The following is a 57,671-nucleotide window of genomic DNA, read 5'->3' as shown; positions in this document are numbered from 1 at the left end:
ATGAAGTTACTTTCTGATCTCCATTTTAAAAACAATGCGGTTATGGGTATCTATAATCACCAATGCGTACCTTCTTCATATCATGATATTTATGAAGAGTATAAAGCTGTGCGTGAAAATGTCTTGCTGGTAGATTATTCTCATATGTCCATTACCAGTGTGATGGGGGAGGATGCATGGGCGCTTGTAAACTATTTGGTCTCTGCAGATGTATCGATCATCCGTGATGAACAGGGTATTTACTCTTTGCTGCTTAACGCTGATGGAACAATCCGCGGTGATGCTTATGTTCTGTGCGCCGCTGAAGGCTATTATATTCTATCAGAGAATCTGACTGCACAAGAAGTTATAAATATCCTGAATGAAATCCTTGTTAAGGCGGATGATTTAGATATTCAGGAGATTCCAGAAATAAAATCGATGGGAGAGAATGACTGGGGCGTCATTATGCTGGAAGGACCTTATGCCTGGGAAGTAATGGCAGAGGTTTATGGTTTTGATATCATTGGCCTACCTTATTATGAATATATGAATACCAATGATGGACTTATGGTTTTTCGTTGTGGGAAACATGGCGAATTCGCATATCAATTGATTGGTGCACAAGCAACGCTTGTCACTATGTGGATGAAGTTACAAGAAATAGGCGCCAGATATTCGCTGAAAACCGGTGGCTTAGAATATCAACGTCTGGTGAGAATTGAAAATACAGGATGGGATGAAAGTATTTACCCTCGCTATTCCACAAATCCGGTGGAACTGCAAATGCAGTGGGCTATCCAGTATGATAAAGAGGACTTTATTGGTAAGAGTGCAGTCGTGGAGTTATCGCGAAATGGCGCACAACGTAAGCTTATTGGGATCTCTCCATGCGATGAATGTTGTCAGATCGATTCAGATGATCTTGTGATGGTTAATGGACAACAGGTAGGGGTTATTATTAATGCAACATATTCGCCGGCCAGGCAAGCATGGATTGCGTTGGCCCTTATTGATGAATGTTATGCGTTAGCCGATATTTCAGGTTTTAGCCTTAAAACCGCAAATGGTGAAATCGCTGCGAAAACACAGAACTTACCCTTTATTTATAACTTGAGTTTGTTGGTTAATCCCACAACGCATAGCTTTGTTGATGCTTCGAAAGCAAAGAGCGCGTTTGCCACGGTATAACGTTTAGCGATGACAATATTATATCCAGCATCGGTCGGTAGAAAATAACAATCGGGATAAAGCATAATATTATGAAAACTAGTAGAAAAAGAGTGGTTATTACCGGTATGGGGATTTTGTCGTCTCTGGCTGACAACATCGCAGACTTCAGGCAAGCGCTGCTGGAGAAAAAAAATGGCATCGCTGATAGTGCGCGTTTCTCTAAATGGTTTGCAAACGCCCGTGCGGCTGAAATGCTGCATCAAATTCATTGTCCCGAATTATCGAAAGAGGTTGTCTCATCGCTAGATAATGCTGCACTTTGGGCCTACAAAGTTGGTAAGGAAGCACTAGAGCAGGCAGAACTGGCGACCCATCGGGAGTGCCTGGAACAGATGGGGCTGATTGTAGGCGTTTCTTCTGCAGGCACTGAAGCATTCCTTCCGTTATTTGAGCAGCATATTCAGGACTTTTCGTTACGGAAGGCTCTTTTTTCAGGCAGCTTTTCATCGTGTTGTTCCAGCGCATCTACGTTATTAGGCCTGAAAGGAGGCGTGGAACTCGTTGCAACGGCTTGTACGGCAAGCCCGAACGCCGTCGGCATGGCTTTTGATTACATCCAAAACGGCAAAAGCAAGGCTATGCTGGCTATTGGAACAGAACCTATTTATTTACCCACCTTTGCCGGTTTTTATGCCCTGAACGTTATGCACCCGCAATCGTGTTCGCCATTTTCGGGGCATTCAGGTATGTCTATTGGCGAAGGCGCAGGGGCAATAGTCCTGGAAGAGTATGAGCATGCGGTCGCGCGTGGTGCGACGATTCTCGGCGAAATTCTCTCGTACGCCACCTCGTGTGATGCATACCATGAAACGGGGCCCGACCCGCGAGCTAGCGGCGCAGTGCAGGTCATGCAGAAAGCCATGGCGAATGCAGGTATCAAACCTGAGCAAATTGATTACGTTAATGCGCATGGTACGGGAACGCAGGCTAATGACCAAATAGAAACTCTGGCGATGAAGAAAGTTTTCTCTGGCGCCGAAAATATATTGATCAGTTCTACTAAATCGTATTTTGGCCACAATATTGGCGCCGCCGGTATTGTCGAGCTCATCGCTTGTTTAGTTACCCTTCCGCAGAAGCATGTTCTGCCAACGTTGAATTTTTCGCAGCCGCGCCCTAACTGCGATCTGGACTACGTGGCGAATGAGTTTCGACACAAAGATATCAATATCTTTATGAAGAATAACTACGCATTCGGCGGTAATAATTGCTGCATGATTGTCAGTACCAAACCATGTTCAGTTCCTCTTACCGCCTATGATGCCAAACGTGTTGTTATAACTGGGATAGGTGCCGTATCGGCTATTGGACATACGCTTAATGAAATTCTTCGCTATATCCATGAAGATGCCAGGTCGCTGGAGTTGAGCGGCGTAGTATTTCCTGATGATACGCTTGAAGAGGCTAAAGCGCTGTTGGATGTTGTAGAAAAAACTAATCAGTTTGCGGAAATATTTGGCGAAGAATATCGAGAAGCGGCCTACCGACAGCCGGAGTCAGAAAAGCACTTTAAAACTTACCAGGTGAAAGGCCTCGAACCACGTAAACATTTACGCCGCTATGACCCACGCAAAGCAACGCGCGGCGGTACGTTTGCGCTGATTGCACTTTCAGAAGCGCTGAATAGGGCGAAACGCAAGATTAAACGTGATGGAGAGGAGCTGGGCATGGTTCTGGGGATGGCCCGTGGACCGCAAGAAACTACCTACAAGTATTTACAAAGTTTAAAGCCCGATCCGCGCAAAGTACGTACTTCAGAGTTTCCTGGTTCGCTGATGAACTCGATGACGACATTTTGTGGGATTTCGGAAGGTATAAAGGGATATACGACTACGTTAGCGACCGGTGAAAACGCCGCGCTTGGCGCATTGACTTATGGCTATGAAATTGTTCGCCAGCAACTACAGCCACAGGTCATTGTTGGCGGGGCTGATGAATATTTTCCATCGATGTCCCTGTATATGGATGCGGTGACCAACAAGATTCATATGACGTCAAATGTCGCTGATTATCAGATATATGCCAAAGAGGAACGTGGATATGTTCCTGGTGAAGGGGCCTGTATGCTGTTATTGGAAGACGCGCGTGCAGCAGCTACCCGTGGCGCTGAAATATTGGGAGAAATTGCAGGTTATGGTAAGTCATGCAGTAATTCCTACTTTGATGCGACGCAGATTGAGGAAAAATCTACCGCAATGTCGCTGGCGATCGCTCGCGCGCTTGCCGATGCGGGTATTACCGCAAAAGAGATTGATTTAGTGTGTGGAACTAGTAGTGGCAGCGAAGTTAGCTCAATCATAGAAATTAATGCAATCTATGATTCATTCCATAGCCATAATCCACATGTTCCAGTGGTGAATTATAACGCATTTTTTGGCTTTGTTGCTTCGTCTGCAGGGCTTTTAAACCTGGCGGTGATTCTTGATTGTATTCAAAGACAATCGGTTCCTGCTATTCCATATACACAAAACTTTGCCGACGCAAGAATTAACTTTGTAAAGAAAACACGAGAAATAGCTATCAAATACGCTCTTTTAATTGGCGCTACAGAAGGCGGGAATTATTACGCTATCGTGATTAAAGGATAACAAGGTGAGCGGGAGAGCTATTATTTCTGGCTTCAGTGTATCCTTGCCATATGCTGAGAATAGTTCGCTGTTAATTCGAAATCTGCAGCAAGGAAAACGGGTACATTTGTCGCCATGGTTTATATCAGATAACCAGGCTAGAGAATGTGGATTTGCAGAGAATATATTCATTGCGAAACTACAACGAGAAAACGATAGCGCTTTTGAACTGGTGTACAAACTCATTGATGACGCCTTACTACAGGCTGGTCTTAGTAATGACAGCCTGAAAGGCAACAGAGTTAGAGTATATATTACCGGAATAGGCCCTCGTGTTGATGTTATGGATTACAGGAATTTTTATAATTACAATGATATGGAAGATGTTTCGGTAACATCTTCAATTAAAAATCTTTCTGTAAAAAATATGTCGCAGGATAATGTTTCTTATACGCTGGGGCTAAAGTATGAGTTGCAATATTTGCCGCCAAATATGAACTGTACAAGTAACTCATCATTGACGGCTATTCATTTGGTTACCAGGGCAATAGAGAGTGGAGGTATTGACCTCGGGCTTGTTATTAATATTTCAAAAATTAAATATCAGGATCTTGTATTCCTTGCAAGCCAGGGAATGTTGGACAGTAAAATTGTCCAGCCCTTCGGGGTAAACAGCAATGGTGTGCATTTTGCCGAAGGCTATAGCGTTATGTTACTGGAAAGTCAACAACACCGAATGATGCGCGGAAAAAGTCCGGGAGTATGTATTACTTCGGCATATAAGCAAATTAATGCTAGTCGAAGTAATGATGCATCCTGGCAAAGCACCAGCATTTTGAAGTTGATTCATTCATTATTAAATGACGCTGGGGTGAGAAAAGAGGACCTTTGTGGATTCATCCCTCACGGTAATGGAACCTCATCCAGTGATAAAGTTGAAGCAAAAGCGATCGCTATGTTTGCTGGTGAAACCCCGCTTCCCGTATTGGCCTATAAAGGACAAGTTGGTTATACCGCAACGGGATCTGGGGTGATAGACCTAATTATTGGCTATCATTTACTGCTCACGAATGAATTGATTTTTCCTGTTATCAATGACGAAATCATAGATGATGTCGCTTGCCATATCTCCGTAGAAGGAGGTGTGAGGAAGCATGAAAAAAACCATCTTCTGAAGACCGGGTTAGGCGTCGATGGTTCAGTTGTTGCGTTATTAATGACAAATTTGAATAAGAGTTGTGGTTGATATGAATAGTAAGATGTATTTGTCTTCATATTCATTTCTTGAACCTGAAGAACCGTTTAATTTATATTATCCAAACTGGTTAAATGTATGGGAGTCGCATTCATTCAATACCGCGCTCAAGGCAACGGGAGCGAATGGTTGGCGATTTAAACGCTTTGGCACACGTGCCGAAATATATAATCGTGAAATCACAAGGCGACCAGATCATATACCCTATATTAATGCCATGGAAAGAGTGTCGGACGATGCTCTACATAGCTTATCAGCAAAAGAACGGATGCTACTCCTGAAATCACGAACCGCCTTTATCTATATTGATTCATGGGGGGAGTCAGGCGTTTTTGAATACAATATAAGTAGCCTTAACTTATCAACTATTGATACTTTACCTAAGAATTTGATTAAGAAATTTTCTATCAACAACGTGACCTGTAAAATACGAGGTGAAAACTATGCTCTATTTCAGGCAATGGCATTGACACAGGATTATCTTGCTTGGGATGTATTTGATTTTGTCGTTATCTGCGGAGGTTACCGTGCGGTGCCGTTGTTGGCTTTTACCGCAGAAAGTCTTAGCCAAGGCGAAAGGAAAAAGCATCATAAGCATGTTCCTGGCGTGAATGTGTCAATTGAAAGAGTGGGCTGCTTTATATTCAGTAGAAGAGAAAGTCATATGAGAGTGAACTGTGGTCCATATATATCTAATGGTGTAGACCGCTTGTTTGTATCACAATCAGAAAAAAATAATGATATTGACTTGGTTGCCTATGCCGGTGGTATCAATAAATTAATACCACCTTCTAACAAAGGAGTCGATCTCATTACTCGTTATGGTTGTAGCGGCTGCATGACCCCTGCTTTGAGCTGGCAATACATTGCACACCACGCTTTGCATAATGGCTGTCTTCGAACCGTTATCCCTGGGGCAGTCGGTGGCTATGCTTATTTTGATACCTGGTACGAATAGAAGGCCCTATGCGCAGCAATATAACAGAATTACCTGATATATCTCTGTACGGTATACATAAATCTTATGGTCCTCAGGATAACATTACTATTGCACTGAATGATATTAATCTGGATATTGTAAGAGGTGAGTTCGTAGCATTATGTGGCCCTTCGGGAAGCGGTAAGAGTACCTTGCTTAATATACTTTCAGGTATTGATAAACCAACGGCAGGTAATGTTTTTTTTCTTGGCAAAAATCTAAATGCGCTGTCTGAAAAGAATTTGGCGCGACTCCGTAGTCATCATTTAGGGTTTATTTTTCAGTTTTTCAATTTAGTCCCGGTACTAAGTGTTTTTGATAATGTTTTTTATCCCCTGATGCTAAATGGGCATTTCAATGCAAAAGAGGCGAAAGCACGGAGTCTACATTTCCTCGATAGTGTGGGCTTAGCCCACTTAGTTGGGCGAAAGCCAGGCCAATTATCAGGCGGACAACAACAGCGGGTCGCGATAGCAAGGGCGTTAGCGCATAGTCCTGAAGTCGTTGTTGCCGACGAACCGACCGGAAATTTGGATCTGGCCACTGGAGAAGCGATTCTTGACCTGCTGCTTGACATTAATCGGCGCACAGAGACGACGTTTATTATCTCCACTCATTCGACTCAACTACAAGAGCGAGCTCGTCGGAGAGTGGAAATTAAAGATGGAGCAATAATATATGATTCAGCGAAGCAATCTTTGTAGAGTTTTGCTTCTGTGTTTAACCACAGTTATATTTTCAGCATTCGCTGAATCGATACCCACACCTGTTTCGGATCGTGTTTTACAGGATGGGTTACCAGGTGAGCCAAAAGCATTAGCATCGGTCACAGCAAATTTGCTTAAAGAATATGAACGCACTAATAACGTTGGCGTGCTGATCTTTTATTCATGGGGGATGCTGCGGCAAGCAGCTTATTACCTGAGTGTTAATGATCTGATTCACGCCTCTGAATATGCAAAGACAGGATTCTTCTATATGGATGAGTCGGTAGATGTCAATGAAGATAATTTGCTAATCAGATATTTGCGTGCGCGTGTTGATGCCTGGCTTCCGGGTAATTTGGGGCGCTGCGTGATTACGATTGAAGATACCGACTTGCTGATGAGGAATAGAGATAAATTCAGCGTCGAGATTGTTCGGAAGATCAACGAGATGCGTTTACGAGCTCTCCATCAGTGCCATAGCAAACCACAAGAAGAACAATTCCTTCAGTATCTGAGAAGCGTAGGGCAAAACCTTAAAATCGATTATGCAAATAACAATCCGCCTGCGTGGGAAATGGCTGAAGTCGTGCAGGTTATTGTTCCGGTTATTAAAGGTGATTAAATGTCAAGGGATGTGATATTCATTAATGGTATTGTGGCGTTGTTATTGCTATTTGTAGTTTATAATATCATCTTCAACTATGGTGATGCTAAATTTTCATTCCTTAATTTGCTACGGCATCAGCGTAGAACCCTTTCTACTATTTTTGCAATTGTTTTAGGTGGTGGCGCTATATTTCTATATGGTGGTTTTATCAAATACTCTTTTTGGATACTCAAGGAGCAGACGATACGAACTAATGTTGGCCATGTGCAAATTTATAATAAATCCTACTTTGAAACGGCTAATAAGAATAAAAGCCTTATTTCTGACTACATTTCACTAAAGCATAATATATTACAAAATGCCTATTTTTCTAATGCAATTTCGACAATTTCAGGTCAGCTAGAGTTTAGTGGGATTATATCTCACTACGAAAGCGAAACGTCAAATTATTTTTCGGCGCAAGGCATTGAACCATTACCATCTCTGAAGCTAGGAGCATTTGATAAGATAGTCTTTGGAAGCGATTTATCTCGTGTAAAACATAATGAAATTACCATCGGAAGCGGTTTGGCCAAAACACTTGATAGCCACTATGGTGACTGGCTCGATATCCTGGCGGTAAATGTGGCAGGAGGACAGGGCGCTATATCAGTCAAACTCCGTGGCATCTTTGAGTCGGGAATTAAGGATTATGATGATGTTGCACTAAAGATACCTCTTGATACCGCTCAGCGAATCATGGGTACGAATGGCGTCAGTAAAATAGTTATCTTATTAAAACATGATGATGTAGCGCCATTTGTTATTAAAATGAGAGAGTTTATCGCTCAACAGAATTTACCCCTTATCGTTAAGGACTGGAAGGAAAGCTCTATTTTTTACCAGCAAGTTGAAGGCATGCTTTCGGGTATCTATTTTTTTATTAAAGTCATAGTAGCACTTATTGTGATATTTATGATCGGTAATTCAATGACCATGAATATCGTTGAGCGGACTAAAGAGATCACGACACTACGAGCCATCGGTTTACAGTCCAGTCGTGTTACGCTTTTATTCTGGTTGGAAGGTATATATATAGGCATTTTGGGGGCAATCGGTAGCCTTGCTTTTGGTTATACCATTGCTGCGATTATTAATATTTCCGGCATTGCAATGCCTCCTTCTCCAGGGCAGTCAGTTGGATATACTGCATTTATTAAAAGCAATGACGCAGAGTTAATTTGGTTTACCTTGATGTTGCCAATTTTAACGTCAGCCCTGGCTTCTATCATTCCTGCATATCGTGCATCGCGGCTTAATATTACAGATGCATTTAAATCTTCATAGAGGGCAGTATGAGAATTGGCATGTGGTATTTATTATATTTGGCAGTATTACTGCATTCAGCTGCAGTGCAAGCGACAAAAATTGATCAGCAGGCTCTGGAGATTATTCGCAGGGCGGATGAAGTTCGTTCACCAAATGAACCTTTCCGCTATGAAGTGACCGTGTTGGAGTTTAAAGAGGGAGTGGATGAACCTGAAAATAAACAATCTCTTGATATTTCAATGCGATTTATTAAGCCGAAAAACGGTATTAAAGCTGACGCTCGTTCATTGATACGCTTTACTTATCCTCCGCGAGATAAAGGTAAAGTCATGTTATCTGATTGGTATGATTTATGGTTTTATACACCTGAGCTTCGAAGGCCAGTTCCCATTTCGCGTTCACAACGCTTAATAGGCCAGATCTCTAATGGTGATGTTATCGTAACGAACTTCGAATATGCCTATGATTCGACGCTGGAGGGTGAGGAGCCTTGTGGTGATAAAATCTGCTATCGGTTGTCTCTTATTCGTAAATCTGAGGCCGTTACTTATCCAAAAGTGATTTACCTGGTAGAAAAAAACGCCGAGTATCGACCATTTAAGGCATCATATTACTCACTTGATAATCAATTACTCAAGAGTGTTTTGTATAAAAACTATCAAATGGTATTGGGAATGTACCGGCCAACAGAAATTATTGTGCAGAATACTCGGTATGAAAAGGGCTATTCTGTCATGAAGTATAGTAATGTTCGCCTTGAGTCCTTACCAGAATTTCACTTCACGAAGGAGTTCATTCAGAGGGAAGCAAAGTGAAATTGCTTCGGGCTGTATTACTATCAATTCTAACATTAATACCGTTGTTGGGGATGGCAGATTGTCTTACCGCGGATGAAATACAACAAAATGGTCAATTGATTTTGATGGGGCAAACATCCTTTACACATAAAAATGAGTCTCTATGGCGCATCAGTGGATCTAACCCGTATACCACTGATAACGCCTATAATAATATTTCACTTAACGTCTCTAGCTCTTGTGACATTATTGATGATGTGTTGGCTGTGGATTTTTCATTATATGGCTTTGGATATCATCCGATGAACGAGGTGGGGCTATTCGAAGAAGATAATAGTCGCTCTAAAATATTAATCGATAGGCTAAAGCTGAACGCAACATTATCTGAAAACGTCAGTCTCGAAGGCGGAAAACTTAGACCGCATTCCGGTGCTTTTCATTTAAGATCGCCTGCAGCATTGTTGACGACTTTTTATGCCGGATTTAAACCTACCAGAATATTCGACCCCGGATTTAATTCCACCTATAATGAGCCGTTTTGGGGGGGGCGGATCTCAGAAGAGTTCCGCGATTATGCATTCTCATTTACTATCATACCCAAATTGGCGAGTATTGATCAATATTATGAGTCATCCAGCAACTGGACAGCCAATCAACGGAGCAACAGCAGTGAGTATTATTTATTAAGTTACTCCGATTATCGACTTGCTAATCATCGACTGGCAGCAGATGTGATGCTTGGCGATTCTCCTTCGTTGGCCCTGGCGGATAGCTACAATATAACTCCTCAGTTTGTTGTCAACGTAGAGGCGGCTTTACACAAAAATCAACAGTGGCGGCATTTTTCCCGTGAAAAACGAGATGCAGTATTATCTGGGAAATATCCTTCATCGCTTTATGCTCAGGATGATAAAAAAAACTATGAATTAGCCGTTGGCGGCCAGTATACCACTGACCTTTTTAGTGTATTAGGTATCGAATACTATTACCAGAGTGAAGGATACTCAAAAGCGGCATGGCGAGAGCAGACCGACTTTATTAAACTATTAAGTAATGAAACTGGCTTGTCCAGTTTAGATAAAGTATTTGATGATTATAAGTATCTGATGGGGTCAGAAATAAGTAATACAGGAAATAAATGGATGTTACAAGGACGACATTATATTAATTCGTGGCTAAGTTTACAGAATACTGATCATTCAACTTTTCAGCCCTATCTGGTGATGAACTTAGTTGATGGTAGTGCATTAATTGGCACCCATTATATCAAGCCGGTAAAATGGTTGGGCGAACGGGTAGAGATTTATTCGGGGTTTTATAGCGCATTAGGTCATCGTGATTCTGAGTTCGCACTTTTTGGCGAGACCCTCGGAGTCTATATTGGATTTAAATACTATTTATAAGGATATATTGTCTATGACAAAGTTATCAGAGCAACCATTGGTGCTTATTTTCGCCGGTCAGGGAAATCCTGTAATTGGAATGGGATCAGATTTATGGGATCTAAACGCAACCACCAGACAAATCTGGGATTGCGCTAGTGATGTAACAGGGTTGGATCTTCGTCGGTTATGTCTGAAAGGGCCAATGAATCGTCTGGTGAGAACGACGACACAGCAGGCAGCGGTGACGGCTATCAACGTTACGCTCTATAGTCTTTATGCTGAGCAATTCTCTGACGCTCACATCGTGGGTTCATGTGGGCAAAGTGTTGGTGAATATAGCGCACTCTACGCGGCCGGCGCTTTAACGCTGGAGAATGTGTTCAAACTAATATCAGCGCGCTCAACTATCATGGATGATTTAAGTCATATTCGTAAAGGCGCAATGCTAGCGGTGAGAGGTGCCGATTATCAAACGATAAGCCAGTTGATTAACGATTCCGGAAGTCCGGTTGTGGTGAGTTGTGATAATAGTCCCTATCAGCAGGTGGTTGGCGGAACGCTGCCAGATTTAAGCGAATTCGCCGGGGTACTTATGGGAGCTGGCCTGGAAACGGTAAAGTTGGGCGTTAGCGGTGCCTGGCACACGCCACTAATGGCTGATGGAGTTCAGCTTATGCGAGATGCCCTGGAGGTGGTGGAAATGGTACGGCCAAATTATCCTGTACTAATGAATGTTACCGGGCGCGAAGAAGGTGACCCTGAGATAATTAAAAACAACTTATCGTTGCATTTGACCCATACCGTACAATGGACAGCATCTATGACTGCTTTTTTACAACACACTCCCGTCGTCAGGTTCGTTGAAATCAGCAATAAAGCGTATCTTGGACAATTACTAAATGATTTCGATGATTTCTCGGCAGAGTATTTCATTCATTGTCGAAAAATATTGGGGGTGTAACGAGGCTAGCATGATTCCGGATTATTTAACTTTTATTCGTCGACAGGATCGTTCGCTTTTACCCTATTTGTACTTTATTTGTACGATGCTGATTGCATTCTACGTGAAAAACAGAGGGTATATTTTGACCATGGAAGATGCATTCCCTGTCAGCGCCATTTTTTCGTTAACTATGTTTAGCTTTGTTTATGAACTTAAAGCGTATTGGGCTTACAAATATGCGATAAAAAATATCAACTTTTCTTGGTTTCAGGGAAAAAAGTATTCGCAATGTGAGGCCATACTATGGCATCCGCTTGTTGCTACAGCTTGCTGTTTACTGGGGTGCTATCTGGTTGTGAAGGGATTTCTACTCTTCTTTTCAAGCATTCTCGCGATGGTCTGTATTGTCATCTTTGTGCCGATAATGGTCTATATGATGTGCTGGTTCGCCAGGAATTGTTACGTCAAACAGTTACAGCGGGCAACTGCGTATACGCTTAGATACCGTAATCTCCATCATTATGCTTGCTTAAATGTTACCGTAACTTTTATGACCAGTTTTCTGGTTATCAGCCCCTTAGTCGCGGATGAAGATTTTTCCTTATCCAATGGTTTTTTTTCTGCAAAGTTGATAGTTGCTATGCTGATTCTTTGTTCAGCGATACTGGCAGTTAATTTGATTTTTGCTCACCCATCCAGGCGTTATACTTTTTTAGGACGGCTTTTTCAGAAAGAGTTTGATGTGAACCTGGCTAAAACTATCCCATTTACCGTAATGTATAGGAAATCGCTGTGGTTGCGGTTAGTTATTTTATTTATTCTTCAACTGTTATGGATCGTAATTTTTAGCCTGTTGCTGAAATTATTAGGGTGGGAAATATATTTTTATGTCTATTTTATTTTATGCATGATACCGGCGATGGGATACTTTTATTTACATGTTTACTGGCGCTGGCATGATGATTACATGACGGCATGTGATATGTATCTCAGATGTGGCGAAAATAATAAATAACATCAGAAAATATGGCCAGTCAGAAAACTGACTGGCCATATGCTATTTAGCTCTGCAGGGCCTCAACAACACCACCCCAGTCAGTAGCAGCATTATAAACAAAGTTTGACCAAACCCCTGATTCAGCATACAGCAGGGAGTTGATATGGTCAGTTATAATGCTTCCCAGGCTAGATGGCGAACCGCCAAGAATATTAGAAACCAGATCAATAGTGGTTTCCAGAGCGGAGGAGGCCAGAATCATACCTGCGTTAATACCTGCTGCTACCAGGCCCAGCGCTGATTGAACGGTGAAATCAACCAAAGCGCAAGGTAGGTCGATAATGCCTGCACCAGAGACATATTCCATTTCGTTTGCGGTTAATTCTTTCATTTTTAATTCCATCCTAGATTAATGAATTGTTAATGATGTGCCTATGCACACCGGGCAATATACTAATCAGAGGGTTTTTTATATAATAGTGAATATTTAAATGATCTATTAGTTTTAATGTGAATTAAACTTCACAAAACAGAATTAGAAAAGTACGGGGGCTTATTACGTCAATTCATGTTTGATAAGAGAAGATACCCGAAGGTATCTTCTGTGTTGCCGCGCGTTCAACTTATTGTTTAGAGCATAGAAATGGGGGGCGATTACGAAGTTGCGATAATAGCCTGTTCAACCTCGAAGCGGTTGGTCACTTTGCTGTCAATTTTTATGTAGGCTGAACGTTCTTCAGCGACAATCATGACCTGTTCAACGCCAGGTTTCGACAACAGACGGCGCTGTAGTTCATCATTAATGATGACTTCGTCCGGGATCTCAACTCGGAGACTGCTCACGTAAGGTGGTTCGCTCATCGTACTGGCAACCAGCAGCCATAACATTGCTAGCAGGGCCCCAAGCAGGAACACCGTTTGTGAATCAAAGAAACCATCGACCCAGCCGCCGAGGGCGCCACCGATGGCCACGCCGATAAACTGGCTGGTAGAGTAAATACCCATTGCCGTGCCTTTATAACCTGCTGGTGATTCCTTGCTAATTAATGAAGGCAACAATGCCTCCAGCAGGTTAAAGGCGAGGAAGAACAGCTGCACGCCCGCGACCAGTTCCCAGAAATAGCCACCTGCTCCCCAGAGCACGATTTCAGCTATCAGTAGAAGAGCGACGCAGAACAGAAACACACGTTTCATCTTGCGCTTCACTTCCGCATAGATGATGAATGGCACCACGGCGACAAAGGAAATGACCATGGTCACCAGGTAAATTTTCCAGTGCTCGGCGGCCGGGAAACCCGCGGCCTCCAGTTGTCCTGGCAGCGCAACAAAAGTCGACATTAGCATGATGTGCAGACACATAATGCCGAAGTTCAGCTTGAGGAGTTTAGGTTCAGCAAGCACTTTGCTGAAGCAGCCCTTTACCATGCCAGATTCACGGTTCAGTACATGATTGTGGCTATTTGGTACTACCCATAGAGTCAGCAAAATACCGAGGCTGGCCAGAATAGCGATCATCCAGAATAGCGCATGCAACCCTAACTGGTGAGTGACAATAGGGCCGAGCACCATAGCGATAGCAAAGGTCACGCCAAAACTGACGCCAATGAAGGCCATGGCTTTGGTACGGTTCTGTTCGCGGGTTAAATCAGAAAGTAGTGCCATGACGGCGGCGGCGATAGCGCCAGAGCCCTGCAGCGCGCGGCCAAGAATAATGCCCCAGATAGAATCGGTCAGCGCGGCGATGATGCTGCCGATAACAAATATCAGCAAACCACCAATAATTAACGGCTTACGGCCAATGCGGTCAGACAGGAGGCCAAACGGGATCTGGAAGACGGCCTGGGCGAGCCCGTAAATGCCAATAGCTAAACCAATCAGCGCTTCACTAGCCCCCTGCAGCGCCATGCCATATGTGGTCAAAACAGGCAGGACCATAAACATGCCGAGCATGCGCAGTGAGAATACGGTCCCTAAACCCCAGGTTGCGCGCAGTTCTCCTGGCGTCATTTTGTTATCGTTCATTACCACCTCAATATAAAAACTGTGACTAGTGTAGTGGGGGGATAAGGACGCGTAAATAAATGTTTGTTTAGCAGATATTACGACTGTGTTGCGTAATAGAAGAAGGGATGAGAACCAGAGGCTAAAAGGGGGCAGAGCGAAATAAAAGATTAAAAACAAAGGAAAGGGCAGAAATGAAATCTGCCCTGATCATTATACCGATTAGGATGCAGCCTGATCCAGGAAGCTATTCCAGTCGGTTGCGGCGTTATTCACGAAAGTGTTCCAGCTGCTTCCAGCAGTGGAAACGAAGTTTGCCCAGTTTTCCTGACCGGTGCTGACTACGCTTTCCCAGTTTGTCTGCCCAAGAAGGAACTTGCCAAATTCAATCGCGCTATCGCCGACGAAAGAGGCAAACGCCAGACCGGAGGTCAGCGCAAATGAGGTAAACCCTGCCGCGGAATTAGCGACAAAGCTGGCGAAACCAGTTGCGGCGCTTACCAGGTTGAAACCACCTGAGACAGATTCCATTTCGTTGAATGTTAATTCTTTCATTGTTATTCCTTGCAGTTAAATCCATGTTTTATGTAGGCGTTTGCCTACGAGATAAGGCTAGCACTAACTTCAGTGATGGAGCGAGATAGGCGGCGGTTAGCGATGCTCATTTTTTTCTCAATTTTTAACAGCGTAATAGGTGAAGAAAATGAAGCAAAAGGGGAGGGGAGAGGGCAATTTCTCTAGATAAAAAAGCCCCCGCTTGCGGAGGCTTTTATCATTTCATATAAAGCGTAATCTTATCTGACGTAAGCCAGCAGATTATGTGAATCCGGGACCATGAAATCGACAGACATCATCACCGACAGGGCAGTGATGGCGACGATGGAAAAGACGAACAGCTTACGTGCCCAGACTTTATCATCCGCCACTTTATACCCACGTAATGCCATGCCAAGCCACCAGACGCTGACTGCGGCAGCTACGACCAGATATTTGTATCCGGCATAGCCCCCCAGAGAAAGCATCAGCGTTGCCACGGCAAAGGCCACGATGTACAGCGTGATATGATTTTTTGCGACGGAGATACCTTTCACCACCGGCAGAACCGGAATATTCGCCGCCTGATAATCCTTAAAACGGAAGATCGCGATGGCGTAGGAGTGAGGCATCTGCCACAGGCTAAAGATCGCCAGTAGAATCGCCGCGCCGCTGTCAAAATCACCGGTAACCGCGCAGTAGCCAATCACCGGCGGCGCAGCGCCGGAGAGAGAGCCAATCAGCGTGCCGTAGACGGAGTGGCGTTTCATGTACAGGCTGTAGACGCCGACATAAACCACGAACCCCATCACGCCCAGCCAGCAAGCCAACGGGTTGGCGCCGAACCACAGCAGCATGAAGCCAGCAATACCCAGCAAGGTGGCGTATACCAGCGATGATTCTGGCGAGATCAGCCCTTTGACCAGCACCCGGTTTTTCGTCCGTTCCATCTTACGATCGATATCACGGTCGATGTAGTTGTTGAAAACACAACCCGAGGCGACCACCAGGGATACTCCGAGGAGCGTCCAGACGAACAGCGGATAGTCGATGTGGCCTTTGGAGGCCAGCAGGAAACCGCCGATCACGGAGATCAGGTTGCCAAAAATGATGCCTGGTTTCGTTACTTGCAGGTATTGCTTAAACATACTCGCCGCTCTTAGTGCATCATCATGTTGTAGTTGAGGTTCCACATAATCCAGATGGAGCCGACAACTACGATAGCAATGATGATTACGGTGAAGATAAACGCGGTCAGGTTCCAACCTTCGTCAGATTTACTGTTCATGTGCAGGAAGTACACCAGGTGTACCAGAATCTGCACCACAGCCGTGACCAGGATGGTTCCCAGAATCGCTGCATGCGAGGCGGAGCCACTCATAACCATTGCAAACGGGATTGCCGTCAGAATGATCGACAGGATGAATCCTGTCATGTAGCTCTTCACGCTGCCGTGAGAAGCGCCGCTATGATCGGTAGAATGACTCATTACATCGCCCCCATCAGATAAACAACAGAGAACACGCAGATCCACACCACGTCCAGGAAGTGCCAGAACAGGCTCAGGCACATAATACGGGTACGGTTAGTGCTGGTCAGGCCGCGACGGGATACCTGAACCATCAGCACCGCCATCCACAGCAGACCGGAGGTGACGTGCAGACCGTGGGTACCAACCAGCGCGAAGAACGCTGACAGGAAGCCGCTACGGTCCGGACCCATCCCTTCAACAATCAGGTGATGGAATTCATAGATTTCCATCCCAACGAACCCTGCACCGAAGAGGAAGGTGAGGGCAAGCCAGGAAACGACCTGGCTCTTGTTGTTTTTGTACATGGCGATAGCCGCCATGCCATAGGTGATGGAGCTGAATAACAGCAGTGCGGTTTCAACCAGAACGAACGGCAGTTCAAAAATATCTTTACCCGCCGGGCCGCCAGCCGTGCCGTTCACCAGAACGGCATAGGTTGCGAACAGCGTAGCGAAGATAATGCAGTCGCTCATCAGGTAGATCCAGAAACCGAAGACTTTCATCGGTCCTGTATCATGGTGCCCGTGTTCATGCGCGTGGGCATTATGCGCAAGAGTATCAGTTGCCATTTTTCAGCCCTGCTTTGTTAATCTCATCGAAATGCTGATTTTCCAGTTTTTCGACTTCCGCAACCGGTACGTAGTAATCCACGTCCTCGTCAAAGCTCTTGATAATCCAGGTCACAACGATGCCGGCGAAACCAACAATCGCCATCCACCAGATATGCCAGATCATCGCGAAGCCAAACACCGTTGCGAATGCAGCAATGATGATGCCCGCGCCGCTGTTTTTCGGCATATGAATTTCTTCATAATGCGCAGGTTGCTTGTACGCTTCGCCTTTTTCTTTCATTTCCCAGAACGCGTCACGTTCGTGAACGTTAGGAACGACTGCGAAGTTATAGAACGGCGGTGGAGAAGAGGTTGCCCACTCCAGAGTACGGCCGCCCCATGGGTCGCCGGTCAGGTCACGGTTCTGATCGCGATCGCGGATAGAAACGTAGAACTGAATCAGCTGGCACAGGATACCGCAAGCGATCAGCGCCGCGCCGCATGCTGCAACAACCAGCATGGAGTGGAACTGCGGGTCGATGTCCTGGCTCAGACGACGGGTCATACCCATGAAGCCCAGCACGTACAGCGGCATAAATGCCACGAAGAAGCCGATGATCCAGAACCAGAATGCGCGTTTACCCCAGGTTTCGTTCAGGGTGAAACCAAAGGCTTTCGGCCACCAGTAGGTCAGACCTGCGAAGCAACCGAATACCACACCGCCGATGATGACGTTATGGAAGTGCGCAATCAGGAACAGACTGTTGTGCAGTACGAAGTCCGCGCCCGGTACCGCCAGCAGAACACCGGTCATCCCACCAACGGAGAAGGTAACGATGAAGCCGATAGTCCACATCATCGCCGAGTTGAAGACGATGCGGCCCTGGTACATGGTGAACAGCCAGTTGAAGATCTTAACCCCGGTCGGGATCGCGATAATCATGGTGGTAATACCGAAGAAGGCGTTTACGTTCGCGCCGGCACCCATGGTGAAGAAGTGGTGCAGCCAAACGATGAACGACAGAACGGTAATACAGACGGTTGCCCACACCAGCGAGGTGTAACCAAACAGACGTTTACGCGAGAAGGTCGCTGCGACTTCGGAGAAGACCCCGAATACCGGCAGAACCAGAATGTACACTTCCGGGTGACCCCAGGCCCAAATCAGGTTGATGTACATCATCATGTTGCCACCCATATCGTTGGTAAAGAAATGGGTGCCCAGGTAGCGGTCCAGGGTCAGCAGCGCGACGGTGACGGTCAGAATTGGGAAGGAGGCGATAATCAGGATGTTGGCGCACAGAGATGCCCAGGAGAATACCGGCATCTTGAACATGGTCATGCCAGGGGCACGCATCTTGATAATGGTCACAAAGAAGTTGATACCGGTCAGGGTAGTACCGATACCGGAGAGCTGCAGCGCCCAAATCCAGTAATCGACCCCTACGCCAGGACTGTATTCAATTCCCGAAAGCGGCGGATACGCCAGCCAACCGGTCTGTGCGAACTCACCGACGCCCAGAGACAGGTTAACCAGAATAACGCCCACAACGGTGAACCAGAAGCTCAGGTTGTTGAGGAACGGGAACGCAACGTCGCGTGCGCCGAGCTGAAGCGGAACCACCAGGTTCATCAGGCCGATAACAAACGGCATTGCCACGAAGAAGATCATGATAACGCCGTGGGCGGTAAAGATCTGATCGTAGTGATGAGGCGGCAGGAATCCTGCTTCCCCGGCAGAGGCCAGCACCTGCTGGCTACGCATCATAACGGCGTCAGCAAAGCCACGCAGCAGCATGACGATTGCCACGATAACGTACATGATACCGAGACGTTTGTGGTCGACGGACGTCAGCCACTCGTTCCATAGGTAGGACCACTTACCGAAGTAAGTGATCGCTGCCAGTATCGCCAGTCCCCCGACGATGATTGCAGCAACCGTTACCACGATAATTGGTTCGTGGTAGGGCACTGCATCCAGTGTAAGTTTTCCGAACATCGTTTTCTTCCTCGGCCCCTTAGTGAGCGGTTTCCGCGTGGCTCATGTCCATGCCTTCCATCCCTTCGTGCGCAGCGTGCTCGCCTTCAGGTTTAGACATGTTCATGCTCTCGTGAGACATGAATTTGTTAACAACATCTTTGAACAAATCCGGTTTCACGTTAGAGAAGTATTCCACTTTGTTGTTTTCGCTAGGCACAGCCACTTTGTCGAATGCAGCCATGGAGTCCATGGAGTTCGGGGACTGTTTCGCTTTTGCTACCCACTGATCGAAGGTTGCACGATCTGGGGTGGCGATAGCCTTGAACTTCATACCAGAGAAGCCCGGGCCACTATAGCTTGCGGAGATACCGTCATAAGTGCCTGCTTCATCAGCAATGAGGTGCAGCTGAGTCTGCATCCCGGCCATCGCATAAATCTGGCTACCTAAGCGCGGAATAAAGAACGAGTTCATCACGGAGTTGGAAGTGACTTTAAAGTGTACCGGTACGTTCGCCGGGAAGGCGATTTCGTTGACGGTAGCGATACCCTGTTCCGGGTAAATAAAGAACCATTTCCAGTCCATCGATACAACTTCGATGGTGATTGCTTTCTCGTCGTGGACAAGCGGTTTGCTTGGCTCCAGAGCGTGAGTGGTTTTCCAGGTCAGAACGGCCAGGAACAGGATGATCAGAATAGGAACCGTCCAGACCACAGCTTCAACTTTGTTGGAGTGTGACCAGTTCGGGCTATACTTCGCATCTTTATTGCTCGCGCGATACTTCCAGGCAAATCCTACTGCCATTAAGACGGCGGGAATAACGACAATCATCATCAGGCCGAATGCCGTCAGAATCAAAGAGCGTTGCTCCAGTCCAATCTGTCCTTTTGGGTCGAGGAGCGCAGAATCACAACCACTGAGTAATACAGTACCTGCGATTAATGACATCCATCCCAAACTTTTATTGTATTTCCTGAGTCTCATTGAACGACCTCAATTCCACGGGATCTGGTGGCGTTTAAAGTGTACGGGCATTTTACGGTAAGGTTGCATTACTGTAAACACGATTGGATCTGTGTCAGTTCTGTGTTAGCGGGTTCTGCTTGGATTGTCACATATGTTACGGAATGTGACGTAATTGCTTGCAAAGCCTGATTTACGCTGGATCTATAACGAAAGGGATAAGAAAGGGAATGCTTATGGGGATACGGATATAAACATCGTAAAAATAACACAAATAATTAACAATTAATTATCAAATAAAAGACATAAAGAAAACGTTAAAATAAAGTAACGCTGCTGAATCGGTTAAATTAATTAAAGAATCGCGTAAAAATTGTCAATAATTTCCAGAAATCTAAAACGCACAAAACAACAAATCAGTTCTCAGGAAAAATAAAATCGCTAATAAGCCGTTATAATTACCTCAGGTAATTAAAACGGCTATTAACAGTTTGGCGAAAATTAAATCAGCTGCGTTTTGCGTAGCGCCATATAGTCCAGAATCGCGCCGAGCAAAATACCACCGATAGCGGTCAATGCGGCGACTTCCAGCAGGCCTGGCAGGAAGGAAAAAGAGGTGTAATCCAGCGCGTTCATCGCCAACAGCAGCAGCCATATCGCCAGCATCAAACAACCTACCGCCAGGATAACCAGCGCCAGAGCATAAGTTTGCGGGTATTGCGTGCGCGGCAAGAAGCTTTCCGTTCGCTGCGTATATTCCAGCGTACGCCGACACAGAAGCAGGAGCAAAATCCCCGGCACGGCGGCTACGACGGAGAAAAGATAAAACGTCGGCCAGCCGTTCGCTTCAACAAACCAGCCGGCAATCGGACCAACGTAAACGCGACCCACCGCCGACAGTGCCGACAGCAGCGCGAACTGAGTGGCGGAAAACGACTTGTTGCATAGCGTCATTAACAGCGCGACAAATGCCGCGGTGCCCATCCCGCCGCACAGGTTTTCAAAAAATACCGCCGCCGCCATCGAATAAAGATGTTTATCGGTTACCGAGAGGATCCAGTATCCGGCGTTGGAGGCTCCCTGCAGCAGGCCAAAGATCAGCAGGGCGCGGAACAGCGTCAGGCGCTGCATCAGTACGCCGCCGTAGAGTGCGCCGACGATGGTGGCGAACAGGCCCAACGTTTTATTCACCATTCCGACTTCGCCGGCATCAAAACCGACGCCGCGTATAAGGAAAGTGGTGGTCAGGCTCATGGCGAAGGCATCACCGAGCTTATAAAGGACAATTAACAGCAGGATAAGCCAGGCGTTGTTGCGACCGAAGAAATCGCGCAGCGGCGCGGCGACGGCCTGTTCAAGAGATTTGGGCACCGGAATGACGTCGCTGGGCTCCGGCGCTAACAGCGTGGCGATAATGCATGGAATAAGTAACGCGGCCATCAGCCAGTACATACCTTGCCAGCCCAGCCAACGGTCGGCCAGCCAGAGCGCTAACCCTCCGGATACCAGCATCCCCAGGCGATAGCCGAGCACGCTGATGGCCGCACCGGCGCCGCGCTCTTCCGCCGGGAGGACGTCGGTTTTCCAGGCATCAAAGACGATATCCTGCGAGGCGGAGCAAAAAGCGATAACCACAGCCAACGCCGCCATCCAGCGCAACTGCGTTGCGGGTTCAAGAAAGCCCATCGCGGCGATGGCGACGAGTAGCGCTATCTGCGTCGTCAGCAGCCAGCCGCGGCGACGGCCTAAAAACGGCGGCGTGTAGCGGTCCATTAATGGCGACCACAAAAATTTAAATACGTATGCCTGTCCGACGAGAGAGAAGAAGCCGATAGTTTTTAAATCGATATTTTCGACGGTCATCCACGCTTGCAGCGTGCCGGAGGTCAGCGCGAGAGGTAAACCAGAAGCAAAGCCAAGGATCAGCAAAATAGCTGATTTGGGCTGCTGAAAAATACGCAAATAGTGATTGGACATGGCATATAGAGCAGACCCGGCCTGATACCGGGCCTGCTATTTTATTAACGAGCGTTTTGCTTGATGAAGTCGTGAATGCTGGTGTCCTGCGCCATATCGGCGATGGTATCGGTCAGCACGCTATTAACCGCGTTTGCAATGTTCTCGTTGGAAGCCTGGAAAGCGCCCTCAACGGAGTAGCTGGAGCGGTAGTTTTTGGTCATCTTGTTGCCATTAGCGGCGGTGGCGATGATGGCGATATCCGCTTTAGTGGCGATGTTGTAACGCACGTTGCCTTGCGAGACGTCAGCATACAGTTTGTTAACAATGATCTGCAGATCGACGGCGCCATTCGGACCAATCATGTAGCCACGCGCGGTCATCTGCTTCTCAAGCACTTCCTGCAGCAGGAAGCGCAGATCGCGAGAGGCGGTCAGGGTGACCAACTGGTTGTTGCGGGTGACTTTCGCCAGCGCCTGATCGGTACGCTGGTCTGCGCCATTGATGCTGACGGTAACTCCCATCAGGCTCGGATCCTGCTGCGGCAGGGTGATTTTCGGCGATACTTCAATGGTCGTCGGCGGGGTGGCGCATCCTGCGAGTACAAACATCGCGACCAACGGGAATAGAATTTTCTTCAGCATGTTCAGGGTCTCAACGCACGGTGTTGTTATACCCGTCATAATTCAGGTTTCAGGCGCTACGGGGAATCGCGGGCGCTTTTTTCTGCAACTCGAAGTAGTTAGGGTGTTTAAGGAAAATTCCCGCCATCATAACATCGCCAACGGTGAGGGGAAGTGGCTACGAGTGGAAAATCATCGTGTTGTGCGTTTTATGACCTCGTCCCATTTCCGGTGGCGATTTGGCCGGGAGATTTAGCATTCATCATCAGTAAACCTGATACTTTTGCGTGAAAATATCAGAGGAATGCTAATTTTTTGTTGTTTTCTGCCAATGGAAGCGGTAAAAGCGGCTAACATTTAAAGGGAAAGGCGGCATCTCAGCGTTGTCGGAGGAGAAAATTCATGATGATACGTGAGCAGATCGAAGCAAAACTAAGAGCAGCGTTCGACCCGATGTATCTGGAAGTCGTGGATGAAAGCTATCGGCACAACGTCCCTGCGGGCTCTGAAAGTCATTTTAAAGTGGTGTTGGTGAGCGACCGCTTCACCGGCGAACGTTTCCTTAATCGTCATCGTATGATTTACGGTACGTTGACCGAGGAGCTGTCAAGCACCGTGCACGCCCTGGCGCTGCATACTTACACGATTAAAGAGTGGGAAGGGCTACAGGATACCGTCTTTGCCTCTCCGCCATGCCGCGGAGCGGGGAGCATCGCGTAAAAATCACATTTGCAACCGCTGGCGCTTTTCCAGTATGTTGCGTGAAGATTTAGCAAAAACGGCCTGCGGGCCGTTTTCTTTTGCCTGGAAAATGCGCAAAGTTCGCGCTTTTGCAGACAAATTTGAGCGGGAAATGTGAAAAACGCCGCAGCAGTAGGCGACAACCGTTCTCGACTCACAAAAGTGATGCCGCTATAATGCCGCGTCTTATATATGAATGTCTTCGGGATGATTCTGACGACAGGGAATGTGTTTCTGATTTGAAGAGGGCATCCCGGTTCTGCGAAGCCACCTACACGCGCTTCCAGAGTTGACCGAGCACTGTGATTTTTTTGAGGTAACAAGATGCAAGTTTCAGTTGAAACCACTCAGGGCCTTGGGCGCCGTGTAACGATTACTATCGCCGCTGACAGCATCGAGAATGCTGTCAAAAGCGAGCTGGTCAACGTAGCGAAAAAAGTTCGCATTGACGGCTTCCGTAAAGGCAAAGTGCCGATGAATGTTGTTGCTCAGCGTTATGGCGCTTCCGTTCGCCAGGACGTGCTGGGCGACCTGATGAGCCGTCATTTCGTTGACGCGATCATCAAAGAGAAAATTAATCCGGCTGGCGCGCCGAACTACGTTCCGGGCGAATACAAGCTGGGCGAAGACTTCACCTACGCGGTAGAGTTCGAAGTGTATCCGGAAGTTGAGCTGAAAGGTCTGGACGCAATCGAAGTTGAAAAACCGGTTGTTGAAGTTACCGACGCTGACGTTGACGGCATGCTCGACACCCTGCGTAAGCAGCAGGCGAACTGGAAAGAAAAAGAAGGCGCCGTTGACGCTGAAGATCGCGTTACCATCGACTTCACCGGTTCCGTAGACGGCGAAGAGTTCGAAGGCGGTAAAGCGTCTGACTTCGTACTGGCGATGGGCCAGGGCCGTATGATCCCGGGCTTCGAAGACGGTATTAAAGGCCACAAAGCTGGCGAAGAATTCACCATCGACGTGACCTTCCCGGAAGAGTACCACGCTGAAAACCTGAAAGGTAAAGCCGCTAAGTTCGTTATCAACCTGAAAAAAGTTGAAGAACGCGAACTGCCTGAACTGACTGCAGAATTCATCAAACGTTTCGGCGTTGAAGATGGTTCCGTAGAAGGTCTGCGCGCGGAAGTGCGTAAAAACATGGAACGCGAGCTGAAAGGCGCCGTGCGTAACCGCGTGAAATCTCAGGCTATCGAAGGCCTGGTGAAAGCGAACGACATCGACGTTCCTGCTGCCCTGATCGACAGCGAAATCGACGTACTGCGTCGTCAGGCTGCTCAGCGTTTCGGCGGTAACGAGAAACAGGCTCTGGAACTGCCTCGCGAACTGTTCGAAGAGCAGGCTAAACGCCGCGTAGTTGTTGGCCTGCTGCTGGGCGAAGTGATTCGCACCAACGAGCTGAAAGCTGACGAAGAGCGCGTGAAAGGCCTGATCGAAGAGATGGCTTCCGCGTACGAAGATCCGTCAGAAGTGGTTGAGTTCTACAGCAAGAACAAAGAGCTGATGGACAACATGCGCAACGTCGCGCTGGAAGAGCAGGCTGTTGAAGCCGTGCTGGCGAAAGCTAAAGTGTCTGAAAAAGCCACTTCCTTCAACGAACTGATGAACCAGCAGGCGTAATTTCGTCCGGCTGTTTAAAGTTCGCGCAAAAGCCCGTTGCCGAAAGGCGGCGGGCTTTTTTTATTGCAATGATAGGCTTAGGATGAGTGCTAAAACACATTTTCAGTGATAGCGTTACTCCAAAAGGTTGTTATGCTTGAATTATGGCTGCGCCATCCCCATAACCGGGTGACGTATCTGCATCCGCAGCGTCAGGAATAATGACCAGCTCAACGTATCAGTGCCCTGCGGATAGAAACTCTGGCTGATAATCCGTCCATAAGGTTACAATCAGTGCAGCAGGTTTTTTCAAAATTAATCCAGGAGACGGAAATGTCATACAGTGGCGAACGAGATAACTTTGCACCCCATATGGCCCTGGTGCCGATGGTCATTGAACAGACCTCACGCGGTGAACGTTCTTTTGATATCTATTCCCGTCTGCTCAAGGAACGCGTTATTTTCCTGACCGGCCAGGTGGAAGATCACATGGCTAATCTGATCGTGGCGCAGATGCTGTTTCTGGAAGCGGAAAATCCAGAAAAAGATATTTACCTGTACATTAACTCTCCGGGCGGCGTGATCACCGCCGGGATGTCAATTTACGACACCATGCAGTTCATCAAGCCGGATGTCAGCACTATCTGTATGGGGCAGGCGGCTTCGATGGGGGCCTTCCTGCTGACCGCTGGGGCGAAAGGCAAGCGTTTCTGCCTGCCGAACTCCCGCGTGATGATTCACCAGCCGCTGGGCGGCTATCAGGGTCAGGCGACGGACATCGAAATCCACGCCCGTGAAATTCTGAAAGTGAAAGGGCGCATGAATGAACTGATGGCGCATCACACGGGTCAATCCCTTGAGCAGATCGAGCGTGATACCGAGCGCGATCGCTTCCTGTCGGCGTCGGAAGCGGTGGAATACGGACTGGTCGATTCCATCTTGACCCATCGTAATTGATGCCCGTGGCGTAAGGGTGCCGCTATACTTGTTTTAACAACTGGGCGGCACAACGCGTCACCGCGACTTGCGCCTGAGAATGGCATTTGCGTCGTCATCTGCGGCACAAAGAACTTAAGAAGAGGTTTGGACTCATGACAGATAAACGCAAAGATGGTTCGGGCAAACTGTTGTACTGCTCTTTTTGCGGCAAAAGCCAGCATGAAGTGCGTAAGCTGATCGCCGGGCCGTCCGTGTATATCTGCGACGAATGCGTTGATTTATGTAACGACATCATTCGCGAAGAGATTAAAGAAGTCGCTCCGCATCGTGAGCGCAGCGCGCTGCCGACGCCGCACGAAATTCGCCATCACCTGGACGATTATGTTATCGGCCAGGAACAGGCGAAAAAAGTGCTGGCAGTGGCGGTATACAACCACTACAAACGTCTGCGTAACGGCGATACCAGCAACGGCGTAGAACTGGGTAAAAGCAACATTCTGCTGATCGGGCCGACCGGTTCCGGTAAAACCCTGTTGGCGGAAACGCTGGCGCGTCTGTTGGATGTTCCGTTTACCATGGCCGATGCCACCACCCTGACCGAAGCGGGTTACGTGGGTGAAGACGTAGAAAACATCATTCAGAAGCTGCTGCAGAAATGCGATTACGATGTGCAGAAAGCGCAGCGCGGCATCGTGTACATCGATGAAATCGACAAAATTTCCCGTAAATCGGATAACCCGTCGATTACCCGCGACGTGTCCGGCGAAGGCGTTCAGCAGGCGCTGTTGAAGCTTATCGAAGGCACCGTAGCCGCTGTTCCGCCGCAGGGCGGACGTAAACATCCGCAGCAGGAGTTCCTGCAGGTTGATACCTCCAAGATTCTGTTTATCTGCGGCGGCGCGTTCGCCGGCCTGGACAAAGTGATTTCCCACCGCGTAGAAACCGGCTCCGGCATTGGTTTTGGCGCGACGGTTAAAGCGAAATCCGACAAAGCCAGCGAAGGTGAACTGCTGGCGCAGGTCGAGCCGGAAGATCTGATCAAGTTTGGTCTGATCCCGGAATTTATCGGCCGTCTGCCGGTTGTCGCGACGCTGAATGAACTGAGTGAAGAAGCGCTGATTCAGATCCTGAAAGAGCCGAAAAACGCCCTGACTAAGCAGTATCAGGCGCTGTTTGGCCTCGAAGGCGCGGAGCTGGAATTCCGTGATGAAGCGTTGGATGCGATCGCGAAGAAAGCGATGGCGCGTAAAACCGGCGCCCGCGGCCTGCGTTCAATCGTTGAAGCCGCGCTGCTCGACACCATGTACGATCTGCCTTCCATGGAAGATGTCGAAAAAGTGGTGATTGACGAGTCGGTAATCGAAGGTCAGAGCAAACCGCTGCTGATCTACGGCAAGCCGGAAGCGCAGCAGGCATCTGGCGAATAATTCGCCAATCGACACAAGCAGTTAAGCAAAAAGGGGGGATTTTATCCCCCCTTTTATTTTTCCTGTGTTCCCGCCGTTGAATGTATGGAATACATCCCCATATACTGGATTACATATTAACGGCGACGCGTTAATGAAGGTGTCGTCGGCTACCTGGCGGACTTTAAACTAAGAGAGAGCTCTATGAATCCTGAGCGTTCTGAACGCATTGAAATCCCCGTATTGCCGTTGCGCGATGTGGTGGTTTATCCGCACATGGTCATACCCCTGTTTGTAGGGCGGGAAAAATCTATCCGTTGTCTGGAAGCGGCCATGGACCATGATAAAAAAATCATGCTGGTCGCACAGAAAGAAGCGTCGACGGATGAGCCGGGTGTAAACGATCTTTTCACCGTCGGGACCGTGGCGTCAATTTTGCAAATGCTGAAGCTGCCTGATGGCACCGTGAAAGTGCTGGTGGAAGGCTTGCAGCGTGCGCGTATTACTGCGCTGTCCGATAACGGCGAACACTTCTCCGCCAAAGCAGAGTACCTTGCTTCTCCGGTCATTGAAGAGCGTGAGCAGGAAGTGCTGGTGCGTACGGCTATCAGCCAGTTTGAAGGCTACATCAAGCTGAACAAAAAAATCCCACCGGAAGTGCTGACGTCGCTGAATAGCATCGACGATCCCGCACGTCTGGCGGATACCATCGCTGCGCATATGCCGCTTAAGCTGGCGGACAAACAGTCCGTGCTGGAGATGTCCGACGTGAACGAACGTCTGGAATATCTGATGGCGATGATGGAATCTGAAATCGATCTGCTGCAGGTTGAGAAACGCATTCGCAACCGCGTGAAAAAGCAGATGGAAAAATCTCAGCGTGAGTATTATCTGAATGAGCAAATGAAAGCCATCCAGAAAGAGCTCGGCGAGATGGATGACGCCCCGGACGAAAACGAAGCGCTGAAGCGTAAGATCGACGCGGCGAAGATGCCGAAAGAGGCGAAAGAAAAAACCGAAGCGGAACTGCAAAAGCTGAAGATGATGTCCCCGATGTCGGCGGAAGCCACCGTCGTGCGCGGCTACATCGACTGGATGGTGCAGGTGCCGTGGAATGCTCGCAGCAAGGTCAAAAAAGATCTGCGTCAGGCGCAGGAGATCCTCGATACCGACCACTATGGTCTGGAACGAGTCAAGGACCGCATCCTTGAGTATCTTGCGGTGCAGAGTCGCGTTAACAAGCTGAAAGGGCCGATCCTGTGCCTGGTTGGACCGCCGGGGGTAGGTAAAACCTCGCTGGGTCAATCTATTGCCAAAGCCACCGGGCGTAAGTACGTGCGCATGGCGTTGGGCGGCGTGCGTGATGAAGCGGAAATCCGTGGTCACCGCCGTACCTATATTGGCTCCATGCCGGGTAAACTGATCCAGAAAATGGCGAAAGTCGGGGTGAAAAACCCGCTGTTCCTGCTGGATGAGATCGACAAAATGTCCTCCGACATGCGCGGCGATCCGGCCTCAGCGTTGCTGGAAGTACTGGACCCGGAACAGAACGTGGCCTTTAACGACCACTATCTGGAAGTGGACTACGATCTCAGCGACGTCATGTTCGTGGCGACCTCCAACTCCATGAATATTCCGGCTCCGCTGTTGGACCGTATGGAAGTCATTCGTCTCTCCGGTTATACCGAAGATGAAAAACTGAACATTGCTAAGCGCCACCTGCTGCCGAAGCAGATCGAACGCAACGCGCTGAAAAAAGGCGAGCTGACGGTCGACGATAGCGCCATTATCGGCATTATTCGTTACTACACCCGTGAAGCGGGCGTTCGTAGCCTGGAGCGTGAAATCTCCAAACTGTGTCGTAAGGCCGTTAAACAGCTGTTGCTGGATAAGTCGCTGAAACACATCGAGATTAACGGTGAAAATCTGCATGATTATCTTGGCGTGCAGCGCTTTGACTATGGCCGTGCGGATAGTGAAAACCGCGTAGGTCAGGTGACCGGTCTGGCGTGGACGGAAGTGGGCGGCGATCTGCTGACCATCGAAACCGCCTGCGTTCCGGGCAAAGGCAAGTTAACCTATACCGGTTCACTTGGCGAAGTCATGCAGGAGTCGATTCAGGCTGCGCTGACCGTGGTGCGCGCGCGTGCTGAGAAGCTCGGTATCAATCCGGACTTCTACGAAAAACGCGATATTCACGTGCACGTACCGGAAGGGGCAACGCCAAAAGATGGTCCGAGCGCCGGTACGGCGATGTGCACCGCGTTGGTTTCTTGTCTGACCGGTAACCCGGTACGCGCCGATGTGGCGATGACAGGGGAAATCACCCTGCGCGGCCAGGTGCTGCCGATCGGCGGTCTGAAGGAAAAACTGCTGGCGGCGCATCGTGGGGGCATTAAGACTGTTCTGATTCCTTACGAAAACAAGCGTGACCTTGAAGAAATTCCGGAAAACGTTATCGCCGATTTGGATATCCATCCGGTACAGCGAATCGAGGAAGTTCTGACACTTGCTCTGCAAAATGAACCGTTTGGCATGCAGGTTGTAAGCGCAAAATAGTGATATCGCGCAAATAGCGTTAAGAAAAGTGGGGCTGGTAAGTAAATTCGTACTTGCCAGCCTTTTTTTGTGTAGCTAACTTAGATCGCTGGCAGGGGTCATCGACAACTCTGTTGTAAGGGCATGACAGTCCTGATATAACTGCTGCGCGGTCGCGCCATGAAGGATTCTGGTGCGATATAAATTATAAAGAGAGGAAGAGAACAGTGAATAAATCTCAACTGATTGACAAAATTGCTGCGGGTGCGGACATTTCTAAAGCTGCAGCTGGACGTGCGTTAGATGCTTTGATCGCTTCTGTTACTGAATCTCTGCAAGCTGGGGATGACGTTGCGCTGGTAGGGTTCGGTACTTTTGCTGTTAAAGAGCGTGCTGCCCGTACTGGTCGCAACCCACAAACAGGTAAAGAAATTACCATTGCTGCCGCTAAAGTACCGGGCTTCCGTGCAGGTAAAGCGCTGAAAGACGCGGTAAACTAATCGGCTCTCCCGTCAGGGAATGTGACGAAGTACAAGGGCGCATCGCGAGATGTGCCTTTTTTATTTGTCCAGAACGCGACTTTATGTGTGTTTATGCGCACTTGTGGGCTGACAATTGCCCCGTTTTCTTGTCAAAATACGTCCTCACGCGCGGCAGCCATCACGTGCTATGCTGCGCGAGCAAAAGTCATCTACAGCGGAGCGTTGTTACACCATGATGGACAACCTACGCACGGCCGCCAACAGCGTCGTGCTCAAGATTATTTTCGGTATCATTATCGTCTCGTTCATTTTGACCGGGGTGAGTGGTTACCTGATTGGCGGCGGCAACAACTATGCCGCAAAAGTGAATGGTCAGGAGATTGGCCGCGCGCAGTTTGAAAATGCCGTTGCCAGCGAGCGTAACCGCATGCAGCAGCAGCTAGGCGATCAGTTCTCCGAACTGGCGGCCAACGAAAACTACATGAAGACCATGCGTCAGCAGGTGTTGAACCGCCTGATCGACGAATCGCTGCTGGACCAGTATGCTCGTCAACTGGGCCTTAGCATCAGCGACGACCAGGTGAAACAGGCCATCTTCCAGACCCAGGCCTTCCAGTCAAACGGCAAGTTTGATAACGAACGTTTCACCGGTATCGTGAATCAAATGGGCATGACCACCGATCAATACGCGCAAGCGCTGCGTAATCAGCTGACGACTCAGCAGCTGATCAACGCGGTAGCCGGTACCGATTTCATGTTGCCGGGCGAGTCCGATCAACTGGCGGCGCTGGTCTCCCAGCAGCGCGTGGTTCGTGAAGCGACTATCGATGTTAACGCTCTGGCGGCGAAACAGACCGTTAGCGATGAAGAGATTAACGCCTTCTGGCAGCAGAACCAGGCCCGTTTTATGGCGCCGGAGCAGTTCCGCGTGAGCTACATCAAGATGGATGCCGCCAGCATGCAGGAAAACGCCTCTGACGAAGAAATTCAGTCATGGTACGACCAGCATAAAGATCAATTCACTCAGCCGCAGCGTAATCGCTACAGCGTGATTCAGACTAAAACTGAAGCTGATGCGAAAGCGGTACTGGCCGAACTGCAAAAAGGCGCCGACTTCGCCACGCTGGCAAAAGAGAAATCGACCGACATCATCTCCGCGCGTAACGGCGGCGATATGGGCTGGATGGAAGAGGCTTCCACCGTGCCTGAGCTGAAAGATGCCGGCCTGAAAGACAAAGGCCAGCTTTCCGGGGTGATTAAATCTTCCGTAGGTTTCCTGGTGGCGCGCCTGGACGATGTTCAGCCGGCGCAGGTCAAACCGCTGGCCGACGTGCGTAACGACATCGCGGCGAAAGTGAAGCAGGAAAAAGCGCTGGATGCTTACTACGCGCTACAGCAGAAGGTTAGCGATGCGGCTAGCAACGATAACGAATCCCTGGCGGGGGCCGCGCAGGTCGCCGGCCTGAAAGTGGTTGAGACCGGCTGGTTCGGTCGTAACAACTTACCGGAAGAGCTGAACTTCAAGCCGGTTGCCGATGCTATCTTTAATGGCGGTCTGGTGGGTGAAAACGGCGCGCCGGGTAATAACTCCGACATCATTACCGTTGACGGCGATCGCGCCTTTGTCCTGCGTATTAGCGAGCACAAAGCGGAAAGCGTTAAACCGCTGGCGGAAGTGAAAGCGCAGGTGACTGATATCGTGAAGCGCAACAAAGCGGAACAGCAGGCGAAACTGGATGCCGATAAACTGTTGGCCGACCTGAAAGCGGGCAAAGGCGATGAAGCGATGAAAGCCGCCGGCCTGAGCTTCGGCGCGGCGCAGACGCTGTCCCGTACCGGCCAGGATCCGCTGAGCCAGGCAGCCTTCTCCCTGCCGCTGCCGCAGAAAGATAAAGCGAGCTACGGCGTGGGCAACGATGCCAAAGGCAACGTAGTATTGTTGGCGCTTGATGAAGTGAAAGCGGGTTCTATGCCAGAAGAGCAGAAGAAAGCGATGGTGCAGGGTATTACCCAGAATAATGCGCAAATCGCATTCGAAGCGCTGATGAGCAACCTGCGTAAAGACGCCAAAATCAAGCTTGGCGACCTCGTCGACCAGCAGCAATAATTTCGCGCCGCCTCGCAAAACGAGGTAACGCGATGCAATACTCAAAGGCCGCTTTCGCGGCCTTTTCCATTTCCGCAATCTGCCTTTTGTACTCCGTTTTCGCAGCCGCTATCGTGACCTTGCTGTCTACAAACAAGGAGATAACAGCATGAACAGAGGAATAAAAATGGTTATTGTCGCCGTGTTGCTGGCTTGTACGGCGGGTTCTCAGGGGGCGCTGGCGGCATCGGCGAGCGGCAAGGCGGCATCGGCAAAAGAGACTATTCAGGCGCCGCAGACGAAAATGCCGGAGGAAGGGAAAACGACGGATAACGTCGGCGCGCGGGTCAGCATCAATAATGCCAGCGCGGAGGAGCTAGCACAGGCCATGAACGGCGTTGGGCTTAAGAAAGCGCAGGCAATCGTCAGCTACCGCGAAGAGTACGGGCCGTTTAAGACTCTCGACGATCTTAAACAGGTTCCGGGGATGGGCAGTTCGCTGGTAGAGAGAAATCTGTCACATCTGACGCTCTAATTTCACCCGCTGGTTTGCACAGTGGCAAATCTTTGCCATGCTAAAGAGGTTATGCCATCTGGTGTGACCTCTTACCTGATTAACAACAATAATAGTAAGGCATGTGCGCTATGCAGACTCAAATTAAAGTTCGCGGTTATCATCTGGACGTTTACCAGCACGTTAACAATGCTCGTTATCTGGAGTTTCTCGAAGAGGCGCGCTGGGATGGGCTGGAGAGTAGCCCGGCGTTTCACTGGATGACCAGCCATAACATCGCTTTTGTAGTGGTCAATATCAATATCAATTATCGCCGCCCGGCGGTACTCGGGGATGAACTTACCGTGACCAGTAAGCTGGAGCAGTTGAACGGTAAAAGCGGCACCTTAAGTCAGGTGGTGACCCTTAATCCTAACGGTGAAGTGGTGGCCGATGCGCGGATTACCTTTGTTTGCATTGATCTGAAAACGCAGAAGGCGCAGCCGCTGGAAGGGGAGTTGCGCGAAAAGCTCGACCAGATGAATTTACGCTAACAACAGCCGGACCGCGGAGAGCGGTGAACCTGTAGGTGAGGTTGAACTCAGGCTTCGTGCCAATCGATTCCCGGAGGCGGCGCCTGACGCGTCTTTTCCGGGCTACCGGCTGGTGGAATGCGGTGAATCCGTAGCCCCGGTAAGCGAAGCGCCACCGGGGAGGTTGAACTCAGGCTTCGTGCCAATTGTTTCCCGGAGGCGGCGCCTGACGCGCCTTTTCCGGGCTACCGGCTGGTGGGACGCGGTGAACCCGTAGCCCCGGTAAGCGAAGCGCCACCGGGGAGGTTGAACTCAGGCTTTGTGCTAATCGATTCCCGGAGGCGGCGCCTGACGCGCCTTTTCCGGGCTACCGGCTGGTGGAATGCGGTGAATCCGTAGCCCCGGTAAGCGAAGCGCCACCGGGGAGGTTGAACTTAAGCTTCGTGCCCCTGGCCCAGACCGGTTTTTTGCTTCATGATCGCCATCACGCCGGCCTTATTGCCCAGATACTGGTTCAGGCCGTTGGCGCGCAGGTTGCAGGCCGCACACTGGCCGCAGCCGTCGCCCTTGATGCCGTTATAGCAGGTGAGCGTTTCGCGGCGAACCAGATCCAACCGGCCCCAATAATCGGCCAGCGCCCAGGTTTCGGCTTTGTTGAGCCACATCAGCGGCGTCTCAAAACGTATATCTTTTGCCATGCCAAGGCTAACCGCGTGGTGCAGCGCTTTAACAAATTCGTCGCGGCAGTCCGGGTAACCGGAGAAGTCGGTCTCGCAAACGCCGGTAATAATTGCTTGAGCCTTAACCTGATAGGCGTAGATCGCCGTCAGGGTTAAAAACAGAATATTGCGACCTGGAACGAAGGTATTCGGAATACCATCGGCATCCGGCTCGTAATCCGGTACCGGAATGCTATCGCGCGTCAGGCTGCTCACCGCCAGTTCTTTAAGCAGCGTAACGTCCAGCACTTTATGCGCCACCGCGCCCAGTTTTAGCGCCAGCTCGCGAGCCACGTCAATCTCGGCGCGGTGGCGTTGGCCATAATCGAAAGTGACGCAATGCACTTCGTCATACTGTTCCAGTGCCTGCACCAGGCAGGTTGTTGAGTCTTGTCCTCCGCTGAAGACCACTACGGCGCGTTTCATAGCAATTCCTGACTAAATAAGTGAGAGCGATATGGTACCGTCAGACGCTCGCGGCGACCAGCTCTCTCACGCCGATGATGCCGGTAGCCAGGCGCTGGCGAAGTCGAACCAGCCTCGGGCATTGAGGCGCAGGCCGTTAACACCCGGCGGCGCGCTGATGCGGTAATTGTATTTGAATAACGGCGTCATGATGGCGTCATCCATCAGCGTATTGAAGACGTTGCGCAGGGCATCGTTGCGGCTACGTGCTTCGGGCTGCGCCTGCACGGCATCTAATGTTGCCTGCAGGTGCGCATATTGCGCCCCGGTCAGCAAATTAGGCCATAGCGTGTCGCAGCGTAGCCACTGTTCAAGGGTATATTCCGGCGCTTCGCCAATCAGGCGGTCGCCCATCATCATATCGGCCTGTGCCAGATATCGGCAGCCGTCCCAATTTTTGGCGTCGTGAAAAATGAGCGTCAGTTCGCAGCCGAGAGAGGCGAGGCGCCGTTTCAGCTGCTCAGCCATAGTGTGTAATTCGACCGGCAAATGATAGAGCAGGGTGAGCTGGCGAGGCAGCGGCACCTCATGGTTTTCCGGGCCCTGAGGAATGGACCAGCCGGGCAGTACCTCATGGCTCGGCGTGATCAGATCTTCGTCCAGCGGTAGCGTTTCCAGCAACGACGAGCGGTGGATAATCGAAATCAGCCGCTGGGCCTGCGCTTTACTGAGACGTGGACTCTGACGCAGGGTCAAATAGCAGAAACCGAGGCTGATGCTATTGCTCACCTGGCGCAGATTATTGAGCTCCTCAGGATCGCCGATGGTGATCTGTACCGGATGGCGACAGCTGGTGCCGAGATCGCTTTCGAATAGCTGCGGCGTGATCCAGTATTCTACCGCCTGGATCAGCGGATGCTGTAAATGGTAGCGGGGATGGTTTTCCAGACGAACCAGATCCGGGCCAAAAAGTTTCAATCGGAACGGGCCGCTGCCGATTGCCGGATCGTCAGGATGTGCCAGCACGCTGCAATAGCTGGCTAAACGGAACGGTAGCCAGTAGTCCGGGCGATGCAGCGTAATCGTCAAACACTGGGCGTGGGTGACATCGATGCGGCTAATGCTGGCAAAAAGGGTGCGGAGAGCCGGCAGTTCCAGTAGCAACAGTAGTCTTTGCCGCAGCTGTGAGGTTTCCACGGTATCGCCGTTATGCCAGCACAGGGTCGAGCGGATATAAAAGTGCCACCGTAGCCCATCGGGTGATACCTGCCAGTGGTGCGCCAGATCGCCCACCGGCGTGTTGTCGCTATCGTCGAAACGCGTCAGGCCGGAATAGATCTGCCCGGCCAAATGTTGTTCCGCGCGCCCGGGCAGAAAGCCGGGGCGCAGCGGTTCCAGCGGCCGATAATAAGGGATACGCAGCGTCGGGGTATTGTTTTGCCACTGGCCGCCGAGGAAGGGGTGCAACAACGCTTTCAGCTCAACCGGCGCCAGCTGCGCCAGCTCCAGCGCGTTTTGCTGCTGACCCTTATTCAGCGCCTGTTCCATCATCTCGTTACGCAGGCTTTCCGGAGTTTTGTGAAAACAGAGCATTCCGCGCTTGCCGCGCCCGGAGCTGGCCTGCCAGCTTAACCAACCGGCCTCCTGGGCCTGGCGTAACAGCGTACGGATATGGCGCTCGCTACAAAAACAGCGCTCCGCCAGTTCGCCGACGGTCACCTGCTGCGGCGCGCCGGACGACGGCTGCCATAGCCGCTGGTACTGATTTAAACGGTTTAATAATCTCATTTGCGGAAAACCCGGAACAATAAAAAATATCTATTCACTATTACTTCCGTATATCTCAGGCGATACTGCAACACAAGCGAAACCCATCACACATCGGGGAAAATACCATGGCAAAACTGGCGGCATTTGATATGGACGGCACCCTGCTGATGCCGGACCATCGTCTCGGAGAACTGACCCTCACGGCGCTGAGACGGTTGCGTGAACGCGATATCGCCCTGACTTTCGCCACCGGTCGCCATGCTCTGGAAATGCGCCATCTGATCGGCGAGTTTTCCCTTGATGCTTTTCTGATTACCGGCAACGGTACGCGCATCCATTCACTGGAAGGCGACGAGCTGTACCGTCAGGATTTGAACCCTGAAGTGGCGGAAGAGGTGCTGCATAGCGTGTGGGATACTCAGGCCAGCATGCACGTTTTTAACGACGGCGGCTGGTTTACCGGCCAGGCAAGGCCGGAACTGCTCCGAGCTCACGCCTTCAGCGGCTTTCATTATCAACTGCGCGATCCGAAACGGATGCCGGCGCACCACGTCACCAAGATCTGTTTCTGCGGCGATCATGACGATCTGCGCCGTCTGCGGATCCAGCTAAATGAAGCGTTAGGCGCTCGCGCGTTTATTTGCTTTTCGGCGATGGATTGTCTGGAGGTACTGCCGGTCGGCTGTAATAAAGGCACGGCGCTGGCGGTGCTGAGCCAGCACTTAGGTTTCTCGTTGCAGGACTGCATGGCATTTGGCGATGCAATGAACGATCGCGAGATGCTTGGTAGCGTAGGGCGAGGATTCATTATGGGTAACGCGATGCCGCAGCTCAAAGCTGAACTGCCGCATCTACCGATCATCGGCGACTGCCGTCATCAGGCGGTTTCCCACTTTTTAACACATTGGCTGGATAATCCTGATCTTCCTTATTCCCCCGAATAGAGAGACCCTACCAGCAAGCCGGATAGCGTTCTATCCGGCTTTTTTTATTGCGCGCCGCTCAGTTGCATAATCTGCGTCTGCCACGGGGTAATATCGCCGATATTCGCCGCGACCCACTGCGGGTTATAATAGCTTTCGAGGTAACGTTCGCCGCTGTCGCACAACAGGGTGACGATAGAGCCCATACGTCCTTCATCGCGCATCCGTGCGGCCAGCTGCAGTACGCCCCACATATTGGTGCCGGTGGAGGCGCCGACTTTTCTTCCAAGCTGGGTTTCCAGCCACAGGGCGGTGGCGACGCTGGCGGCATCCGGCACGCGCAACATTTCATCGACGACGTCGGGAATAAACGAGGGTTCGACGCGCGGGCGGCCAATACCTTCAATTTTGCTACCGACCGGGCTACGCAGGCTGGCGTCGCGGCTCTGCCAGTAATCGAGGAACACCGAATTCTGCGGGTCGACCACCATCAGTTGCGTCTCGTAGCCCTGACAGCGAATATAGCGGCCAATGGTCGCAGAAGTCCCGCCGGTACCGGCGCTCATGACGATCCACGACGGCTGCGGGTGCGGCTCGTGGGTCATCTGGCGGAAAATGCTGTCGGCAATATTGTTATTGCCGCGCCAGTCGGTGGCGCGCTCGGCGAAAGTGAACTGATCCATATAGTGGCCATTCAACTCGCGCGCCAGCATTTCAGAAGCGGCGTAAATTTCGCAGGCGTTGTCGACGAAATGACAGCGTCCGCCATAAAATTCAATCTGTTCGATTTTACGTTTCGCGGTGCAGGAGGGCATCACGGCAATAAACGGCAGGCCCAGCAGGCGAGCGAAATAGGCTTCTGAGACCGCCGTCGAACCCGAAGACGATTCGATAATCGTAGTGCCTTCTTTGATCCATCCGTTGCACAGTCCGTAGAGAAACAGCGAACGCGCCAGACGGTGCTTGAGGCTACCGGTTGGATGCGTACTTTCATCTTTCAGATAAATAGGGATACCCGGAAAACCAGGCAGCGTCAGGCGGATCAGGTGTGTATCGGCGGAACGCTGGTAGTCGGCGTTAATTTCACTAATGGCATGTTTTACCCAGGCGCTGTTCATCTCGGATTCCTGTTTGTCATTTTGTGCCCAGCTTAGCGGATTGTGCGGGAAAAATTGTTGCTATTTGGCCTTTCAATTACAATTACGGGAGTAAATTATTCTCTCTGGTGGCCTTATGTTAGATAAAATTGACCGTAAGCTGCTGTCGTTGCTGCAAACTGACTGCACCCTCTCTTTGCAGGCGCTGGCGGATGCCGTTAATCTGACCACCACGCCCTGCTGGAAACGGCTCAAGCGCCTTGAGGACGAAGGTATCCTGCGCGAGCGCGTGGCCATTCTGGATGCGGAAAAGCTGGGGCTCGGTCTAACCGCCTTCGTTTTGATAAAAACCCAGCATCACAGCAGTGACTGGTACTGCCGCTTTGTTAGCGAAGTGTCGCAAATGGCGGAAGTGCTGGGTTTCTGGCGTATGGCTGGCGAGTACGATTACCTGCTACGGGTGCAGGTCGCGGATATGAAGCGCTATGACGACTTTTATAAACGTCTGGTGAACAGCGTGCCGGGGCTGTCGGATGTCACTTCGAGTTTTGCCATGGAACAGATAAAATACACCACGGCCTTGCCTATTGATTAACGGCTTTTTGCCGCCACGAATTATACATTCAGGATTTTACCGTTTGCGATTATTTGCTCAACTTAGCTGGTACTTTCGCCGGGAGTGGCGCCGCTATCTCGGCGCCGTCGCTCTGCTTGCCGTTATTGCCGTACTCCAGCTAATCCCGCCGAAAGTAGTGGGGATTGTGGTCGACGGCGTGACTAAAGAACATTACACCGCAGAGCAGGTGTGGATGTGGATCGGCGCGCTGGTCGTTATCGCGGTGATGATTTATCTGCTGCGCTATGTCTGGCGCGTGCTGCTATTCGGCGCCTCTTATCAACTGGCCGTTGAACTGCGTGAAGACTTCTACCGTCAGCTCAGCCGCCAGCATCCGGCCTTCTATCTGCGTCACCGTACCGGCGATCTTATTGCCCGCGCGACCAACGATGTTGACCGCGTCGTCTTCGCCGCCGGCGAGGGGGTCCTGACGCTGGTGGACTCACTGGTGATGGGTTGTGCGGTACTGATTGTGATGTCGACGCAAATCAGCTGGCAGCTAACGCTACTGGCGCTGGTGCCGATGCCGTTTATGGCGCTAGCTATCAAGCGTAATGGCGATGCCCTGCATGAGCGCTTTCGTGTGGCGCAGGCGGCTTTTTCCAGCCTTAACGATCGCACGCAGGAAAGCCTGACCAGCATACGTATGATTAAAGCGTTCGGCCTTGAGGATCGTCAGTCGGCGCAGTTTGCCGCCGATGCGGCGGATACCGGGGCGAAGAACATGCGGGTCGCGCGTATCGATGCCCGCTTCGACCCGACAATTTATATTGCCATTGGCGCGGCCAACCTGCTGGCAATCGGCGGCGGCAGCTGGCTGGTGTTGCAGGGCGAGCTGACCCTTGGCCAGCTAACCAGTTTTGTCATGTACCTTGGCCTGATGATTTGGCCAATGCTGGCGCTGGCGTGGATGTTTAATATCGTTGAGCGCGGTAGCGCCGCCTACGGACGTATTCGTTCGATGCTGGAAGAAGCGCCGGTGGTCAACGATGGCACCGAAACGGTGCCGGAGGGGCGCGGTTCGCTTAACGTGGCGGTGCGTGAATTTATCTATCCGCAGGCGGCGAAACCGTCGCTGGAGAAGGTTAACTTCATTCTGCAGCCGGGGCAGATGCTCGGTATCTGCGGTCCGACGGGGGCCGGGAAAAGCACCATTCTTTCCCTTATCCAGCGCCATTTTGATGTCATCGAGGGGGATATCCGTTTCCATGATATTCCGCTGACCCGCCTGCAGCTTGATAGCTGGCGAGGGCGACTGGCGGTGGTCAATCAAACCCCATTCCTGTTCTCCGATACCGTGGCCAATAACATTGCGTTGGGTAAACCGGACGCGACCCGGGAGCAAATCGAGCGCGTCGCGCGGCTGGCCAGCGTGCATGATGATATTCTGCGCCTGCCGCAGGGCTATGAAACGGAAGTCGGCGAGCGCGGGGTAATGCTCTCTGGCGGTCAGAAACAACGTATTTCCATTGCCCGCGCGCTGCTGCTGGAGGCGGAAATCCTGATCCTCGATGATGCGCTGTCGGCGGTTGATGGACGGACGGAGCATGATATTTTGCATAACCTGCGCCAGTGGGGGGAGGGGCGGACGGTGATCATCAGCGCCCATCGCCTCTCAGCATTAACCGAAGCCAGTGAAATTTTGGTTTTGCAACACGGCCATATCGCGCAGCGCGGCCGCCACGAGCAGCTTGTCGTCCAGGCGGGATGGTATCGCGATATGTATCGCTATCAGCAACTGGAAGCGGCGCTTGACGATGCGCCGCAGGATGAGGAGGCGGTTGATGTGTAATTTCGCTCATCTCTGGCCGACCCTTAAACGTCTGCTGGCCTACGGTTCGCCGTGGCGTAAGCCACTTATTATTGCGGTCATCATGATGTGGATAGCGGCGGCCGCGGAAGTCAGCGGCCCGCTGCTGATAAGCTATTTCATTGATAACATGGTGGCGAAACAATCGCTGCCGGTGAAGCTGGTCAGCGGCCTGGCGGCGGCCTATATCTGCCTGCAGATCCTTGCCGCTACGCTGCACTATAACCAGGCGCTGCTGTTTAACCGGGCGGCGGTCGGCGTGGTGCAGCAGTTGCGCAGCGATGTGATGGACGCCGCGCTGCGCCAACCGCTCAGCGAGTTTGATACACAACCGGTCGGTCAACTGATTTCGCGCGTTACCAACGACACCGAAGTGATTCGCGACCTGTACGTGACGGTTGTGGCGACGGTGCTGCGCAGCGCGGCGCTGATTGGCGCGATGCTAGTGGCGATGTTTAGTCTCGACTGGCGAATGGCGCTGGTGGCGGTGGCTATCTTCCCGGCGGTGCTGATCGTCATGGCTATCTATCAGCGCTACAGCACGCCGATCGTGCGTCGCATGCGCGCCTGGCTTGCCGATATCAATGATGGCTTCAACGAAGTCATCAACGGGATGGGCGTTATTCAGCAGTTCCGCCAGCAGGCGCGATTCGGCGAGCGGATGCGTGAAGCCAGCTACGGTCACTATCTGGCGCGCATGCAGACGCTGCGTCTGGATGGTTTTCTGCTGCGCCCGCTGTTAAGCCTGTTTTCATCGCTGATCCTCTGCGGCCTGCTGATGCTGTTTGGTTTTAGCGCTTCCGGAAGTATCGAAGTCGGGGTGTTATACGCCTTCATTAGCTACCTCGGACGCCTGAACGAACCACTGATCGAACTTACCACCCAGCAGTCGATGCTGCAGCAGGCGGTAGTGGCGGGCGAGCGCGTGTTTGAACTGATGGACCGTCCGCGCCAGAGCTGGGGTAGCGATAGCGCGCCGTTACGCAGCGGCGCGGTGGCGATTGATAACGTCTCTTTCGCCTATCGCGACGACCGGCTGGTGCTGCAGGATATCAATCTGGATATACCTTCGCGCGGTTTTGTGGCGCTGGTTGGCCATACCGGCAGCGGTAAGAGTACGTTGGCCAGCCTGATGATGGGCTACTACCCGTTGACCAAAGGCGAAATTCGCCTCGATGGCCGCCCGCTGTCGTCGTTAAGCCACAGCGCTTTACGTCGGGGCGTCGCGATGGTGCAACAGGATCCGGTGGTATTAGCCGATACCTTCTATGCCAACGTGACGCTGGGGCGCGATATCAGCGAGCAGCAGGTCTGGGAAGCGCTGGAGGCGGTGCAGCTCGCTGACCTTGCCCGCGAAATGAGCGACGGGATTTATACCCAACTGGGCGAGCAGGGCAACAACCTGTCGGTGGGCCAGAAACAGCTGCTGGCGCTGGCTCGCGTGCTGGTGGAAACGCCACAGGTGCTGATCCTCGATGAAGCGACAGCGAATATCGACTCCGGTACCGAGCAGGCTATCCAGCAGGCGCTGGCGAAAGTGCGCGAGCACACCACGCTGGTCGTCATCGCCCACCGTCTGTCGACTATCGTCGAGGCTGATACGATCCTGGTGTTGCACCGTGGCCAGGCCGTCGAGCGCGGAAACCATCAGCAATTGCTGGCGGCGAAGGGCCGCTACTGGCAGATGTACCAGCTACAGCTGGCTGGCGAAGAGTTAGCCGCCAGCGTTGAGGAGGAGTCGCTGAGCGCCTGATGCACCATCAGCAGGCATTGGTGCAGGGGTGACATGAAGTGGTGCAACTTGCTCACTAAGGGCGCACCGTATTGGTGCATTTTTGCGCATTAGCGGTTATTTGCCGTCTCGCCAGTAACATCCTCGCGTTTTTTTCTCCGTAAACGGGCCGATTCACGGCCCGTTTTCATTTTTGGCATATCCCTTGCTTTATCTCCTGTGTTAGCAGCGGCCACTATCAAATACTGACTGGAGGGGATTTATGAAGCTGGTTACCGTGGTAATCAAACCATTCAAACTGGAAGACGTTCGCGAAGCGTTGTCCTCCATCGGCATTCAGGGCCTGACGGTCACGGAAGTGAAAGGCTTCGGCCGCCAGAAAGGCCATGCTGAGCTCTATCGCGGCGCCGAATACAGCGTCAATTTCCTGCCAAAAGTAAAAATTGATATTGCGATTGCCGACGATCAGCTGGACGAGGTTGTCGAGGTGATAGGCAAGGCCGCCTGGACCGGAAAAATTGGCGACGGCAAAATTTTTGTCGCCGAACTGCAGCGCGTGATTCGTATTCGTACCGGCGAATCCGACGAAGCGGCACTGTAATTGCCTGACCACACAGCGATGGGGATGAAGAGATGATGAGAACGACGATGAAAACGGCTCTGGGAGCGCTGGCGCTGCTTCCGGGACTGGCGCTGGCGGCCGAACCGGCGGTGGCGGATAAAGCCGACAACGCTTTTATGATGATTTGCACCGCGCTGGTGCTGTTTATGACAATCCCCGGCATTGCGTTGTTCTACGGCGGCCTGATTCGCGGTAAAAACGTGCTCTCAATGCTGACTCAGGTCATTGTGACTTTTGGCCTGGTTTGCGTGCTGTGGGTTATCTATGGCTATACGCTTGCCTTCGGAAGCGGCGGTAGCTTCTTTGGCAGCTTCGACTGGGTCATGCTGAAAAATATTGAACTGAAAGCGTTAATGGGGTCGTTCTATCAGTATATCCATGTCGCCTTCCAGGGCTCTTTCGCCTGTATCACCGTGGGCCTGATCGTCGGCGCGCTGGCGGAACGTATTCGTTTCTCCGCGGTACTGATTTTTGTGGTGGTTTGGCTCACGCTCTCCTACGTGCCGATTGCGCATATGGTGTGGGGCGGCGGCCTGCTGGCGACCCATGGCGCGCTGGACTTCGCCGGCGGTACCGTCGTGCACATCAACGCCGCGGTGGCGGGGCTGGTGGGCGCGTATATGATGGGCAAACGCGTGGGCTTTGGCAAAGAAGCGTTTAAACCGCATAACCTGCCGATGGTCTTTACCGGTACGGCGATTCTGTATGTTGGCTGGTTCGGCTTTAACGCCGGTTCCGCAAGCGCGGCCAACGAAATTGCCGCGCTGGCCTTCGTGAATACCGTCGTGGCGACCGCTGGCGCGATTCTGGCCTGGACCTTCGGCGAATGGGCCACTCGCGGTAAACCGTCGCTGCTGGGTGCCTGCTCCGGCGCGATTGCCGGCCTGGTCGGCATTACTCCGGCGTGCGGCTACGTTGGCGTTGGCGGCTCGCTGATTATTGGTATCATCGCCGGCCTGGCCGGGCTGTGGGGCGTCACGGTGCTGAAACGCTGGCTGCGCGTCGATGACCCATGCGATGTGTTTGGCGTTCACGGCGTGTGCGGCATCATCGGTTGTATCCTGACCGGCATCTTCGCCTCTACCACCCTTGGCGGGGTCGGCTATGCGGAAGGCGTAACGATGGGGCATCAGTTACTGGTACAGCTGGAAAGTATTGGCATTACCGTGGTGTGGTCCGCCGTCGTCGCGTATATCGGCTTCAAAGTGGCGGCGATGACCGTCGGCCTGCGCGTGCCGGAAGAGCAGGAGCGCGAAGGGCTGGACGTCAACAGCCACGGCGAAAACGCCTACAACGCCTGATAAAGCGAGCAATCTCCATAAGCGTCAAAGCCTCCCGTCCGGGAGGCTTTTTCTTTGCGTGGAATTTATTTCTTACTGAAGCCAGGGATAAAGCGATCAACATCCACTTCCATAAATTGGCTGCGCTGGAAGTGGGCTTTCATATTCCACGGAACGGTGCAGTCGAAAATGGTTTTGCAGGCAATGCCGCTATCGCGAATCGATGGGCTGAAGGCCGGGTCGGATGATGGATCCAACGGATGGCAACGTACGCCGGGAATAAACACGGTGCTGACATCGCCCTGATAGCGGGTGGTCATCGCCCACATCACGTCGTTGATGTCGAATACATCGACGTCCTCATCGACCAGCATCACGTGCTTCAGCTCGGAGAAGGCGGAAAAGGCCAGTAGCGCGGCCTGGCGCTGACGGCCCTCATCGCTTGGCGTGCGTTTCTTCACCTGCAGCACGGCGAGATATTTACCCGTCCCCGGAGAGGGGCAGTGGACGTTTTGTACGAAGCCTGGAAGCGCGCGCTCTACCATTTGCAGAATGCTGGCTTCGGTCGGGATCCCGGCCAGATTGGTATGCTCATCGCTCGGCCCGATACAGGTTTGCAGAATCGGGTGGCGGCGGTGGGTAATCGCTTTAACTTTTATCACCGGCACTTCCGCCTGAGCGCTACCGGTGTAGCCGGGGAACTCCGGCATGGCTTTGCCGCTGTTGGTATTCTGGTCTTCGCGTACCCGCACGCCAGGCAGCAGTTCACCTTCAATAACGATTTCGGCATTGGCGATGGCGCGGGCGTTGACGCTCACGCATTCGCTGAGCTCGACCGCCTGATTACGCAGAGCGCCGGCGATAGAGAGTTCGTCAAACCCGAGAGGAGTGGTCGGTGGTTCAAAGCAGGCGCCAATTTCAATCGCCGGATCCACGCCGATGCTAATCGAGATGGGCAACGCTTTCCCGGCAGCCTCGGCTTTTTGTCTGAAGGTGTCGAGATGACGACCCGGTACGAAATACATTGAGATTTCGTCTTTGCTCTGTACGCACAGGCGGTGGATGGTGACGTCATGGTCGCCGGTTTCCGGATCCGCGGCATAGCACATACCGAGAGTAAAGTAAGGACCGGCGTCTTCCGGGGTGTTAGTCGGCGCGGGTAATATTTTGAGAATATCGAAATCAGGATCGCTTGCCAGATGCACCACTTCCTGGCAGGCCGCTCGTTCACGCGGGATAGTGATTGGCGCGATAGGATTCGCTACGGAGTCTTTGAGCATAAACGCCAGATTTTCCGGCGTGGTGCCAAACAGGCGCGCAACGCGCTGTCGCGAACACAGCAGGCCAATGAGCACCCTGACATCATCATAGCCTTTGACCTTGTTAAAGATCATCGCCGGGCCTACGCGGGTCGGGCGCTGTACGGTTCCGTGGGCGCCAACGTAGCGATATACGCCGGAGAGTTCGGCAATGGGGTCGACGGGTTCGTCGGTGTAGATCAGTTCATTATCGTACTGACTCAATAGCGCCAAAGCAGAACGCAGATCGGTTACTTTTACATGTTGTTCAGACATCGTGCTTCCTTCAGTTTTCTGGCAATGGCTATTAATTCTCACCAGATACCGATAAGAGTCCAATCACATTTCCCCTTATTTTAATAAGAGATTATTATCAGTGTTTTCGGGAGGGCGTGATGGATTATCGACAACTACAGGCATTTACGGTTCTGGCGGAAGAGTTGCACTTTGGCCGGGCGGCGCAGCGTCTGCATATCACGCAACCAGCGCTGACCCAGCAGATTAAAAGTTTCGAAAGCGCGCTGGAGCTACCGCTGTTCACTCGCGATCGACGCAACGTCGCCCTGACCGCCGAAGGGCAATTTTTGCTGGCCGAGGCGCGGATGATTCTCGGCCACTGCGATAAATTTCGCGAGAATGCGCGCAGTTTGCGACAGGGGCGTAAAGGGCAGTTGAAAATTGGCTACGTTGGCTCGGCTATTTTTGACCCGGCGCTGAGCGTGTTAATACGAAATTATCGTCAACGCCAACCCGAAGCCGATTTGCTAATTGAAGAGCATAACGTTAACGACCTGATAACCGGTTTATTAAGCGAAACGGTCGACCTGGCGTTTATCCGCTCGCCAGGCGCGCAATATGATGAACTGGAGTCGCTGGATATTGCGACCCGGCCGCTGGTGGCGGTGGTGCCTCGCCATCATGCGCTCGCCAGCAGGCGCGCAATTCCACTCGCGGCGCTGGCGGAAGAGACGTTTTTCATTCAGCAGGATCCCAGCGGCGTCGGATTGGGATGGTCAGCCATCAGCGCCTGTCGGCAGGCGGGTTTTACACCCCGTAAGATTCAGTACACGCGTGATGTCTCCACGGCGATTGGCCAGGTATCGATGGGGATGGGGGTGACGTTGGTGCCCGAGACGCAAAGCGCCATGCTGGTGTCGGAAGTCAGTTATTGCCTGTTAGAAGAGACCTTTGCCGTAACGACGCTCACGTTATGCTGGCGGCGGCAGAGTCGCAACGGACTGCTGGGGGATTTTATTGCCGATGCGCGCGAATTGCTTGGCCGTTAAAGGTAAGCGGGCCCGTTGTGGGCCCGTCGCGAATTAGTTATTGCGGTTACGCATGACGCCTTCCTGCACCGTCGAGGCGACCAGAATACCGTCCTGGGTATAGAATTCGCCGCGAACAAAGCCGCGGGCGCTGGAGGCAGAGGTGCTTTCGACGCTGTACAGCAGCCATTCGTTGATGTTGAACGGGCGGTGGAACCACATTGAGTGGTCAATGGTGGCGACCTGCATACCTGGTTCAAGGAAACCGACGCCGTGCGGCTGCAGCGCAACCGGCAGGAAATTAAAATCAGATGCATAGCCCAGCAGCGACTGGTGGACACGAATATCATCCGGCACTACGCCGTTGGCGCGGATCCACACCTGGCGGGTGGGTTCGGCAACGTGGCCTTTCAGCGGGTTATGGAACTCTACCGGGCGAATTTCCAGCGGTTTGTCGCTGAGAAACTTCTCTTTCGCCTGCGGCGGCAACAAATGCGCCAGCTTACGGGCGATATCGGTTTCAGAGGGCAGACCTTCCGGCGAAGGCGCTGCCGGCATTGCTTTTTGATGTTCGTAGCCCGGTTCCGGCGCCTGGAACGAGGCGGTCATGTAAAAGATGGGTTTACCGTGCTGGATAGCCGCCACCCGGCGAGCGCTGAAGCTGTTGCCGTCTCGTAGTACTTCAACATCATAAACGATAGGTTTCTGGCTATCGCCAGGACGCAGAAAGTAACTATGAAAGGAGTGAATCAGGCGGCCCTCAGGCACGGTTTCTTTGGCGGCATACAGCGCCTGACCGACCACCTGACCGCCGAAGACCTGACGTAAGCCGAGATCTTCGCTCTGCCCGCGAAACAGCCCTTCTTCAATTTTTTCCAGATTTAATAATGCCAGCAGATTGGTTAGAGCCTGACTCATAGATACCCTCAATTAATGATAGCGGCGCTGACGCAGCGCATATTGAGGGCAAGTATAACCTGGAATCTCAAGTGGTCCGATGGGTGTAATAATCTGAATAAATGCCCCTTTCCGGGAATTATTCTGAGATCTGTGCCACACTTATTCACGATACTAATGTCTTAGCCATCGTGATGGCAGGACGTACTCCTGTGACTAAAGGGATGAAAAGGAGAACATAATGAAATTTGCCTATATGTTAAGTGCTATCGCCGTTGCTGCGGCCTTATCCGCCTGTGCGAATAATTCGAACAGCAACGCCGCTCATCAGACGACGGCACCCGATCCTTACGGCATTGCCTCACTGAGCTCCTCGCAGCAACAGCCTAATGTTTCCGGGACTATCAATATTCGCCAACGGGTAGCGTTACCGCCGGATGCGGTACTGACCGTGACGTTGTCTGATGCGTCGCTTGCCGATGCGCCAGCCCGCGTATTGTCGCAAAAAGCGGTCCGTACAGAAGGTAAGCAGGCGCCGTTCAACTTTGTTCTGCCGTATAACCAGGCGGATATCAAACCGAACGCGCGGATCCTGCTGAGTTCGGCGATTACCGTAAATGGCCAGCTGATGTTTATTACCGATACCGTACAGACCGTGATTACCCAGGGCGGTAACCGCGCCGATCTGGTGCTGGTGCCGGTGCAGCATGCGCCAGTGCCGGTGGCTAATGATATGGCGCCGATGGCGCAATAAACGTCTTCATGCCCCTGTTCAGGGGCATTTTTTTGCCCTTAATAAACCCAGCGATAGTGTTGCAGGTCGATATGCCCGCTGCCGGAGACCTGGACGCCTTCCGCCAGCAGCGCCTGACGTTGGCGCTGCAGGTCGGGGCCGGTCAGCGAAATATCGCCGTGGCGATTCACCACCCGGTGCCATGGCAGGGTTGAGCCTTCCGGTAGGCGCTTTAACACGCCGCCTACCTGTCGCGCCGCGCGCGGCGAACCCGCCAGCAGAGCGACATCGCCGTAGGTGGTGACATACCCTTCCGGAATTGAGGCGACTATCTGCCAGACCCGCTGGGGAAAGCTGTCGTGGGCGTCCTCCATCATCACTCCTTCACGTGAGAAAAGCTCAGAATAAGCGCTTGACCGCGTGCTGTACAGCCGTCACAGGACGGTGAATTCCAGCGCCAGCCCGAGGATCTGCATACCGTGAATATTGTCATGCGGGCTGGTGGCGATCAGGCTTTCGAGGAATTTTAGCCGCTGCGATTGCGCATTGATAATGAGCTTGCCGCGCAGCGTCGGGTATTTGAGCGATGAGATGGGATAGACCACCCGGCCTTTGACCTCAACGGGCAGCTTACGTAGCTCGACGTGTTGCAACACGCCCACCGTGGAAAAGAGCAGGGCAACGGGGGTCACCGACAGCAGCGGCGCGCTACTGATGCTGACGAAATCCAGCAGCAGCTCGGGGCGTAGAAAATTCATGCCGTGAAAGGGGACGGTTACGCCATCAATGGCGGGCATGGGCAAGGTAGTGGTGGGGCGTGGCGATTGAGTCATGCGATTACCGTAGCGACAACACGTTGAAAAGACCCAGGATGAACAAGTATGGCGGGTTGCGGTAAACTGTGCCGCGATGGGGCTCGCAATCTCTCTCATTGCTGGGGCATTAGGCCGGGTAAAGGCACTATTTGCCGGGAAATCCGACGTTTTGCATAATAAACCAGCAGCTGGACGCGAGTGGCTTGCAATTCAGGAGTGCTATAGGGATAATGCGCCAGCGCGTTGGTTATCAACGCTCTCAATGGGGGCTCTGTTGGTTCTCCCGCAACGCTACTCTGTTTACCAGGTCAGGTCCGGAAGGAAGCAGCCAGAGCAGACGACGTGTGTGCCGGGATGTAGCTGGCAGGGCCCCCACCCAATTCCGGGTACCCTGATTTAATCTCCCTTCATTTGCTGTGCTTTTATTCTCTGCTACTATTATAAGCAATCTCACTTCATTTATTGTTTTACGTTACTAAAACGACGCTTTTTCATTCCTTAATTGTGCATTGTCATAAATGTGAAATAATAATGACATACTAATGTCATCTTCATGTCATATATAATGGGCAAATTATTTCCTGGAATTACCAGATATTATTAAGGATAAATAATATCTCTGGATCAAGATGTTAACTTCGTGTATTAATTATGATGATTTTATTGCACGGGAAGCGTGATCATGACCACAGTAGTTCTGAATGTGAAAATTGACGCAGAGTTAAAAGATAAACTGCGTCATTATGCGGAAGTCAATAACGAGAATTTAGGCACGGCAACGGAGAAGCTGCTGCAATTGGCGCTGGCGGCCATTGATTCAGCAGACGAGGCGGGGGTTTCGCATGAGGATATTGATAACCAGCATACCGAAGAGGAAGCGTCGCCGTTAACCCCTAAAGAAATCAAAGCATTACGCAAACTTCTGAAGAAGAAAAGATGAAACAACAATTCTCTACAGCCAGCAGTTACAGTGAAGCCTGTGACCTGCTGCGTTCCGGGTACGTTAAGCACGTGCGCCTGAACTGGAATATCGGTAGTGATGAGTTTTTTCGCATTGCTTCCGACTGGTGTGAAACCGGCGCAAAAATAAAAAAAGATGACGATGGCTTTATTATTTCGCTAAAAGGTTTTCCAATTCCGCGCCAGCATTAATGAAATGATTACGCGGTTGTCATTTTAATGACATGCGGCGTAGGCAAGATGGCACTGCAATTTTATAAAACATCTCATATTCATCATGGATGGTGGTTTTTGACGGGCTGATTCCAGCCCGTCGATATTTTATTATATTATTTTACGCATTCGCGTCATTTCTTTCTGTTGCGTAAGGGACTGCCACAGCGGTTGTAAAATGCTGAAGGCGTTGCGCAATTCCGTATCCGGCAGGGTGAAAGGCAAACGTAAATAACGATCGAAGGCCCCCTCCAGGCCGAAACGCGTACCGGTACCGATATGAATGCCGGCATTCTCCGCACGTACTGAGAACTGTGTCGCTAACATTTCCGGCAGCTCCACCCAAAATGACAGCCCGCCCTCGGGGACGCAAAAGCGCCAGTGGGGAAAATATTCCGCCATTAATGCGGCGCACATATCGCGACGCGCGGCCAGCATCGCACGCCGTTGCGGCAATAACGCCTTTTCGTTTTCCAGTAGCCAACGGCAAGCCAGCTGCTCTAGCAGCGGCGAGCCGAGATCGAGCGTATCCCGCGCCTGGATGAGCGAGGCGATAGTCGACGCGGGCGCGCGGATCCAGCCAACTCGCAGTCCACCCCAGAACGTTTTCCCCGCGGAACCAATAGTGATTATCGGCGCTTCAGGATTGAAAGCCGCCAGCGGCGGCGGCGGCGGGGCGTTGTACCATAAATCCACCATCGTCTCGTCGGCAACCAGCGTCGTTCGCGTGCTGGCGGCCAGATCGGCGACGCGCTGCCGGGTCTCGCTATCCATGCAGCGGCCGGTGGGATTATGAAAATCCGGCATCATAAAGGCCAGCCGCGGCGAGGTTTGCGCAATGGTTGCCGCCAGTCCGTCGCAGTCCCAGCCCTTTTCCGGTAACGCCACGCCTACTGGCCGGCAGGAGGCGCCGCGAATGGCGTTAATTGCCATCGGATAGGAGGGAGCATCAACCACCACCCGGTCGCCTGGCCCGGTTAACAAACGCAGTACCAGGGCAAATCCGCTCAGCGCGCCATTTACGATCATGATTTCATCTGCCTGCGTCGGCAGTGCGCGTTCGCTATAGCGGCGGGCAATCACCGTGCGTAAATCGACTAACCCCTGCTGATCGTACCCGGTATAGGACAAATACTGCGGCATCAGCGTCAGCGCGTGGCTGTAGGCTTGATGAATTTCCGGTCCGGCGCTGAGGGCGGCGGTGGCGAGATTGACCGAAGGCGCCGAAAGCGTCTGTTCACCGGGCAGCAGAGGGCCGGCAGGTAGCGCAATGCGTGAACCACTCCCCTGGCGACTTTGCAGATAGCCTTCTTCTCGCAATAACCCCAGCGCGCTGGCGATAGTGGTGCGGCTAACATTTAGCGCCGTCGCCAGTTCTCGTTCGCCGGGCAAACGGGTCTCCAGCGCCAGCCTTCCATCAAGGATCAATAGACGCAGCGCTTCCGCCAGCTGCCGCCACAGCGGCGCGCGCGAGGAAGGGGCCTGCCAGTTGCCGAGCAGGCGTACCAGCGATTGTGTTCCAAAACGACGTACTGACATAGCGATCCACTTTTCAAAAACTGGCCATTAATTACCAATCCATTTTTGCTGATGATGGGGGAGTTCGCAATACATACTGAGGTGTTTATGGTCCGTCGTTTGCTACAACTTTATATCGGTCTGGTTCTCTATGGCGTGTCGACGGCGTTATTCGTCCATGCCAACCTCGGGGCCGATCCGTGGGATGTGTTTCATCTGGGGGTGGCGAAACAGCTTAATATCAGTTTCGGCACGGTGATTATTGTGACCGGCGCCGCGGTGCTGCTGCTGTGGATCCCGCTGCGCCAGATGCCGGGTCTCGGCACCATTAGCAATGTCATCGTGCTGGGCCTTGCGGCCGATGCCACTCTCGCGGTACTTCCGCCGCTGGAATCGCTGCCCGCGCGTAGCCTGCTGCTAGCCGGCGCGGTGGTGATGAATGCGATAGCGACCGGGATGTATATCGGCGCCGGTTTTGGCCCCGGACCGCGCGATGGCCTGATGACCGGATTGCACGCGCGGACCGGCTGGTCGCTGCGTGGTATCCGTACCGCCATCGAAGTCTCGGTGCTGCTAATTGGCTGGCTGCTGGGCGGTAAAGTCGGGGTTGGCACCGTGGTTTACGCCTTTGCTATCGGACCGCTGATCCAGCTATTTTTGCCCTGGTTCCGTCAACCGCGGCCAGTCAGTGCGGCGGCTAAAAGCCGGGAACTGGCGTCCTGAAATCGCCGTTCGCAATAGCAGCGACTAAACTTATCACTCAGACGCCGACGGATATGCCGCCGGCGCTGTTCACTTCGGAGACTCACTCATGAAGTATGTTGATGGTTTTGTCGTTGCCGTCCCTGCGGAAAATAAGGAGGCATACCGCGAACTGGCAGCAAAATCGGCGCCGTTGTTTAAAGAGTTTGGCGCCACGCGCGTGGTGGAGTGTTGGTCGGATGATGTCCCGGAAGGGAAGCTGACGGATTTCCGCATGTCGGTTAAAGCGCAGGCGGATGAGGAAGTGGTATTCAGTTGGATCGAGTACCCGTCTAAAGAGATCAGGGACGCGGCCAATGCGAAAATGATGAGCGACCCGCGGATCAAAGCGCTTAGCGATAGCTTGCCCTTTGACGGCAAACGCATGATCTTCGGCGGTTTTGCGCCGATTCTTGACGAGTAAATCCGGCGGCGCGACTGGTTACCAGCGCGCCGCACATGATATTAATGCGCTTTAATATTATTTTCCGCCCACTGAATAAATTCCTCTTTCGGCAGCGCCTTACAGTACAGCCAGCCTTGTGCGTAATTGACGCCATGCGCGCGCAGCCAGTCGCGCTGAGCGGGGGTTTCCACCCCTTCGGCGACGATCGCCAGATTCAGCGCCTTCGCCATGTCAATGATATGTGGCGTGAGAGGTTTATATTCCAGCGTATCGACAAATGACTTATCGATCTTCAGCGTATCCACATCCAGCGTCTGCAGGTAGCTGAGGCTGGAATAACCGGTGCCGAAATCATCAATCGAGATCCGGTGTCCCGCCTGGCGATAGCCAATAATCACCGGCAGGGTGGTTTGCGGATCGACAAAGCCGCGTTCGGTAAGCTCAAGGGGGATCTGTTCCGCGTTGATTCCCCAGCGCGCCAGCTGCTCCTTGAGTAGTTTGGGTAGCGTGGGCGAGCGTAGGTCGTCCACCGACAGATTAATAGAAATGTGCATCTGCGGATGATGGCGCAGCCAGGGACCGAGATCGGAAAAGATTTTACGCACGATATCCTCGGTCAACCGGGTGATAAGCCCGGTTTGCTCGGCTAGCGGGATGAAAATATCCGGTGATAAAAAGGTCCCATCCGGCTGCTGCCAGCGGGCCAGCGCTTCGGCGCCGGCGATTTTACCATCCTCCAGCGAGACGATCGGCTGATAGTAAACCTGGATGGCATCGGATTGCAGCGCATCCAGCATGCCATAACGCGGCGAGCGTAATCTGCGCAGCAGGCGCAGAAGTAAAAAAGAGGTCAACAGGCTGGTAAAGAGCCCAATCGGCAGCCATAGCAGCAGCTGCTGGCGAAGGCGCGCATCCAGTGGCTGCGTGGACGACCAACTGGCGACGCCAAGACCCAGTTCAGGGATGATATGCACGCGATAGACGGTGTCATTCAGCGTCAGCGTCTCGCTATGGAGGTTTTTAATTCGCGTCCAAACCGCGGGATCGATCGGTTGGCTACTGATCACCACCTGATCGTGCTCGGTGCCGAATAATATCGTGTGGATCTTTTCCTGACCGGTGGCGATAACATCAATAAACGACACCGGGTCGATCATCACAATATGATTTTTATTGCCGAAAGCGGTCATGCGATGCTGCAGGCCGAGGTCATTGATCGAGGTAAGCCAGGTGCTGTAACCGTCGGCAGTCACGTGGTCGGGGGGCGGAAACGTGACTGAGACCTGGTGATCCTCAAGCGATGAGCACATCGGCACCGAATTACGCAGCCAGAGTACTTCCTGCACATAGCGATGGGTGTAGGCAATGCGGCGCATATTCAACAGATGTTCTGGCGAACAGGCGGTGGCGGTGTGCGCATCGGCTTCTTGTAATGCTTCTTTGGCCTGAGCAGCGACCTGTTCCACGCGCATCACAATGCGTTTTGAGTAGTGGTCGAGCTCGCTATAAAACTGCGCCTGCGCCTGACGCATTGCCAGCCAGATACTTAAGGCGATGGGCAGCACGATCGCGAGAATAAGTACCCCTGTAACCAGACTCATTAAATGGCGAGTCGTCATGGGTATGTCCTTATTTTAACGGGGAATTGCTCTGAGTATACGCGAAAGCGAAAAAAAGACCCGGATCGCGAATGCCGCGATTTGGGAGAAGGGGGGCAAATCATCGCCTCCTGAGACATCGCGTGGTTCTTGCTGAAACCGTTAATTTCCTGTGGTTGATCTTTGGCGTTCAACGGTGTACCTTAATTGTTATGTTATAACATATTAATTGAGGTTCGCTATGAAAGCTAATATTCATCCGCACTACCGTACCGTCGTTTTCCACGATACGAGCGTGAACGAGTACTTCAAAGTGGGATCCACTATTAAAACCGAGTGTGAGATTGAACTGGATGGCGTGACCTATCCGTATGTCACCTTAGATGTTTCGTCTAAATCCCATCCGTATTACACCGGTAAGCAGAAAACGCATGCCACCGAAGGTAGCGCCGCTCGTTTCCGTCAGCGCTTCGGTGGTTTTATTGATGCCAAAAGGAGCTAAATATGCAGGTACTGAACTCATTGCGTAGCGCTAAACAGCGCCACCCGGATTGCCAGATAGTGAAACGCAAAGGGCGGCTGTACGTTATCTGCAAAAGCAATCCGCGTTTTAAAGCGGTGCAGGGACGTAAAAAACGGCGTTAATTCGTAGGCTTGCGGAAGCTCTCCAGCGTGCGATATTGCTGGCCGTTGGCATCAAAATTACCAGCGGCCAGCCACTGGCGCATCGCGCTATCCACCTGCGGCCACTCGCTATCGATAATGGAAAACCAGTCGGTATCGCGATTGTGGCCTTTTATCACCAGCGCTTGTCGAAAGCGCCCCTCGAACTGAAAGCCTAAGCGCAGCGCCGCGCGCCGCGATGGTTCATTCAGGCTATTGCATTTCCACTCATAGCGACGGTAGCCGAGCGACTCAAAGACATAACGCATCAGCAACCACTGTGCCTCGGTGGCCATCGCTTTGCGGCTCAGCAGCGGCGAAAAGTGAACATGGCCGACTTCAACGACGCCGTTTTTGGCGTCAATACGCATTAGCGCTAACGATCCGACCGGCTGCCCACTCTGTTCATCAATTACCGCGAAGTGAAGCGGGTCGTTAAGCTCGCTGATGCTGGCAATCCAGGCGCTGAACTCGGCAACGCTGTTTTCCGGTTCACGCAAAAGCCAGGTCCAGGCGCGGGTATCAGGCGCCTGTCTATAGGCGTTGAACAGCGCTTGCGCGTGTTTAACGGCAAGCGGTTCCAGGCGGCATGACTGTCCTTGTAAGGTCTGGCGCTGCGGCCATGGGCGTGGCTGCCAGTCAGGTAAAGCGTCGCCAACGAGTTGGTTAAATTGGTTGTATTGCGTCATCAGTCAAGTCCTGTTTGCGGGAAGAGTCCTGAGATTAAACATCTGCTGGTTCCATAAAAAGTGCCATCCGGGTATCTTTTCATGGTGCCACGAGGAGCAATGATGAATATACCGGACGATGCTTTTTTTGCCTTGCTGACGCGCGGGATACAGCTGCGGGGAGACGCGACGCTACAGCGCGCGCTGTATCAGACGCTGCGCGAGGCCATTTTACAGGGCGAATTACTTAGCCATAGCCGGTTGCCGGGCGCCCGCGTTATTGCTCAACGTGCTGGCGTATCGCGCAATACCGTAAACAGCGCCCTGGAGCAGCTGGCGATAGAGGGATATCTAAACCGCAGTCGTCAGGGGACGTATGTCGCGGCGCTCAATATGCTGGCGGAAAGCGAGCCGACGCCGCCAACGTTTGTTTTACCTGAGCGCTTGCGCACGCTACCGCAGCCGGGTCGACGGGATTCTCCGGCACTGTTGTTGACTACCGGAATGCCCGCGGTGAACTACTTCCCGCTGGCTATCTGGCGTCGTTTGCTCGATCGGGTACTGCGCGAGAACGGCAGTACGATTCTTGGGTATGGGGAGGCGGCCGGTGAACCAGCGCTGCGCGAGGCGATTGCCCGTCATCTGACCTTATCCCGGGGCATACGCTGCACAGCGCGGCAAATTGTGATTACTGAAGGCGCGCTGGAGGGGGTTAATCTTTGCACGCATCTGCTGAGCGAGGCGGGGGATACCGCCTGGGTCGAAGAACCCGGTTATTTCGGCGCCAAAAGCGTGTTTATTAAAGCCGGATTGCAAATAAAAGGGATTGCGGTTGATAGCGATGGCATGCGGCCAGATATCGCGGACGAGCCGCCGCCACGGCTTATTTTTACCTCACCTTCGCACCAGTACCCGAGCGGGGCGGTGATGAGCGCCGGCCGCCGTCTGGCGTTGCTGGAGTATGCCCGCCAGCATAACGTATGGATTATTGAAGACGACTATGACAGCGAGTTTCGCTACAGCGGCGAACCCATTCAGGCGATGCTCGGCATGGTGACGCAGGCGCCGGTGGTTTATCTTGGCACCTTCAGTAAAACGCTTTTCCCGTCACTGAGAATAGGATTTGCGGTAATGCCTCCTGCGCTGGCCGAGGCGGCGCAGGAGGCGATCGGCGCGCTGTTGCGCGGCGGCCATCGACTGGAACAGC

55 protein-coding genes and 1 other RNA gene (1 of these 56 cut by a window edge) are annotated in these 57,671 nt (G+C 51.8%); 36 read left to right on the top strand and 20 right to left on the bottom strand.

What is annotated here, in order from left to right; translation table 11 throughout:
* The 11 genes from PGS10_RS12260 (at position 1) to PGS10_RS12210 (ending at position 12,775) form a co-directional block, all read left to right on the top strand.
* The gene (locus tag PGS10_RS12260) at positions 1-1,170 is read left to right on the top strand and encodes an aminomethyltransferase family protein (RefSeq protein WP_316423024.1); all 1,170 of its coding nucleotides are present in this window, start codon (positions 1-3) and stop codon (positions 1,168-1,170) included.
* Between the two features lie 71 nt (positions 1,171-1,241).
* Entirely contained in the window at positions 1,242-3,800 is a 2,559-nt protein-coding gene (locus PGS10_RS12255; protein ID WP_316423022.1) for a beta-ketoacyl-[acyl-carrier-protein] synthase family protein, read from the top strand.
* A 4-nt stretch (positions 3,801-3,804) separates the two neighbouring features.
* Positions 3,805-5,025, top strand: a complete 1,221-nt coding sequence (locus tag PGS10_RS12250; protein WP_047078655.1) for a beta-ketoacyl synthase N-terminal-like domain-containing protein — start codon at positions 3,805-3,807, stop codon at positions 5,023-5,025.
* A gap of 1 nt (position 5,026) precedes the next feature.
* Positions 5,027-5,992 (top strand): ATP-binding protein, encoded by a 966-nt coding sequence (locus PGS10_RS12245; protein WP_074165883.1) that lies wholly within the window; start codon positions 5,027-5,029, stop codon positions 5,990-5,992.
* Positions 5,993-6,000: 8 nt separating this feature from the next.
* Complete coding sequence (locus PGS10_RS12240; RefSeq protein WP_063416609.1) at positions 6,001-6,717, top strand: ABC transporter ATP-binding protein; 717 nt, start codon at positions 6,001-6,003, stop codon at positions 6,715-6,717.
* Entirely contained in the window at positions 6,692-7,342 is a 651-nt protein-coding gene (locus PGS10_RS12235) for a hypothetical protein (RefSeq protein WP_047044475.1), read from the top strand. The genes PGS10_RS12240 and PGS10_RS12235 overlap by 26 nt, the downstream gene beginning before the upstream one ends.
* Entirely contained in the window at positions 7,343-8,653 is a 1,311-nt protein-coding gene (locus PGS10_RS12230) for an ABC transporter permease (protein ID WP_045390866.1), read from the top strand.
* Positions 8,654-8,661: 8 nt separating this feature from the next.
* The gene (locus PGS10_RS12225) at positions 8,662-9,450 is read left to right on the top strand and encodes an outer membrane lipoprotein-sorting protein (RefSeq protein WP_047078654.1); all 789 of its coding nucleotides are present in this window, start codon (positions 8,662-8,664) and stop codon (positions 9,448-9,450) included.
* Between the two features lie 53 nt (positions 9,451-9,503).
* Entirely contained in the window at positions 9,504-10,835 is a 1,332-nt protein-coding gene (locus tag PGS10_RS12220; protein ID WP_316423077.1) for a hypothetical protein, read from the top strand.
* 13 nt (positions 10,836-10,848) lie between these two features.
* Entirely contained in the window at positions 10,849-11,778 is a 930-nt protein-coding gene (locus PGS10_RS12215; RefSeq protein ID WP_316423017.1) for an ACP S-malonyltransferase, read from the top strand.
* A gap of 10 nt (positions 11,779-11,788) precedes the next feature.
* Entirely contained in the window at positions 11,789-12,775 is a 987-nt protein-coding gene (locus tag PGS10_RS12210; RefSeq protein WP_316423015.1) for a hypothetical protein, read from the top strand.
* Between the two features lie 46 nt (positions 12,776-12,821).
* On the opposite strand, the gene PGS10_RS12205 is transcribed toward PGS10_RS12210, so the two are convergent.
* From PGS10_RS12205 to PGS10_RS12160, 10 genes are all read right to left on the bottom strand, one after another.
* A complete protein-coding gene (locus PGS10_RS12205; protein WP_047044462.1) occupies positions 12,822-13,148 on the bottom strand; it encodes a hypothetical protein in 327 nt (108 codons plus the stop codon).
* A gap of 263 nt (positions 13,149-13,411) precedes the next feature.
* Entirely contained in the window at positions 13,412-14,779 is a 1,368-nt protein-coding gene (locus PGS10_RS12200) for an MFS transporter (protein ID WP_047044459.1), read from the bottom strand.
* 201 nt (positions 14,780-14,980) lie between these two features.
* Positions 14,981-15,313, bottom strand: coding sequence for a hypothetical protein (locus tag PGS10_RS12195; protein WP_045390848.1), 333 nt, complete (start codon positions 15,311-15,313; stop codon positions 14,981-14,983).
* Positions 15,314-15,552: 239 nt separating this feature from the next.
* Positions 15,553-16,440: a heme o synthase gene (gene cyoE, locus PGS10_RS12190; protein WP_045390845.1), complete on the bottom strand. Its 888-nt coding sequence runs from the start codon at positions 16,438-16,440 to the stop codon at positions 15,553-15,555.
* An 11-nt stretch (positions 16,441-16,451) separates the two neighbouring features.
* Complete coding sequence (locus PGS10_RS12185) at positions 16,452-16,781, bottom strand: cytochrome o ubiquinol oxidase subunit IV (RefSeq protein ID WP_015704585.1); 330 nt, start codon at positions 16,779-16,781, stop codon at positions 16,452-16,454.
* Positions 16,781-17,392, bottom strand: coding sequence for a cytochrome o ubiquinol oxidase subunit III (locus tag PGS10_RS12180; protein WP_015704586.1), 612 nt, complete (start codon positions 17,390-17,392; stop codon positions 16,781-16,783). Before PGS10_RS12180 ends, PGS10_RS12185 begins: the two co-directional genes overlap by 1 nt.
* Positions 17,382-19,373, bottom strand: a complete 1,992-nt coding sequence (gene cyoB, locus PGS10_RS12175; protein WP_015704587.1) for a cytochrome o ubiquinol oxidase subunit I — start codon at positions 19,371-19,373, stop codon at positions 17,382-17,384. Before cyoB ends, PGS10_RS12180 begins: the two co-directional genes overlap by 11 nt.
* Positions 19,374-19,392: 19 nt before the next feature.
* Positions 19,393-20,337, bottom strand: coding sequence for a cytochrome o ubiquinol oxidase subunit II (gene cyoA / locus PGS10_RS12170; RefSeq protein ID WP_015704588.1), 945 nt, complete (start codon positions 20,335-20,337; stop codon positions 19,393-19,395).
* Between the two features lie 480 nt (positions 20,338-20,817).
* Positions 20,818-22,293: a muropeptide MFS transporter AmpG gene (gene ampG, locus PGS10_RS12165; RefSeq protein WP_045390843.1), complete on the bottom strand. Its 1,476-nt coding sequence runs from the start codon at positions 22,291-22,293 to the stop codon at positions 20,818-20,820.
* Positions 22,294-22,337: 44 nt separating this feature from the next.
* Positions 22,338-22,916, bottom strand: a complete 579-nt coding sequence (locus PGS10_RS12160) for a lipoprotein (protein ID WP_045390841.1) — start codon at positions 22,914-22,916, stop codon at positions 22,338-22,340.
* A gap of 381 nt (positions 22,917-23,297) precedes the next feature.
* Between PGS10_RS12160 and bolA the strand changes: the two genes are divergently transcribed.
* The 9 genes from bolA to PGS10_RS12115 all read left to right on the top strand — a co-directional run bounded on the left by bolA (position 23,298) and on the right by PGS10_RS12115 (position 33,736).
* Entirely contained in the window at positions 23,298-23,615 is a 318-nt protein-coding gene (bolA, locus tag PGS10_RS12155) for a transcriptional regulator BolA (RefSeq protein WP_015367954.1), read from the top strand.
* Between the two features lie 345 nt (positions 23,616-23,960).
* Entirely contained in the window at positions 23,961-25,259 is a 1,299-nt protein-coding gene (gene tig, locus PGS10_RS12150; RefSeq protein ID WP_015367952.1) for a trigger factor, read from the top strand.
* Between the two features lie 312 nt (positions 25,260-25,571).
* Positions 25,572-26,195, top strand: a complete 624-nt coding sequence (gene clpP / locus PGS10_RS12145; RefSeq protein ID WP_003021624.1) for an ATP-dependent Clp endopeptidase proteolytic subunit ClpP — start codon at positions 25,572-25,574, stop codon at positions 26,193-26,195.
* Positions 26,196-26,329: 134 nt separating this feature from the next.
* On the top strand, positions 26,330-27,604 hold the full coding sequence (clpX, locus tag PGS10_RS12140; protein ID WP_015704591.1) for an ATP-dependent protease ATP-binding subunit ClpX: 1,275 nt from the start codon (positions 26,330-26,332) through the stop codon (positions 27,602-27,604).
* 183 nt (positions 27,605-27,787) lie between these two features.
* Positions 27,788-30,142: an endopeptidase La gene (gene lon / locus PGS10_RS12135; protein ID WP_015367948.1), complete on the top strand. Its 2,355-nt coding sequence runs from the start codon at positions 27,788-27,790 to the stop codon at positions 30,140-30,142.
* Between the two features lie 206 nt (positions 30,143-30,348).
* A complete protein-coding gene (hupB, locus tag PGS10_RS12130) occupies positions 30,349-30,621 on the top strand; it encodes a nucleoid-associated protein HU-beta (protein ID WP_002444653.1) in 273 nt (90 codons plus the stop codon).
* A 214-nt stretch (positions 30,622-30,835) separates the two neighbouring features.
* Entirely contained in the window at positions 30,836-32,710 is a 1,875-nt protein-coding gene (gene ppiD, locus PGS10_RS12125) for a peptidylprolyl isomerase (RefSeq protein ID WP_045390838.1), read from the top strand.
* Positions 32,711-32,858: 148 nt separating this feature from the next.
* A complete protein-coding gene (locus PGS10_RS12120) occupies positions 32,859-33,224 on the top strand; it encodes a helix-hairpin-helix domain-containing protein (RefSeq protein WP_316423010.1) in 366 nt (121 codons plus the stop codon).
* 110 nt (positions 33,225-33,334) lie between these two features.
* A complete protein-coding gene (locus PGS10_RS12115) occupies positions 33,335-33,736 on the top strand; it encodes a YbgC/FadM family acyl-CoA thioesterase (protein ID WP_316423008.1) in 402 nt (133 codons plus the stop codon).
* A gap of 413 nt (positions 33,737-34,149) precedes the next feature.
* Here the strand turns inward: PGS10_RS12115 and queC are convergent, their stop codons facing one another.
* Together queC and PGS10_RS12105 are read right to left on the bottom strand one after the other, a co-directional pair.
* Positions 34,150-34,860, bottom strand: a complete 711-nt coding sequence (queC, locus tag PGS10_RS12110) for a 7-cyano-7-deazaguanine synthase QueC (RefSeq protein ID WP_047078650.1) — start codon at positions 34,858-34,860, stop codon at positions 34,150-34,152.
* Positions 34,861-34,926: 66 nt separating this feature from the next.
* Positions 34,927-36,627, bottom strand: coding sequence for an SgrR family transcriptional regulator (locus tag PGS10_RS12105; RefSeq protein ID WP_045393586.1), 1,701 nt, complete (start codon positions 36,625-36,627; stop codon positions 34,927-34,929).
* 107 nt (positions 36,628-36,734) lie between these two features.
* Between PGS10_RS12105 and cof the strand changes: the two genes are divergently transcribed.
* On the top strand, positions 36,735-37,553 hold the full coding sequence (gene cof, locus PGS10_RS12100) for an HMP-PP phosphatase (RefSeq protein WP_047047021.1): 819 nt from the start codon (positions 36,735-36,737) through the stop codon (positions 37,551-37,553).
* Between the two features lie 44 nt (positions 37,554-37,597).
* On the opposite strand, the gene PGS10_RS12095 is transcribed toward cof, so the two are convergent.
* Positions 37,598-38,650 (bottom strand): PLP-dependent cysteine synthase family protein, encoded by a 1,053-nt coding sequence (locus tag PGS10_RS12095; protein WP_063448002.1) that lies wholly within the window; start codon positions 38,648-38,650, stop codon positions 37,598-37,600.
* A gap of 115 nt (positions 38,651-38,765) precedes the next feature.
* On the opposite strand from PGS10_RS12095, the gene PGS10_RS12090 reads away from it, so the two are divergent.
* From PGS10_RS12090 to amtB, 5 genes are all read left to right on the top strand, one after another.
* Entirely contained in the window at positions 38,766-39,224 is a 459-nt protein-coding gene (locus PGS10_RS12090) for an Lrp/AsnC family transcriptional regulator (protein ID WP_015367940.1), read from the top strand.
* Between the two features lie 43 nt (positions 39,225-39,267).
* Positions 39,268-41,037, top strand: coding sequence for a SmdA family multidrug ABC transporter permease/ATP-binding protein (locus tag PGS10_RS12085; protein WP_316423004.1), 1,770 nt, complete (start codon positions 39,268-39,270; stop codon positions 41,035-41,037).
* On the top strand, positions 41,030-42,808 hold the full coding sequence (locus tag PGS10_RS12080; RefSeq protein ID WP_316423003.1) for a SmdB family multidrug efflux ABC transporter permease/ATP-binding protein: 1,779 nt from the start codon (positions 41,030-41,032) through the stop codon (positions 42,806-42,808). The genes PGS10_RS12085 and PGS10_RS12080 overlap by 8 nt, the downstream gene beginning before the upstream one ends.
* Before the next feature lie 241 nt (positions 42,809-43,049).
* Positions 43,050-43,388 (top strand): P-II family nitrogen regulator, encoded by a 339-nt coding sequence (gene glnK / locus PGS10_RS12075; RefSeq protein ID WP_015367937.1) that lies wholly within the window; start codon positions 43,050-43,052, stop codon positions 43,386-43,388.
* 32 nt (positions 43,389-43,420) lie between these two features.
* Entirely contained in the window at positions 43,421-44,710 is a 1,290-nt protein-coding gene (gene amtB / locus PGS10_RS12070) for an ammonium transporter AmtB (protein WP_045393574.1), read from the top strand.
* 65 nt (positions 44,711-44,775) lie between these two features.
* On the opposite strand, the gene PGS10_RS12065 is transcribed toward amtB, so the two are convergent.
* On the bottom strand, positions 44,776-46,263 hold the full coding sequence (locus PGS10_RS12065; RefSeq protein ID WP_045393572.1) for a UbiD family decarboxylase: 1,488 nt from the start codon (positions 46,261-46,263) through the stop codon (positions 44,776-44,778).
* 119 nt (positions 46,264-46,382) lie between these two features.
* Here PGS10_RS12065 and PGS10_RS12060 point away from each other — a divergent pair, with 119 nt between their 5' ends.
* Entirely contained in the window at positions 46,383-47,273 is an 891-nt protein-coding gene (locus PGS10_RS12060) for a LysR substrate-binding domain-containing protein (protein ID WP_045393570.1), read from the top strand.
* Between the two features lie 33 nt (positions 47,274-47,306).
* Here PGS10_RS12060 and tesB read toward each other — a convergent pair whose 3' ends face one another.
* A complete protein-coding gene (gene tesB, locus PGS10_RS12055; protein WP_045393568.1) occupies positions 47,307-48,170 on the bottom strand; it encodes an acyl-CoA thioesterase II in 864 nt (287 codons plus the stop codon).
* A gap of 220 nt (positions 48,171-48,390) precedes the next feature.
* On the opposite strand from tesB, the gene PGS10_RS12050 reads away from it, so the two are divergent.
* A complete protein-coding gene (locus PGS10_RS12050; RefSeq protein WP_047047039.1) occupies positions 48,391-48,903 on the top strand; it encodes a YbaY family lipoprotein in 513 nt (170 codons plus the stop codon).
* A gap of 38 nt (positions 48,904-48,941) precedes the next feature.
* Here the strand turns inward: PGS10_RS12050 and PGS10_RS12045 are convergent, their stop codons facing one another.
* Both PGS10_RS12045 and PGS10_RS12040 read right to left on the bottom strand, forming a co-directional pair.
* Positions 48,942-49,256 carry an MGMT family protein gene (locus tag PGS10_RS12045; protein ID WP_015367931.1) on the bottom strand — a complete coding sequence of 105 codons (315 nt, stop codon included), beginning with the start codon at positions 49,254-49,256 and terminating at the stop codon, positions 48,942-48,944.
* Positions 49,257-49,316: 60 nt separating this feature from the next.
* Complete coding sequence (locus tag PGS10_RS12040) at positions 49,317-49,715, bottom strand: hypothetical protein (protein ID WP_045393563.1); 399 nt, start codon at positions 49,713-49,715, stop codon at positions 49,317-49,319.
* 254 nt (positions 49,716-49,969) lie between these two features.
* Here PGS10_RS12040 and ffs point away from each other — a divergent pair.
* The 3 genes from ffs to PGS10_RS12025 all read left to right on the top strand — a co-directional run bounded on the left by ffs (position 49,970) and on the right by PGS10_RS12025 (position 50,849).
* Positions 49,970-50,066, top strand: an RNA gene (ffs, locus tag PGS10_RS12035) — signal recognition particle sRNA small type.
* A gap of 313 nt (positions 50,067-50,379) precedes the next feature.
* Positions 50,380-50,637: a hypothetical protein gene (locus tag PGS10_RS12030; protein WP_015367929.1), complete on the top strand. Its 258-nt coding sequence runs from the start codon at positions 50,380-50,382 to the stop codon at positions 50,635-50,637.
* Positions 50,634-50,849 (top strand): hypothetical protein, encoded by a 216-nt coding sequence (locus tag PGS10_RS12025; protein WP_015367928.1) that lies wholly within the window; start codon positions 50,634-50,636, stop codon positions 50,847-50,849. The genes PGS10_RS12030 and PGS10_RS12025 overlap by 4 nt, the downstream gene beginning before the upstream one ends.
* A 132-nt stretch (positions 50,850-50,981) precedes the next feature.
* Here the strand turns inward: PGS10_RS12025 and PGS10_RS12020 are convergent, their stop codons facing one another.
* The gene (locus PGS10_RS12020; protein WP_315709544.1) at positions 50,982-52,409 is read right to left on the bottom strand and encodes a PLP-dependent aminotransferase family protein; all 1,428 of its coding nucleotides are present in this window, start codon (positions 52,407-52,409) and stop codon (positions 50,982-50,984) included.
* An 87-nt stretch (positions 52,410-52,496) separates the two neighbouring features.
* Here PGS10_RS12020 and PGS10_RS12015 point away from each other — a divergent pair, with 87 nt between their 5' ends.
* Both PGS10_RS12015 and PGS10_RS12010 read left to right on the top strand, forming a co-directional pair.
* Positions 52,497-53,111, top strand: coding sequence for a YczE/YyaS/YitT family protein (locus PGS10_RS12015; protein ID WP_045393554.1), 615 nt, complete (start codon positions 52,497-52,499; stop codon positions 53,109-53,111).
* A gap of 88 nt (positions 53,112-53,199) precedes the next feature.
* Complete coding sequence (locus PGS10_RS12010) at positions 53,200-53,553, top strand: DUF1428 domain-containing protein (protein ID WP_015367925.1); 354 nt, start codon at positions 53,200-53,202, stop codon at positions 53,551-53,553.
* Positions 53,554-53,594: 41 nt separating this feature from the next.
* Here PGS10_RS12010 and PGS10_RS12005 read toward each other — a convergent pair whose 3' ends face one another.
* Positions 53,595-55,154, bottom strand: coding sequence for an EAL domain-containing protein (locus PGS10_RS12005; RefSeq protein WP_047047049.1), 1,560 nt, complete (start codon positions 55,152-55,154; stop codon positions 53,595-53,597).
* 220 nt (positions 55,155-55,374) lie between these two features.
* Here PGS10_RS12005 and PGS10_RS12000 point away from each other — a divergent pair, with 220 nt between their 5' ends.
* Together PGS10_RS12000 and ykgO are read left to right on the top strand one after the other, a co-directional pair.
* A complete protein-coding gene (locus PGS10_RS12000; protein ID WP_316422995.1) occupies positions 55,375-55,635 on the top strand; it encodes a type B 50S ribosomal protein L31 in 261 nt (86 codons plus the stop codon).
* Positions 55,636-55,637: 2 nt separating this feature from the next.
* A complete protein-coding gene (gene ykgO / locus PGS10_RS11995) occupies positions 55,638-55,778 on the top strand; it encodes a type B 50S ribosomal protein L36 (RefSeq protein ID WP_003859006.1) in 141 nt (46 codons plus the stop codon).
* Here the strand turns inward: ykgO and PGS10_RS11990 are convergent.
* Complete coding sequence (locus PGS10_RS11990; RefSeq protein WP_045393548.1) at positions 55,775-56,485, bottom strand: GNAT family N-acetyltransferase; 711 nt, start codon at positions 56,483-56,485, stop codon at positions 55,775-55,777. The genes ykgO and PGS10_RS11990 overlap by 4 nt on opposite strands.
* A 102-nt stretch (positions 56,486-56,587) precedes the next feature.
* Here PGS10_RS11990 and PGS10_RS11985 point away from each other — a divergent pair, with 102 nt between their 5' ends.
* Positions 56,588-57,671, top strand: partial view of a PLP-dependent aminotransferase family protein gene (locus tag PGS10_RS11985; protein ID WP_316423076.1) — the 5' portion only. 371 nt of this gene lie beyond the right edge of the window; the window shows 1,084 of its 1,455 coding nt (coding positions 1-1,084); the start codon lies at positions 56,588-56,590; its stop codon lies off the right edge, out of view.

Origin of the sequence: Klebsiella sp. 141153 (assembly GCF_032601995.1) — a bacterium.
GTDB lineage: Bacteria > Pseudomonadota > Gammaproteobacteria > Enterobacterales > Enterobacteriaceae > Klebsiella > Klebsiella aerogenes.
This window is presented reverse-complemented; position numbering and strand designations above follow the sequence as displayed.

Bases quoted from the DNA above. Each gene is read 5' to 3' on its own strand.
- PGS10_RS12260 (WP_316423024.1), top strand. From the start codon at position 1: ATGAAGTTACTTTCTGATCTCCATTTTAAAAACAATGCGGTTATGGGT.
- PGS10_RS12255 (WP_316423022.1), top strand. From the start codon at position 1,242: ATGAAAACTAGTAGAAAAAGAGTGGTTATTACCGGTATGGGGATTTTG.
- PGS10_RS12245 (WP_074165883.1), top strand. From the start codon at position 5,027: ATGAATAGTAAGATGTATTTGTCTTCATATTCATTTCTTGAACCTGAA.
- PGS10_RS12240 (WP_063416609.1), top strand. From the start codon at position 6,001: ATGCGCAGCAATATAACAGAATTACCTGATATATCTCTGTACGGTATA.
- PGS10_RS12235 (WP_047044475.1), top strand. From the start codon at position 6,692: ATGATTCAGCGAAGCAATCTTTGTAGAGTTTTGCTTCTGTGTTTAACC.
- PGS10_RS12230 (WP_045390866.1), top strand. From the start codon at position 7,343: ATGTCAAGGGATGTGATATTCATTAATGGTATTGTGGCGTTGTTATTG.
- PGS10_RS12225 (WP_047078654.1), top strand. From the start codon at position 8,662: ATGAGAATTGGCATGTGGTATTTATTATATTTGGCAGTATTACTGCAT.
- PGS10_RS12220 (WP_316423077.1), top strand. From the start codon at position 9,504: ATGGCAGATTGTCTTACCGCGGATGAAATACAACAAAATGGTCAATTG.
- PGS10_RS12215 (WP_316423017.1), top strand. From the start codon at position 10,849: ATGACAAAGTTATCAGAGCAACCATTGGTGCTTATTTTCGCCGGTCAG.
- PGS10_RS12210 (WP_316423015.1), top strand. From the start codon at position 11,789: ATGATTCCGGATTATTTAACTTTTATTCGTCGACAGGATCGTTCGCTT.
- PGS10_RS12205 (WP_047044462.1), bottom strand. From the start codon at position 13,148: ATGAAAGAATTAACCGCAAACGAAATGGAATATGTCTCTGGTGCAGGC.
- PGS10_RS12200 (WP_047044459.1), bottom strand. From the start codon at position 14,779: ATGAACGATAACAAAATGACGCCAGGAGAACTGCGCGCAACCTGGGGT.
- PGS10_RS12195 (WP_045390848.1), bottom strand. From the start codon at position 15,313: ATGAAAGAATTAACATTCAACGAAATGGAATCTGTCTCAGGTGGTTTC.
- cyoE (WP_045390845.1), bottom strand. From the start codon at position 16,440: ATGTTTAAGCAATACCTGCAAGTAACGAAACCAGGCATCATTTTTGGC.
- PGS10_RS12185 (WP_015704585.1), bottom strand. From the start codon at position 16,781: ATGAGTCATTCTACCGATCATAGCGGCGCTTCTCACGGCAGCGTGAAG.
- PGS10_RS12180 (WP_015704586.1), bottom strand. From the start codon at position 17,392: ATGGCAACTGATACTCTTGCGCATAATGCCCACGCGCATGAACACGGG.
- cyoB (WP_015704587.1), bottom strand. From the start codon at position 19,373: ATGTTCGGAAAACTTACACTGGATGCAGTGCCCTACCACGAACCAATT.
- cyoA (WP_015704588.1), bottom strand. From the start codon at position 20,337: ATGAGACTCAGGAAATACAATAAAAGTTTGGGATGGATGTCATTAATC.
- ampG (WP_045390843.1), bottom strand. From the start codon at position 22,293: ATGTCCAATCACTATTTGCGTATTTTTCAGCAGCCCAAATCAGCTATT.
- PGS10_RS12160 (WP_045390841.1), bottom strand. From the start codon at position 22,916: ATGCTGAAGAAAATTCTATTCCCGTTGGTCGCGATGTTTGTACTCGCA.
- bolA (WP_015367954.1), top strand. From the start codon at position 23,298: ATGATGATACGTGAGCAGATCGAAGCAAAACTAAGAGCAGCGTTCGAC.
- tig (WP_015367952.1), top strand. From the start codon at position 23,961: ATGCAAGTTTCAGTTGAAACCACTCAGGGCCTTGGGCGCCGTGTAACG.
- clpP (WP_003021624.1), top strand. From the start codon at position 25,572: ATGTCATACAGTGGCGAACGAGATAACTTTGCACCCCATATGGCCCTG.
- clpX (WP_015704591.1), top strand. From the start codon at position 26,330: ATGACAGATAAACGCAAAGATGGTTCGGGCAAACTGTTGTACTGCTCT.
- lon (WP_015367948.1), top strand. From the start codon at position 27,788: ATGAATCCTGAGCGTTCTGAACGCATTGAAATCCCCGTATTGCCGTTG.
- ppiD (WP_045390838.1), top strand. From the start codon at position 30,836: ATGATGGACAACCTACGCACGGCCGCCAACAGCGTCGTGCTCAAGATT.
- PGS10_RS12120 (WP_316423010.1), top strand. From the start codon at position 32,859: ATGAACAGAGGAATAAAAATGGTTATTGTCGCCGTGTTGCTGGCTTGT.
- PGS10_RS12115 (WP_316423008.1), top strand. From the start codon at position 33,335: ATGCAGACTCAAATTAAAGTTCGCGGTTATCATCTGGACGTTTACCAG.
- queC (WP_047078650.1), bottom strand. From the start codon at position 34,860: ATGAAACGCGCCGTAGTGGTCTTCAGCGGAGGACAAGACTCAACAACC.
- PGS10_RS12105 (WP_045393586.1), bottom strand. From the start codon at position 36,627: ATGAGATTATTAAACCGTTTAAATCAGTACCAGCGGCTATGGCAGCCG.
- cof (WP_047047021.1), top strand. From the start codon at position 36,735: ATGGCAAAACTGGCGGCATTTGATATGGACGGCACCCTGCTGATGCCG.
- PGS10_RS12095 (WP_063448002.1), bottom strand. From the start codon at position 38,650: ATGAACAGCGCCTGGGTAAAACATGCCATTAGTGAAATTAACGCCGAC.
- PGS10_RS12090 (WP_015367940.1), top strand. From the start codon at position 38,766: ATGTTAGATAAAATTGACCGTAAGCTGCTGTCGTTGCTGCAAACTGAC.
- PGS10_RS12080 (WP_316423003.1), top strand. From the start codon at position 41,030: ATGTGTAATTTCGCTCATCTCTGGCCGACCCTTAAACGTCTGCTGGCC.
- glnK (WP_015367937.1), top strand. From the start codon at position 43,050: ATGAAGCTGGTTACCGTGGTAATCAAACCATTCAAACTGGAAGACGTT.
- amtB (WP_045393574.1), top strand. From the start codon at position 43,421: ATGATGAGAACGACGATGAAAACGGCTCTGGGAGCGCTGGCGCTGCTT.
- PGS10_RS12065 (WP_045393572.1), bottom strand. From the start codon at position 46,263: ATGTCTGAACAACATGTAAAAGTAACCGATCTGCGTTCTGCTTTGGCG.
- PGS10_RS12060 (WP_045393570.1), top strand. From the start codon at position 46,383: ATGGATTATCGACAACTACAGGCATTTACGGTTCTGGCGGAAGAGTTG.
- tesB (WP_045393568.1), bottom strand. From the start codon at position 48,170: ATGAGTCAGGCTCTAACCAATCTGCTGGCATTATTAAATCTGGAAAAA.
- PGS10_RS12050 (WP_047047039.1), top strand. From the start codon at position 48,391: ATGAAATTTGCCTATATGTTAAGTGCTATCGCCGTTGCTGCGGCCTTA.
- PGS10_RS12045 (WP_015367931.1), bottom strand. From the start codon at position 49,256: ATGGAGGACGCCCACGACAGCTTTCCCCAGCGGGTCTGGCAGATAGTC.
- PGS10_RS12040 (WP_045393563.1), bottom strand. From the start codon at position 49,715: ATGACTCAATCGCCACGCCCCACCACTACCTTGCCCATGCCCGCCATT.
- PGS10_RS12030 (WP_015367929.1), top strand. From the start codon at position 50,380: ATGACCACAGTAGTTCTGAATGTGAAAATTGACGCAGAGTTAAAAGAT.
- PGS10_RS12025 (WP_015367928.1), top strand. From the start codon at position 50,634: ATGAAACAACAATTCTCTACAGCCAGCAGTTACAGTGAAGCCTGTGAC.
- PGS10_RS12020 (WP_315709544.1), bottom strand. From the start codon at position 52,409: ATGTCAGTACGTCGTTTTGGAACACAATCGCTGGTACGCCTGCTCGGC.
- PGS10_RS12015 (WP_045393554.1), top strand. From the start codon at position 52,497: ATGGTCCGTCGTTTGCTACAACTTTATATCGGTCTGGTTCTCTATGGC.
- PGS10_RS12010 (WP_015367925.1), top strand. From the start codon at position 53,200: ATGAAGTATGTTGATGGTTTTGTCGTTGCCGTCCCTGCGGAAAATAAG.
- PGS10_RS12005 (WP_047047049.1), bottom strand. From the start codon at position 55,154: ATGACGACTCGCCATTTAATGAGTCTGGTTACAGGGGTACTTATTCTC.
- PGS10_RS12000 (WP_316422995.1), top strand. From the start codon at position 55,375: ATGAAAGCTAATATTCATCCGCACTACCGTACCGTCGTTTTCCACGAT.
- ykgO (WP_003859006.1), top strand. From the start codon at position 55,638: ATGCAGGTACTGAACTCATTGCGTAGCGCTAAACAGCGCCACCCGGAT.
- PGS10_RS11990 (WP_045393548.1), bottom strand. From the start codon at position 56,485: ATGACGCAATACAACCAATTTAACCAACTCGTTGGCGACGCTTTACCT.